Below are 50101 nucleotides of genomic sequence, written 5' to 3' on the forward strand. Positions count from 1 at the left end.
TTATTATATTGATACCCTTTATAAAATGCATTTAGATAGTCATGTTTATTTATAAACTTTCTTATAGCCAATGCTTCATCATATCTTGGATCGCCTATTTCCATTCCTGAGACATCGATAAATTTAAAACTACCATCAAGATTGATTAGAACATTATCGATTGTGTAATCACCATGAATAATAGTTTGTTTCATATATTTTGGCTTTTCTTTTTTAAGGATCGTTAAGAGTTTTTGATTGCCCTCCGTTTGATTTGAATTCAAATATTTCTCAGCTTTAATGAGTTGATGAGTTAGCCAATCATCATGTTTAAAATGAAATTTATTAGTGTCAAGAGAATGTAAATGATAAATATATTGCCCGAATTTTTCAATTAATTTTAACTTTTGTTTATGTGGGATATTACTATTAAGTGCTTCTGATAATGTAATTCCATTTTCAAAGCTCATAAGAAGGTTACTTGTGTTTTTAATTTTAAAAAAATCATAGAATTTTGGTACAGATATTTCATTTTGGTTTATTAGGCTTTTTAGAGTACTCGCTTCTTTTTTTAGCCATTCATCATAAATATTATGATTTGTAGTTTTTAGCAAATAATAGTTGTCACGGGTTTTTATTTTATAAACAATAGATGTGCATCCTTGATTATCTAATTTTTTAAAATTTAAAATTTAAAATTTCGCCAATTTGATTTTGTAAATAGTGTATTGTTTCTTGTTCCATACAATGACTCCTTTTTTTATGTTTGTTTTAACTTGATATTACTTGTAATTATATTATTTTTTTCATCATTATGTTACTTTATACATATATTTTATAAAATAACAAAGAGGTGAGAATCATGAATGGCCAATTGCATCATATTGAGATTTATGTGAAAGATATAGCAGTTTCTAAAGTTTTTTATGAATGGTTACTACCTAAATTAAATTACCATTTATACCAAGAATGGGATGAAGGGTTCAGTTTTAAATTAAATTCTACATACATAGTTTTTGTTCAAGTTAGTGTTGAGTTTAAAGATTTTGGATATCATCGTAAACAGATAGGGTTAAATCACTTAGCTTTTAGTGTGGACTCTAGAGAAGCGGTGGATCATTTTACTTTAGACTTAAAAAAGAAAGGTATTCCAGTTTTATATGATAATAAACATCCTTACGCTAGTGGAAATGATTCTTATGCTGTTTATTTTGAAGACCCTGACAGAATCAAACTGGAAATTGTAAGTGAAATATAATACTGTTTTTCAAATATATTGAGGTGATTGTATGGAATTAGCATTTGTTAATGGTTTTAATTTATGTCATGTAAAGCAGATCAAAGAAGTGTATGAGTCAGTTGGATGGTCGTCACATGACGAGCATAATATTATAGAAATCTATAACAATAGTACTCATGTTTCAATTGCTATCATGAATAACGAAATTGTTGGCATTGCAAGAGCTTTATCTGATGGCGTATATAATGCTGCTATTTATGATGTTATTGTAAAACCAAAGTATCAAAGTAATCATATCGGTTATCAAATAGTAGAAAACATCCTATTAGAGATTGGGAATGTCTCGTGCATTCATTTAATTTCTACCCTTGGAAACTGTGATTTTTACAAAAAATTAGGATTTAGAAAAACAACAACGGGTATGGCAATCTATCAAAGTGAGCAACTAAGAAATGATTACACTGAGTAAGTGTTATACAAATTGGCTATGATACATATAACTATAATTATTGAAGTAATGAAGAGTAAGAATATCCAACTAACAAGGCGCTAAATAGCAAGACTGATGAATCTAGCAAAATAGAGGCGCGCTAAGAAGCAAGATTGAGAAATCTAGCAAAATAGGAGAGGTCCATAGAATCCTCCCTCGAAAATGTATATTTTTTAATTTTGTATATATGTGTGCTATAACTAATAAATAGGGGTGTAAAATTTATATTTTGGACTATCATATAATATAAGATAACACACTTTTATAAGATCAAAGTTTTTCAATTAATTTGAAATGGAGTAAATATGTATAAAGATTATATTTCTTGGAAACTATTATGTAATATTCAAATGGAGATGTCGTTACGATTTAATAATATCCATATCGAAGATTGGAATTTAGAGTATGAAGCATTTAATTTTAATTTTAATCAAATTACATTTAAAAGCAGATTGGCTAAAAAAACGCCTAAAAAAGCAGGATACTTTGTAGCATTTTGGCATAAAGATGAACAGTATAAAAATGTGCCATTTAGTGTTGATGAATCAAAAGATAAATTGTTGATTAATATTATAGATGGATCAAAGCAAGGGCAGTTTATTTTCCCTAAAGAAATGCTTCAAACAAAAGGGGTTTTAAAGAGTGATCAACATAATGGGAAAATGGCGATGCGTGTGTATCCAAGTTGGGAAGTGGATTTAAATCAATCAGCTCTTAAAACCCAGAGCTGGCAAACGCCATATTTTGTTAATATGTCTGATGTTTATCATAAAGATGAGGTTTTAAGTCTTTATTTAGATTAAGATTTGTACACTACAACAATTATTAAACAGACGAATGAGGTGTATTATGAATTTTAATGACTTAGATGCATATTTAAATGTTCGCGATCAAGATGAAGATCGTTATGTGTACTTGGATGAATTGATTTCGAATTTTGTTGAACGTGTCCCTTTTGAAAATATTAATGTACAAAACGGCTGGGACATCGCACTTGATAATGGAAGTATGTTGCAAAAGATCATTAACGAAAGACGTGGCGGTTATTGTTATGAAAATAATAGACTGTTCCATGAATATTTAAAGTCTAAAGGCTTTGAAAGCTATTTAATATCTGCCAAAATTAATACTCCTTTTGGGTACTGGAGTAGAGAAGGTTCACATATGAGTATCATCACTGTTATGGATGGTGAGAAATTTGTGACTGATGTTGGGTTTGGTGATTTACCTTCTAAGAAAATACCTTTAACTAAATCCGATTCTATAAGCGATGTTAACGGTATTTATAAAGCAGAATATATCAATGAAACGGACTTTGATGTTTTGAAATATGATGAATTTAAAGACGAATGGACGATTCTATATAGGGCTAAAGATATAGAGAGAAACTTAGAAGATTTCAATGATAATATTGAATATAACAGATTTAATCCAGATTCGATTTTTGTTAAGAGATTAATTATTACTAAAGTAAAACCTTATGGAAGAGTTACGATGAGTAATAACCATGTAACGATTACGAGAGATGGCCAAAAGTCTAAAGTGAAAGTGAATGGTGACAATTATCAAGATCTATTAGTTGAATATTTCGACATGCGTAAAATCAATATTAAAACGTTTGATGTGTAACGGATAGCTTTAATGGGTAGAAGGTAACATAATCAAAGTGTTGGTTGTTATTACAATATGAGGAGTTGTTATATATGCAAAATGTTATTATGCGTATTCTGAGATATATTGGTTTTGCGGTTATATTTAGAATGATTCGTAAATTACTGAATAAAGGTACAAATAAGAATAATTCAAACGATAATCAACAATAAATTATTATTTTTATTATATGTATGTTTAATAATGAATACTAAGGGAATATTAATAAAACAAAGCTATTTACCTAGAGTGGTTTTGCAAATAATTTTTTCGTATAAAAAAGCACCTTCTAAAAATCAAAAGATTTTTTAGAAGGTGCTTTTATGTGTTTGAAATTTTACTTATATTAAGCACGCCAACGGTCTAACTTACTCATGAATTTCTTTGTGTACATTTTTTTGAGGAAGAATTTAGATACACGATTCATATCCGATGCTTTAAACCGCTTCAAATTGTAGTCATACATGTCATCAAAGCCTAGATCCATTGTCCATTCACCGTTTTGGTAGCAATGGATGCAATATTTTTCAGATAATGAACCATCTTTTTCAGTGCCATTTGGTGTCTTCTTATCTAATGGAATACCACAACTTTGGCATTGTTTAACTTTGCTCATTTAACCCATCCCCTTTTTATTTAATAATAGCATAAAAGGTTAAGGAAAAGTGATTAAGCTTTATGACCTGCTATGAGTCCTTGTCTCTCCAATAAAGTACCACTGTTTAATAAACTAGAACCCCGCATGACGATGTTTTTACCATATTTCATGCGTATGAAGTCAAGGTGGTTTTCAATTGTTTCTGTCTTAACTTGAAAAGGATCTTCAAATAAAGAAAGCTGCTTGATTTGGTTAGGTATGAACTTCCCAAATGAAATTGCAATGGTCCTACATAATCGATTTGTTTCCAAATGTTCGGATAAATATTTCCATAATAAATTAACAATGACATAGGTGTTCATAAATCCGGTCTTATTAGAAAATTGTTTGCGAACCCCTCCGATATCAGCATATCCAACACTGACACTTATACGAGTAGGGTATAAATTCAACTTTCTTGCACGATAATAAACTTCATCTACTTGTTCATTTAAAACTGTTTTAAGTTCATTCATACTATAGTCTCGCATTAATATTTGTGATTTTCCAAGTGATTTATCATATGTTTTATGAGGTTTTCGGATAATACTTTCATCTATACCATTAGCATGTAAATGGAGGTCAACACCTATCACACCAAAATCACGCTTTAAATATTCAACAGGATAATTTGCTAAATGGCCAACTGTGAAGATACCTTTCTTATTTAGTTTAGCTTCTGTACGGCTATTAATTCCCCACATTTTAGCAAGTGGTTGGATGGGCCATAATTTTTCTGGGACATCTTCGTAACGCCATTCTGATATGCCGAGTGGTGTTTGTTTAGCTTCGAAATCCATGGATAACTTAGCAAGTAATAAATTTGACCCTACACCAATTGTACTACGGATATGTGTATGCTCTAATATCATATCTTGAATCTTTATAGCAAGATTGAAAGGTGAATGAGCAAATAAATGATAAGACTCAGATACATCCATAAAAAATTCATCTATACTATATTGATGGAAATCTTCAGGAGCAACAAATTCTAGTGCGAGTTTGCTTATTTGTGTTGAAAGTTGAATATATTTCTTCATAGATGGATTCATAATATAAATATCTTTGTGTTGAGGTATTTCAAATAACCGTGATCCTGTTGAAATGCCAAGTTTTTTTAGTGGAGGTGTCGCTGCCAGTACTACAGAACCTTGACGTTTTGTATCTGCAACGACTGCAAGTTTTGTGTTTAATGGGTTAAGGCCCTTTTCGATACAAGATGCACAAGCAAAAAAACTCTTTAAATCCACACATAAAATATCTCTATTTAGACAATAATTATAGTCGTACATAAAAGCCACCTCGATTTATAGTACTTCTATTATACGAACGTATGTTCTGTTTTGTAAAGTGATAAGGCACAGAAACTTTATTTAAATTTCAAATAAGCTAATAGTAAACTACATGCGAACAAAAGATAATTAATAATAAATATATTCTTTATCTGTGTTGATTAATGTTTTTAAATAATATAATATGGGAAGAAATTCTTGAGGAGGCTATTATGAAATTTAAATTTGGCACGGCCGTAATTTTATCATCGAGTTTATTAATATCACAATCAGGCGTATATGCTAATGCAAATGATTCTAGTGAAAATAATAAAACACAAACAGAAAATACAAGTAAATCTATTGATTTTAAAGAAGCGCAAGAAATGAGTCCGAATGAATTAACAAATTTACTAACAGAAGAAGATTTAACTTTACATAATAAGGTCGAAGATGATGAATCTACAGAATCAGTACCTCGCATTAAAGAAACGTATCAAGATGTTAATGCATATATTAATAAGCACAATATTAAACCATCTCCTATCACACAAGATGCTAGGATGAAGGATTTACCAAAATATGATTATAAATCAGATAAGTTCATTGGTGTTATCATCCACGAAACAGCAAATAGCAATAGCTCAATAGATAGTGAAATTAAGTACATGTATGAAAATTACGAAAGTGCTTTTGTTCATGCATATGCTGGGAGTAATAAAATAGTACAAACAGCATCCAGTGATTATTTAGCTTGGGGTGCTGGTGCAAAAGCTAATCCTTACTTTTATCAAATTGAGTTAGCAAGATCAAATACGTTTGATCAATTCGCTAAATCTGTAAATAACCAAGCCTATTTAACAGCAAAAATGTTAAAACAAAATGGACTAAAACCATCATTGGCAGATAATAATAGTGAAGGAAAAGGAACGGTCATCAGTCATAACGCAGTTAGTAAAAACTATGGTGGAACAGATCATACAGATCCAATAAGTTACTTTAGCCAATGGGGATATGATATGAATCAATTTTATAATCTTGTACAAAAACATTATGATCAGATGAATGAAACAAGCGAAAATAACGCGATTTCTGGTACAATTTATAAAGTAGCTAAAGGTGACACACTATATAATATTTCAAATAGAAGCGGTGTAAGTATAGCAAACATTAAGAAGTTAAATAATTTAAAATCTAATAATGTAGCAATAGGCCAAACATTAAAACTTAAATAAATAAGAATCCAAAGATATTCCTATAAGTATATTGGACAAAATAATTTCAATCTATTTTATAATGCAGTCAAGTTTTAAAGTAGCACAGTATTTTAGCAAACATATATGTTTAATTGGTAAAACACAATGTTTTTGTAAAAATTTAGATTTTTTTAAAAAATTATAACAATTTGGAAATAATTTGAATTTAGCTAATGATTGGTAGTATAATTAAAGCTAATAACATAATAATTAGTCATTAAAATATTTTGGGATGGTACTTATGAATAGGAATAAAGACAAGGCCTGGTATATAGCGGATGTCGGAGATGATTTGATATATATAGCTGAGAAATTAAATACAAAAGCAAATTCTGAGGATTATCATTTTGAAAATGAACTTTTAATGTTAAAAGAAGTTCTTGAGACATTAGAGAGTTTAGAATGCTTAAAAGAGCACAGTGAATAATATACGAAATTTGTATGGGACTATTCGTTGCATACAGACGTAGGGATCACTTTATTAGATAGCACATCTAGTAAAGAAGATCCTTTTTATTTTGGAAAATTTTATTTTTCTCTTGCCAAAAATAAAAAAATGATATATATTTAAAACGTAGTCATTACGATTTGCATCCCAAGATATCACATTATATGACTACGTACATCAATAATCAATTCCAGGCCAACATATTTTGTTGGCTTCTTTCATTCAAAAATAAAAAAATATGCAAGGAGAAATATAGATGGCGAAAAAATCTAAAATAGCTAAAGAACAAAAGAGAATACAAATGGTTGAAAAATATAGAGAACAACGTGAATTATTAAAAGCAAATCATGATTATGAAGGCCTAAGAAAATTACCACGAGATGCATCACCAACTCGACTAACACGTAGATGCCAAGTAACAGGTAGACCAAGAGGTGTATACAGAAAATTTGGTATGTCTAGAATTGCATTACGTGAATATGCACATAAAGGTCAAATTCCAGGTTTGAAAAAATCAAGCTGGTAAGAAAAATTATAAATTTCTAATGAGCATTCAAGGGAGAATAACAATGGACAAAATACCTGTAACAGTACTGAGTGGCTATTTAGGATCTGGAAAGACAACGTTACTTAATAATATTCTTAAGAATAGAGATGGACTCAAAATAGCAGTCATTGTAAATGATATGAGTGAAATAAATATAGACAAAGATTTAGTTATTGAAGGTGGCGGTATTTCTAGAACTGATGAGAAACTCGTTGAGCTTTCAAATGGTTGTATTTGCTGCACTTTAAGAGAAGATTTACTCAAAGAAGTTGAGAAAATTGCAAAACGTGGGGACGTAGAACAAATTGTAATAGAATCAACAGGTATATCAGAACCGGTTCCAGTTGCTCAAACATTTTCATATATGGACGAAGAACTAGGTATTGATTTAACGAGTATATGTAGACTAGATACGATGGTTACAGTCGTAGATGCATATCGTTTCATTCATGATATTAAATCAGAAGATTTATTAGTAGATAGAGATCAAGGGACAAGCGAAGACGATGAGCGATCAATTTCAGATTTATTAATAGACCAAATTGAATTTTGTGATGTATTAATTCTTAATAAAACAGATTTGGTCAATCAAGAAGATTTAAATCAATTAGAGAATATTTTAAGAAAACTACAGCCTACTGCTCAATTTATAAAGACAAAATATGCAGAAGTAGATTTAAAAGATGTATTGAATACAAAGTTGTTCGATTTTGAGAAAGCTACAAATTCAGCAGGTTGGATCAAAGAATTAACAGAAGGTGGACATGAACATCATACACCTGAGACAGAAGAATATGGCATATCATCATTTGTATATAAGAGAAGATTACCATTTCATGCATCAAGGCTAAATGAATGGATGGAGAATATGCCAGAAAATATTGTTAGATCAAAAGGAATCGTTTGGCTTGCTCAATATAATCAAGTAGCGTGTTTATTATCCCAGGCAGGTTCATTTGTAAATATCCATCCGGTTACATATTGGGTTGATGCAATGAATGAAGCAGAACAACAGAAAATATTAGAAGAAAGACCAGAAGTTAAAGATAATTGGGATCCGGAATATGGAGACAGAGAATCACAATTTGTTATTATAGGACATGATTTAAATAAAGAAGAAATTACAAAAACATTAGATAAATGTTTAATATCAACACAAGAAATAGATCAAGATTGGTCGACATTAAATGATCCATATAAGTGGGTATTATCTTAAATACAATGTGAAATATAAGAAACGTAACAAGAGTCTGAGACATAAATAATGTTTCGGACTCTTATTGTATAAAAAATAAGTAACTGATTTAAACATAATATAATAGCCAGATTTTTACCTGTAGAAAGTACATGTGTATAATGAAAATAAAATCTTGTAACTCAAAAAGGATGATTATATGATATTAGAAACAAATAGACTCAAACTTGTACCGCCAGCGTTTACATATGTTGATACATTATTTGAAATTCATCATAATCCATCGAATCAGAAATTTAATCCTAAAGGGCCAGTAGAAAGTTTAGAAGAATTCAAGGCATCTTATTTAACAGAATGGATTGAGCATTATAAGAAATATGGGTTTGGGTATTATGTTGTTATTCTTAAAGAAGATTATGAACCAATAGGTGTTTGTGGGTTACGATATAAAGATATCAAAGGAGAAACTTATTTAAATATTTATTATAGAATTGACTCACAAAAAACAAAAAATGGTTATGTGTTTGAAGCGAGCACTAAAGTAATCGAACATGTACAAGAGCTGACCAATCATCAATATAAAATTGTAGCACTGACTCAAGAAGAAAATATACCTTCAATAAAAACTGCTGAGTCCCTTGGATTGAAGAGAGATAGCACTTTTGATAACTATCAAGAACAAGGGAATGTTTATTACTTTAGTGAATAATTGAAATGAGGTCATCGTATGGAAATAAAAGTGTTAAATACTAAAGATGTACAAGAATACCGACAATTAAGACTGTTAAGTTTACAAACGAACCCAGAAGCATTCGCGTCAACATATGAAACTGAAATTAAATATCCTATTAGTAAATTCGAACAGCGTTTGGAATCAAATGATACTAAATTTACTTTAGGTGGCTTTTGTGACAATCATTTAGTATGTATCGCTACTTTTTATCGTGAAACAGTAATGAAGTTAAGTCACAAAGGAAATTTAGTAGCTATGTATTGTCATAAATCAAAACGAGGTACAGGTATTTTGGAAAAATTAGTTTCAGAATTAATTAAAAGGGCAACGATGATAGAAGGTTTAAAAGTAATAGATTTAAGTGTTCTTTCAAATAACAAAAGAGCAATCTGTTTTTATGAAAAACTTGGATTTGAGAAGTATGCTACAGAACCAAACGCTATATATGATGGAGCATGTTATCAAGATGAAGATATGATGAGACTAATATTGAAAAATTAAAGACATGGCAATAAAACGAAGACATTAAATGTTGAACTTGTCATCCAAATTAAATAAATAAAACATATCGCAAAATTTCGTTCTTTAACAAAGAAATTTTGCGATTTTTCTATGTTAACGAAACAATGAAGTCTCAATTAATGATATGGAACAACTTATAAGAAGAAATTTAGCTACATGGCTAACGTTATAGAAAGTAAAAAAAATTTATAAACAGGAAAAATATTGTTTAAAATTGATTGAATAATCAAAATTATATGGTAAGATAAACACAATTGAACAATATCAAACAAATAAGGGGATTGATTTGATGAAAAAGGCTATTAAATTTAGTGTTTATATTCTAGTTGTTGTCATGATACTGGCGGGTTGTAGTGGTAATGGAGGAAGTAAGAAAGCACCGAAAGATACTTTAAGGTTGATAGCACCTGCTGATTTAGCGACATTAGATTCAAGTTTGGCAGTGGATGCAGGTGCATTTGAAGTCATGAATGCAACTCAAGAAGGGTTATATCGCTTAGATAAAGATGATAAAGCAGAACCGGCAATAGCAACAGGGGATCCTAAAAAATCAAATGACGGTAAAACGTGGACATTTAAATTAAGAAAAGACGCAAAATGGTCTAACGGTGAACCAGTTACAGCACATGATTTTGTGTATGCTTGGAGAAGAGTTGTTAATCCAAAAACAGCATCTGAATATGCATATATCATGTATGATTTAAAAAATGCAGAAGCGATTAATAAAAGTGAGAAAAAACCTGAAGAATTAGGGGTTAAAGCAATAGATGATCATACATTACAAATGACATTGAATGAAGAATTACCATATTATAAAGAGTTATTATCATTTGGAACATTTATGCCATTGAATGAAAAATTTGTTGAAAAACAAGGTTCTAAATATGGAACGACAGTAGATAAAACACTATATAGTGGTCCATTCGTTATGAAAGATTGGAAAGTTGAAGATGAATTTTCACTTAAGAAGAATAAAAAATACTGGGATAAAGATAATGTAGCACTAAAAGGAATTGACTATAAAGTGATTAAAGATGAGCAAACAGCACTTAATTTATATAATAATGACAAAGTCGATAGTACGGAGTTAAGTTCTCAAAATGTTGAATCAAACAAAGATAAAGAAGGATTTGATACGAATTTAGAATCTGCAACATATTATTTACAATTGAATTTACAAGATAATAAAGATTTACAGAATAAAGACTTGAGAGCAGCAATCGCACAATCAATAGATAAAAAATCATATGTTGACCATAATTTAAATGATGGCTCAACGCCAATTGATACATTTTCACCTAAAAAGGTATTCACAAATGATGATAAACAAGATTATAACAAGTTAGTTAAACCGCCTTACACTTATGATCCTAAAAAAGCAAAAGCATCATTACAAAAAGCTAAAAAATCATTAGGCAAAGATAAAATAGACATTGAATTTTTAACATTCGATCAAGACAATGCTAAAAAAGATGCAGAATACTTTAAAGAACAAGTTGAAAAGCACTTACCAGGTGTAACATTGTCGATTAAACAACAACCAAGTAAGCAAAAAATAGCACTAACTAAAAAAGGTGACTATGATATCGCACTTACAGGATGGGGTCCAGATTATCCAGATCCAATGACATTCTTAGACTTATATCATAGTGAAACAACTAAAGGCGAAACAGGATATGACAATCCTAAATACGATAAAATTATCAATGATGGAAAAACAGTATTACTTAAAGATCCAAACAAACGTTGGGATGAGTTAGCAAAAGCAGAAGATATGTTATTAGATGATGCGATTGTTGTCCCACTATACCAAAAAGGTAAAGCAAGATTAACTAAGAAAGAAGTAAAAGGACGTATTATTCATTATGTAGGTACAAAAGAATACAAACATGTGAAATTAGATAGATAATAACGAAATCAAACACGCATAATTTGATTTCACAAAAAACAACAGACATCCTAAAAATCGAAAGATTTTGATATGGATGTCTGTTTTTGTATGGATGTATTAAATTCGAGTGAATAAATAAGAATTGATTTGTGTGCTTCACAAATTATGATAAGATAAATCCAACATCATTTTATAAGAAAAATTAAGGAGGTATCTACATGGATTATTACACAAGAGACATTAAAAAGTCAGATTTAGATGACATTCACGAATATATGACGAAACCTGAAGTAAGTAAATATCAGACATGTGGTGTAACTTCTTATGAAGAAACTAAAAATTACATAGATGAAATGTTAAATAGAGATGAACATTGTATGTTTAATGTTATTGTTGATGCGGACATAGACAAAGTTATAGGGTCAATACAGCTTGAGCATGATATGAACAATAAAAGTGGTGAAATTGAATTTGTCATTCACCCAGATTACTGGGGAAATGGTATCGCAACTGATGTCGCAAATACAATGATTAAGTATGGTTTTAAAGTTCTTAAATTAAACAGAATATGGGCACAAACGCATATCAACAATACAGCATCAGAAATTGTACTTCAAAAATTAGATATGAAGCATGAAGGTATATTAAGACAAAATGTATTATTGGATGATGAATATCGTGACACGTTATTATATAGTATTTTGAAAGAAGAATTTTAAAAAAATAGTCATATAATAAAAGACAATTCTTTTGTATAATAAATTTGAAATCATAAAAGGAAGGTAACACAATGACTAAAGTATATTTTAACCATGATGGTGGCGTTGATGATTTAATTTCATTATTTTTATTATTACAAATGGAAGAAATTGAATTAATTGGAGTAAGTGCAATTGGAGCAGATTGCTACGTAGAACCAGCAACAAGTGCATCACGTAAAATTATTAATCGATTCTCTAATCAAAAGCTAGATGTTGCTTCTTCAAATGAAAGAGGTAAAAATCCATTCCCGAAAGATTGGAGAATGCATGCGTTTTTAGTTGATGCGATGCCTATTTTAAATGAAGATATGAAAATTCGCTCAAATATTGCTGAAAAAAACGCTTCAGAAGATATTATCGAGAAATTATTAAAGGCGGAAGAGAAAGTTACATTACTCTTTACCGGACCTTTAACAGATTTAGCTAAAAGTCTAAAAGATGAACCGAGAATTGAAGAACGAATTGAAAGATTAGTTTGGATGGGTGGCACACTTTTAGAAAAAGGTAATGTTGAAGAGCCTGAACATGATGGAACAGCAGAATGGAATGCTTTTTGGGATCCAGAAGCGGTTAAGACTGTTTTTGATACAAACATAAAAATAGATATGGTTGCTTTAGAGAGCACGAATCAAGTACCGTTAACACCTGATATTCGTAAGAGATGGGCAAATGAAAGAACATACGAAGGTGTAGATTTCTTAGGTGTTTGTTATGCTTTAGTGCCACCATTAACACACTTTGTGACTAATTCAACATATTTCTTATGGGATGTATTAACGACAGCTTACGTTGGTAAACCAGAGTTAGTGACAAAAGAAGAAATTAAAATAGGTGTATTAACAGATGGACCGAGTCAAGGTAGAACATTTAAAAGTGATGAAGGTAGAATTGTAAACATTATTAATGATGTCGACCGTGATGGATTTTTCGACTATATGACTGATCTAGCAAAGAAAGTTAAATAAAAGCAAAAGGTCTCTCAAAGTGTATAAATACGCTTTGAGAGACCTTTTTACATTCCATTCGTATAATTTTAAAAATAAAATAAAAAAATTTGAAATTTCTTTACCCTATGATATTAAAGGGTGCAACGCTATTTTACAAAAAGAAAGCGGTTGTAAAGTTTGGTTAAATAATTTTTAATAGGTTATATGTTTATATAGAGAAAATAGGGAGTGGGAATAAATATGAAGTTTAAGAAAGATGAAGTTAACGTCGTAGATTCCAGTAAAACGAGAAAAACTGTAGTTGCGACCGGGATAGGTAATGCAATTGAGTGGTTTGATTTCGGTTTATACGCTCAACTTGCAGTTATTATTAGTGCGAATTTTTTCGGAAACATGCCTAAAGAAATTCAATTAGCATCAACTTTTGCGGTATTTGCATTTGCATTTATAGTTAGACCGATTGGTGGTATATTCTTTAGTCATTTAGGAGATAAACACGGCCGTAAAGTTGTATTATCAACTACAATAATATTAATGGCGTTCTCAACGTTAGCACTAGGTTTATTACCAACACAACATCAAATAGGTATTTGGGCTCCAATATTATTGCTTATTGTTAGAATGATACAATCGTTCTCTACAGGTGGAGAATATGCAGGTGCCATGACATACATAGCTGAAATATCTCCAGATAAGACAAGAGGTAAATTAGGTAGTGGATTAGAAATCGGGACATTATCTGGAAGTATATTAGCTGCTTTATTAGTCGGTATTATGTATGCTGTGTTAGATAATGAGCAAATGTCTTCATGGGGTTGGAGAGTACCATTCATTATAGCAGCACCTTTAGGGATAATAGGTGTTTACTTAAGAAAGAATCTTGATGAAAGTCCGGCTTATGAAACAAGCTTAGAAGAACAAGAAGAGCTAGAATTTTCATATAAAGATATATTTAAGAAGTATTGGAAAGATATCATTGTATGCTTTGCTGGGGTAGCATTTTTAAACGTAGCAAATTATATGGTGCTATCTTATATGCCATCATTCCTAAACGGAACCATTCATTTGGGCGGAACGATGAGTAGTGTATTAAGTATTATAACGATGGCAGCGATGATACCAGCTGTATTTTTCTTCGGTTGGTACAGTGATAAAGTCGGAAATAAAAATACAATCATGTTTGGATTAATAGGATTCAGTTTATTCTCCGTATTGGCATTTTGGTTAATGAGCGTTCCTTCAATACCAATGATTATAATAGGACTATTTATAATAGCGCTATTCATGGCAACTTTCGAAGGCGTAATGCCGTCTGTCTTGCCTAGTATTTTCTATACTAAAGTAAGACTTAGAACGTTATCTCTTGTATATAATATAGGTGCAGCAATATTTGGTGGGTTAACACCATTTATCTTAACAACGTTAGTGGAAACAACCGGACAAAAAATTGCACCGTCATATTATTTAACATTTATAAACGTAATTGGATTATTAATATTCTTATTTATGTTTAAGACAACTTCAAATAAATCGTTAAAAGGCTCTTATCCAAACGTAGATAACAAAGCAGACTTAAAAGAAGTTTATGAAAATCCGAAAGATGCGCTTTGGTGGACTGCCGAAGATGAAGAAGAAGCGAATAAAATATAAAAATTCAGATCATATTATTTAAATAATAAATAATCTAAATTGAAAAACAGCTCGCATTAACAAAGTTAAACTTGTTAATGCGAGCTGTTTTTAATAGAACTGATTAATATATTAAATATTAAATGATGACGCTATATTACACCGCTTCAACATTTAATTTTACATCGATATTATTTCTTGTTGCTTTTGAATAAGGGCAGAAGTCATGAGCGTCTTGTAAATATTTTTCTGCATCTTCTTGAGATACATTTTTCACTTTTGCATCAATGTCTACTTCTAATTTTGGACTTTCTGCATTTTCGTCGTCTACTAGACGTACTGTTAATGTTACTTCAGGTTCTGCATCTCGTACTTTATTTTGTTTAAGGATAAGATCAAATGCACCATTGAAACATGAAGCATAACCTGCAGCAAATAATTGTTCAGGGTTTGTTGCGTTACCATCTGCTTGTTGAGGTGGTAATACATCTACATCTATTGCTTTATCGTCCGTATATACATGTCCTTTACGTCCACCAGTATTTGTAGCTTTAGTTTCATAATGTGTTGCCATTTCAAAGACCTCCTAATAGTTTATAATATATGTTTACCCTTAATTAATAATATAAATCATATGTTAGATTGTTAATGGTTATTGTATGCTATCAAATTTAAGTATAAAAACATTACTTAATATGAAATAATATACTTAACAGATAAAGAGAGGTACCAATATGAGGGCAATTTCAATCGGTGTTTTAGCATCATTATTTTTTGCGATAACTTTTGTTTTAAATCATATGATGGCGAAAGAAGGCGGGAGTTGGCTGTTCAGTTCTTCATTAAGGTTTATGTTTATGTTGCCATTTCTATGGATAATCGTCGCAATTAAAGGAAATATTTCAACAGTATTTAATCATATTAACAAAAATAAAAAAGAATGGTTCGTCTGGAGCACTGTAGCCTTTGTATTTTTTTATGCACCATTAACTTTTGCTGCAGAGTTTAGTCCTGGATGGTTAATATCTGGTACTTGGCAAATAACGATTATAAGTGGAATGCTACTAGCACCGTTATTTGTCGAAAAAATTATGATAAATAATGAAGAAAGATTTATTAGACACAAAATTCCGTGGAGGTCATTGTTAATTTCAAGCATTATGATCTTGGGAATTATCATAATTCAAGTACCACAATTTAGCGAGATAAGTATTCACACATTCTTGCTTGGATTTGTACCAGTATTAATTGCAGCTTTTAGCTATCCTTTAGGAAATAGAAAAATGATGGAAGTTGTGAAGAATGAAATTGGTACAATTGAAAGAGTGTTTGGCATGACGATAATCACAATACCAATATGGGGTGTGATTTTTGGAATAGGATATGTGACGGATGGATTACCTTCTTCAGTACAAGTGTTGCAATCATTCATAGTTGCTTTATTTTCTGGCATTATTGCGACTGTATTATTTTTCTATGCAACAAATATCGTTAAAGATAATCAAGAGAAACTTGCTGCAGTGGAGGCAACACAGTCTTTAGAAGTCGTATTTGCAATAATAGGAGAGATGTTATTACTTAGCTTACCATTGCCAGGTATACTCAGTTTAATAGGCGTTGCACTTATCGTAATAGGGATGGTTATTTATAGCTTTATAGATCATGTCCCTTTGAAAAAATGAATAAAAATCGTGTTTAAATTTCTATAATATGGGTATATAATAATTAATGAATGGAAAATCATTCAAAATGATTAGTAAAGGGTGATTGAGAATGGCACAAGAAGATAAATTCGAACAAGCAAAAGGTAACGTTAAAGAAACAATTGGAAATGTTACTGAAAATCAAGATTTAGAAAATGAAGGTAAAAAAGATAAAGCAACAGGTAAAGCTAAAGAAGTTGTAGACAATGCTAAAGAAAAAGCAAATGATCTAATCGATAAATTTAAAAAATAAAATCATTTGTTTCAAACTTAATTAAAACGAGGAAATCATGTTCACCATGATTTCCTCGTTTTTTACTGAATTATTTTAAATCTGATTTATCAATGTTCCACGTCATTCTATAATTTTTGTCAGATGATTCTAATTGTAGTCTCACATCAAATTTATCAGCATCAGGTACGTCATAATACACATATCCAGATTCTTTTTCACCTGGTTTTAAATTAGCTGAGAAACCATCGTTGCTATCATCCATACCATAGAATTTTGAAACGGTTTGACCATCTGCAGCGACACTAAAGTTAGTATCACCAACAATCAAGCTAGAGTTGTTAATATTTTCAAGTTTATAATAAACTTTTAAGACTTTCCCTTTATTAGGTTTACTATATTTACTTGTAGGCTTAACATATTCAGCTTTTTCAACTGTAACTTTAGTTCCAATTGCATCAATTGAATTGCCAATATTACTAGTTTTCGATTCTATGGAACTATCGTTTTTGTCTTCTTCAGTCGTAGATTCCTCAGTTGTAGATTCTTCGGTCGTGGACTCTTCAGTTGTATTTTCTTCAGTCTTTTTTTCTTCAGTAGACTTGTCTTCAGTCTGATTTGTGATATTATCAATTTGCTCTTTAATTGGACCAGCAGCACAAGCACCTAAAATTACAGCAAGTATGATGAATACTAATAAGCAGCCACCACAACCAAACAACCATGGCTTAACATTACTACCGTTGCCATCCCCCGATTGAGCTGATTGGTTTTGTTGATGTTCTTGATTTGATTCACTAAATGGATTGTCTTGTTGTGAATTTTGCTTATCTGAGGTGTCTTGATTAAATGGATTTTGGTCTGAATTATTCATTGTACTTCCCCCTCACAGACAGTTTTTAATAAATATTACATTGCGAAATTACAAATAATTAACAAGTGTAAATTTTATTAATTGTTATTAGTTTATAGTAAATTTCAATATAAATCTACATATAATAAGAAAAAATACTAAATATGAATAAAATATTGTATTCGTGCTTAAAGTTAGTCTATAAATATTGATTAATAGGTGCTGCTTCATTTAAACTAAAGAAAAAGGAGTGGTAATCATGTATCAAAATATTTTATTTGGAATCAATACAGACATGAAGAACGAAAAAGTATTAGAACAGATTGCTAAACTAACGGGTGAAGGTTCAGAAGTTACAATTGTTAATGTTGTCAGTGAAAAAGATATGCAGGCTTCTGTTCGAACGGGTGTACATTTTGATGAAATAAAAGAAAGACGACAAGAATCAATGAAACATGTATTTAACTATTTTAATGAACAAAACATTAAGTATAAATTAGACTTTGTTAAAGGAAATCCAAAATCTACACTTGTAAATAAAGCAAATAGCGGTGATTTTGATATTGTTGTTTTAAGTAACAGAAAAGCAGAAGACGAAGACAAGATAGTGCTAGGTAGTGTTAGCCATAAAGTTGCTAAGAGAGCTAAAATTCCAGTTTTAATTGTTAAATAATAAAGTAAGAAAAGGGAATTAACGACTGTTAATTTCCTTTTTCTTTTTATACATATGATAACGTTTCATAGAAAAAAACTTGAGACTCATGTAAAATATATATAAATGAAATTGGAGGAATGACTATGAATAATGAAAATGATAAAACCTTTCCAAAAATTGTTGCAACAATATCTTTAGAAAGCAAACAAGATATTTCTAAAACAATAGAAGAATTAGAATCTAATGAATCCTCAATTGATATTGTAGAATTTCGAGCAGACACTTTAAAAGATACTTCAATAGAAAATATTAATGATGTATTGAAACAGTTTAAATCAGAATATCAATTAAAACCGATATTATTTACGTACCGTTCGACTGGTCAAGGTGGATATGGAGAGTTTGATCATGAGAATTACTACCAATTAATGCAAGATATTATATGTAACCAAAAGGCAGATTATGTAGATATTCAATTAGATACTTATGAAGACAATTTAATGAATTGCATAACAAAAGCTAATCATAATAAGGTAAAGATCATTATTTCACATCATGATTTTAAAATGACACCTGATGAAGAAGAAATGTTTGTAACATATGAGAAGATGGCAGAACTAGGGGCAGATATTGGGAAATTAGCTGTTATGCCACAAAATGAAAAGAATTTATTATCAATGTTAAATGCACTAAATAGAGCACATCATCGTTTAGATATCGATGTTGTAGGTATATCTATGGGCGAGTTAGGTAAAATGACTAGAATTATTGGTGGCATATTTGGTTCTAAATTCACATATGGCTATGTTGGAAAAGAAGCTGCTCCAGGACAATTACATGTTAAAGAAATCAAGAAACAATTAGCTTTATACAAATGATCATGATGAACCTGAAATCTATATATAGTAGAGTTCAGGTTTATTTATATGTTATAATTGAAAATAATTATCATTTGTTAAATAGGAGTGTAAACATGGAACTACAAGAAGCGATTATAAATAGAAGAAGCGTTAAAAATTATACACATGATATGCAAATCGATGAAGAAAAAGTAATGTCGTTAGTAGAATTAGCAACTTATGCACCTAATCACGGAATGAGAGAACCGTGGAGATTAGTATATATTAGTAAAGAAAAGCTACCTGAATTCGCAAATGAAGTAGCACAAGCTGCTTTTGTAAATGATGAAAATCAACAAGAAAAATATATAAATAAAGTTACAAAAGTAGGTGGAATGTTTGTCATTCTATCAAAGCGAGATTCACGACAAAAGGAAGACTTAGAAAATCAAATGGCGATTGGTACGTTTATACAAAACTTAATGTTACTCATTCATGAAGCTGGAATGGGGTCTTGTTGGAAAACACCAGAATTTATATTTAAACCTAAATTCCGTCAAATAGTAGGTGCATTTGATGATGAATATGTAAATGGATTCTTATATGTAACCGAAAAAGATGCCAAAGTAAAAGTAATGAATAGAAAAAACAAATCATTAATTTCATATTGGTAAAATCATAATAATCTTTCTATATCTATTGAAATAAAAAAGAGTGGGAAAGAAATCTGTTTCAATTAGATTTCTTTCCCACTCTTTTTTGAATTGAGGCAAGAGATAAATGTATTATTTTAAATTTTCAGCTAAGAATGCTTTAACTTCTTCAGGTGTTTTAGCATTAGCTGAATGTAAGTGTGCTAATTTTTCATTGCCTTTAAATACTAATAAACTAGGAATGCCCATTACATCGTTTTCTGTAGCTGCTTCTGGCACTTGATCACGGTTAATTTGATACCAATTAAAATTGTTATATTCATCAATAATTGGGTCAATCCAATGATCCATACGTGTGCAGTCTGGACACCAATCTGCGAAGAATTTAACTACTACTGGTTCTTCACTTTGTACAATCTCTTCAAATTCTGCATATTGACTTATCGTTCTCATATTAAATGCTCCTTAATTATAATATTATTAATTACAAGTATAGCTTATTTTTGATTATTTAAAAAATATTTAACTCATGACTATGTGTTATGAATGAATATTGGTATAATATAAATAAATAGATATTTGGAGGTCGCGACATGATAAAATTTTATCAATATCCTAACTGTACAACATGTAAAAAAGCAGCAAAATTTCTAGAAATGAATGGAGCAAGCTTCGAACCAATTGATATTACACAGTTAACACCAACAGCAAACGAATTAAAGGATTTTATTGATGGAACTGATATTACAGTAAATCAATTGTTTAACACACGAGGTGCAAAATACCGTGAGTTAGGTTTGAAAGATAAAATAGATGATTTATCAGATAACGAAAAATTTGATTTATTAGCATCAGACGGCATGTTAATTAAGAGACCATTAGCTGTACTTGGCAATAAAATTACTTTAGGTTTTAAAGAAGAAGAATATCGCCAAACATGGCTATAAAATAGTTGCTTGAATAATGGCTTTATGTCATGATAATAATGGAATTACATACAGGAGGGGATTACTTTGACAGTACCTAGTGAATTAAAATATTCTAAAGAACATGAATGGGTAAAAATTGATGGCGATGTTGTAACAATCGGTATTACTGATTTTGCACAATCAGAATTAGGGGACATCGTGTTTGTTGAATTACCTGAAGAAGGCGATGAACTAACTAGTGGAGATTCATTCGGAAGCGTAGAATCTGTTAAAACAGTTTCTGAATTATATGCACCACTTTCTGGTAAAGTAGTAGAAGTAAATGAAGAATTAGAAGATAGCCCTGAATTCGTAAATGAATCTTCATATGATAAAGCATGGATGGTCAAAGTTGAATTATCCGATAAAGCACAATTAGATGAACTATTAGATGCTGATGCTTATAGTGAAATGATAGGTGAATAGTATTAAATTTAACTCCACGGTACAGTTGTATCATGGAGTTTTTTTAAAATGAAATATGACTTAAAACTCCAAAAATTATTCATTTGTAGAAGGTGAAGACCATGACAATGATTAAAAAAGTAATAGTCGTAGAAGGTATTTCAGATAAAAAAAGAGTGAAAGAAGTATTAAATGATCAAGTTCATATCGTATGTACACATGGAACAATGGGTGTAGAAAAGATGGATGAGATGTTAGAAGAGATGTATGGTAAACAGGTGTATGTATTAGTTGACCAAGACAAAGAAGGTAAGAAAATTAGACAATGGTTTAAAAAATACGTTAGCGAAAGTGAACATATTTATGTTGATTCTACTTTCTCTGAAGTAGCACGTTGTCCAAGACAATATTTAGCCAATGTGTTAAACTACTATGGATTTAAAGTGAATGATGATTTTGTATTGAAAGGAAAGTATCGTTACCATGAAACACACAGAAAAATTGAACGATATATACAAGCATTTTGATAAAGACGTTCATTTACTTTTTGGTTATACACCAACTTGTGGAACGTGTAAAGTATCAGAAAGAATGTTGGATATTGCGAATCAAGTCACACAATTACCAATTAACAAAAGCGATTTAAATTTCTATCCAGAGTTTTGTAAAACTTATGAAATTCTTTCTGTACCAGTACTCTTTATAATGAAAAAAGATAAAATTATGCAAAGAATATACGCATTTCAATCAGTTCCTTATTTAGTTGAGAATATTCAAAAAGTTATTGACGACAAAAACTTATCATGATAGTATGAATTTAATTAAATACGTAGTAGCTCTTATCAAGAGTGGTGGAGGGATGTGCCCTATGAAGCCCGGCAACCGTCATATAAATATGAAATGGTGCCAATTCACAAAAAGTGTAAACTTTTGAAGATGAGAGAAAGTCAATTTAAAACGCCTTTCTCTAATCATTTTAGAGCAAGGCGTTTTAATTTTTAATTTAGGAGGCAACTGATTTGATCGAACTAAATAAAGTTGTAAAAACTTTCAAAACCAAAAAAGGTAACATAACAGCTGTTGACCAAGTAGACTTAAATATAGATAAAGGAAGCATTTATGGTGTAATTGGATTTTCAGGAGCAGGAAAAAGTACATTGATTAGAATGTTTAACGGTTTGGAAACGCCAACTGAAGGCGAAGTTATCGTCGATGGTGCAAACATAGGCAAACTTTCCAAGAAAGAATTAAGACAAAAAAGACAAAAAGTAAGCATGATTTTTCAACATTTTAATTTGCTTTGGTCAAGAACAGTTAAAGATAATATCGCATTTCCGCTAGAAATAGCAGGTGTATCTAAAAGCGACATCAACCAAAAAACGAAAGCACTTATTAAAAGGGTTGGTCTAGAAGGAAGAGAAAATGCTTATCCATCTCAATTATCAGGTGGGCAAAAGCAAAGAGTTGGCATTGCACGCGCACTAGCAAATGATCCACATGTATTATTGTGTGACGAAGCGACAAGTGCATTAGATCCCCAGACAACTGATGAGATTTTAGATTTATTAGTAGATATCAATAAAGAAATGAATTTAACAATTATACTTATAACACATGAAATGAATGTGATTAGAAAGATTTGTGATTATGTAGCTGTAATGGAAGAAGGTAAATTTGTTGAAGAAGGTAAAGTAATCGATGTATTCAACAATCCACAAACATACGTAACTCAAAGATTTGTTAAAGATGATATGAAGGCAGATGACTTAGAACGTACTTTGAAAGACTTTAGAAACGAACAATCCACAGGTGAAATTTGGAAACTGAATTTTGTAGGTGGAACAACGTCAGAGCCAGTATTATCTAAAATTATAAGAGACTATAATATTGATATAAATGTCATCGAGGGTGACGTTAAACTTACCCAAAATGGTACTTTCGGACATATGATCGTTCATTTACCTGAAGGGAATTATTCTAAAGATCACGTTATTAACGAGTTAAATGGTCTTGGCGTGAAAGTAGAGGTGAATGTTGATGAATAAATCATTCGGTGACATTATTACAGAAATGGTTACGATGCCCAATGTTAAATGGGACGCGGTTATAGAAGCATTAAATGAAACGTTATATATGACAGTGATTTCAACATTATTTACATTTGTATTTGGTTTAATATTAGGTACATTGTTGTTTTTAACATCTAAAGGAACTACGAAAACTTCACGAATATTTTATTCTATCGTGTCATTTATCGTAAACTTATTTAGAGCAATACCATTTATTATCTTAATTCTATTGTTATTACCATTTACGGATATATTATTAGGAACGATAAGTGGACCTAAAGGTGCGCTACCTGCTTTAATTATTGGTGCAGCACCATTTTATGCAAGATTAGTTGAAATTGGCATGAAAGAAATAGATAAAGGTGTTATAGAAGCTGCAGTTTCAATGGGAGCATCAACATGGACAGTCGTTACAAAGGTATTACTTAAAGAATCGTTACCAGCGTTAGTATCTGGTTTAACAGTTACTGCGATTGCATTAGTAGGTTCCACAGCGATAGCTGGTGTAATTGGTGCAGGTGGTCTAGGTAACTTAGCATACTTAACAGGATTTACACGTAATCAAAATGATGTCATATTAGTTTCCACAATATTGATACTTGTTATCGTATTTGTTATCCAATTTATTGGAGATATATTAGTTAAGAAAATTGATAAACGATAAAAGGGAGTGCATTTTATATGAGAAAAATTTTCGGGTTATTATTAGTAGCAGTATTAACAATCGTATTAGCAGCTTGTGGTGGAGGAGATAACAAAGATAAAAAAGAAACAATTAAAATTGGTGCTTCACCAGCGCCACATGCTGAAATATTGGAAGAGGCAAAGCCACTTCTTGAAAAAGAAGGTTATAATTTAGAAATTAAAACAATCAATGACTACACGACGCCAAATAAATTATTAGACAAAGGTGAATTGGACGCAAACTTCTTCCAACATACACCATATTTAAAAACTGAATCTAAAGAAAAAGGCTATAAAATTGAATCAGCAGGTAATGTACACATTGAACCGATGGCAGTCTACTCTAAAAAGTACAAACATTTAAAAGACTTACCAAAAGGTGCGACAGTCTATGTTTCAAATAATCCAGCAGAGGAAGGAAGATTTCTTTCATTCTTTACAAAAGCAGGATTAATTGAAATTAAAGACGGTGTAAATCCTGTCGATGCAACATTTGACGATATAACTGAAAATAAGAAAAATATTAAATTTAATAATAAACAATCAGCAGAATTTTTACCTAAATCTTATCAAGCAGATGAAGGCGATGCGACAATTATTAATTCTAACTATGCAATTGAACAAAAATTAAATCCAATCAAAGACTCAATTGCAGTTGAAGGAAAAGACTCACCTTATGCGAACCTTATTGCAGTTCAAAAAGGACATAAAGATGATAAGAAAGTAAAAGCTTTAATGAAAGTACTACAATCAAAAGAAATTAAAGACTTTATTAATAAGAAATACGATGGAGCTGTCATTTCAGCGAAATAATAGTATTTTAAGAAACAAAGTCGAGCAATTATTGTCCTAGATAACTAAAAAAACGGCAACATTTCTTACTTCATAAAGGAATGTTGCCGTTTTCTTTGCTTCAAGATAGGTGAATAATTTGAGCCACTGTCATATGGATAGAACGTCAAATCTAGCAAAATAACCTCATACTATTTCCATGTCTCAACAATCTATAATACACATTACCACTATCATAATGGTCAAGATTCTTGTAATTATGTTATTAGTTAACTAATATGATGTTAAACAAATAATAAGTGAAAAAGGATGATAACATATGAAAATAATCGTAGTTGGTGCTAATGGAACAATCGGTACGGCAGTTTCTAAAGAATTAGAGTCAAATGGTCATGAAGTCGTTAAAGTAGGTAGAAATTCTGGAGATTACCAAATGGATATGACTAATATAGAAGATATTAAATTAATGTTCGAACAAATTAAAGAAGTAGATGCTGTAATTTCAACAGCCGGGGCAGCGAATTTTGATGATTTATCAGAACTTACACCAGAATCAAATGAAGTAGCAGTTATGAGTAAATTGTTAGGACAAATTAATTTAGTATTAATTGGGCAACATTATATTAATGAAGGTGGTAGCTTTACATTAACGACAGGCGTCATAATGGATGATCCAATTAAAGGTGGCGTATCATCAGCTATGGCAGGCGGAGGAATCAATGCATTTGTTCAATCAGCTGCATATGAATTGAAACGTAATTTGAGAATCAATAATGTTAGTCCAAATGTTATTGAAGAAGCATTAGAAGATTACGGTGATTTCTTTAAGGGTTACACTGCAGTGCCAGCGAGTAAAGCAGCAAAAGCATATTTAAAAAGTGTAGAAGGCATACAAACTGGTCAAACGTACAGAGTATATGAATAACGAGATTTATAAATATAAGAAGACTCGGGACAAATTTGTTCCGGTTTTTTAATATTAGAATAAGATAACACAGACTATTTATATGATAATGGAAAAGAAGTGCGCTAAGTAGCCAGATTGATAAATCTAGCAATATTCTAAGAGGCTTGTCGTCAGCTTAAATAAGAAAAACAGTAGAAATTCAGTTCAACAATGAATTTCTACTGTTTTATTAATGTCCCAGTATCCCTTCTTAAATAGATAATAAATATAAAGTAATCATACAAATACAAATAACGTATAATATGATGCCCACAAAACGATATTTTCTTATATTATATGTCGCGATGCCTGCAATGGCTCCTGCTGTAATAACGGTGTTTAATAAACTGCTTAAATGAATGACACCAGCTAAATTTAATAGCAATATGAAAGCGCAAATCACACTTCCGATAAAAGCAAATTGTTCATAACGTTCCATAACAGACTCTCCTTAACGAATTTCTTATATTCATATTATATAGAACATGTTATGCGTTTCACACTTATAAATCTAGGGAATTAGAAAATTAAATTAGGAGGTATTATTATGAAGATAGAAACTAAAATGAAGATTAATGCACACGTACATGATATATATCAATCATTCTTAGATAGTGAGAAAATGGCCGGATTTTGGTTTTCATCATTTACAAATTCATTTGAAGAAGGAAATACAGTTACACTTAACTATAAAGAATATAATGCAAAAGTTGAAATCAAGATTGTTGAGTTGATTGAGGATAAGTTAATCAAATTTGAGTGGGGAAATAACGAAGTAGAAATTCACTTTATTACTGAAGGTGACATTACCATTGTTAAAACTATAGAACAAGAATTCGACCCAAATGATGTTGAAACGATGCTCAACCAAAAAGAAGGTTGGGTTTATATGCTTAGCTGCTTAAAAGCATATATAGAATATAATGATACAATTCGCGGAGCATTATTATAATAGAAGAAAATAGTCACAACATGATTGAGAGGCTGGGACATAATTAATGAGTCCTAGCCTTTTTTGATAAAATGAGATTTCTGTCCCACTCCCGTATAATTTAATTAGTTCTGAAATGCTATAAGAATGGCTATCACAAGGTTTATATTAAATTGAGAATGTCATACTGTAATTATCATTTATCAATGTATTTACAGTATATGACAATGTGAGGTTTTTATAATCATTTTAATGAGCGAATGGGTTTCAACCACTATATAAGTAAGTTATAATATAAAGGGTAACCGATCTGAACAAACTTTGACGTTAGATTAAAATTATTATAAACTAGATAAGATAATGTAGGGTTATCTTTTTTATAATGTGAATAAATTCTTGGAGGGAATCATAACATGGCATCAAAATTAGAAATTAAAGATTTACACGTAGAAATCGAAGGTAAGGAAATTCTTAAAGGTGTAGACTTAACTATACAACAAGGCGAAATTCATGCAATTATGGGACCAAATGGTACTGGTAAATCAACTTTATCATCAGCTATTATGGGACATCCTAAGTATGAAGTTACTAAAGGCGAAATTCTATTAGATGGTGAAAATGTATTAGAAATGGAAGTTGACGAGCGTGCACAAGCAGGTTTATTCCTTGCAATGCAATATCCATCTGAAATTTCAGGTGTTACAAATGCTGACTTCTTACGTTCTGCTATCAATTCAAGACGTGAAGAAGGTAACGAAATTAACTTAATGCAATTTATCAAGAAATTAGATAAAGAAATGGATCTATTAGAAATGGATCAAGACATGGCACAAAGATACCTTAATGAAGGTTTCTCAGGTGGAGAGAAAAAACGTAACGAAATTCTTCAATTGATGATGTTAGAACCTAAGTTTGCTATTTTAGATGAAATTGACTCAGGTTTAGATATTGATGCATTAAAAGTTGTATCTAAAGGTATTAACAAAATGCGCGGCGAAGAATTCGGTTGTTTAATTATCACTCACTATCAAAGACTATTAAACTATATTACACCAGATTTCGTACACGTTATGATGCAAGGCCGTGTCGTTAAATCAGGTGGCGAAGAACTAGCGAAACGTCTTGAAGATGAAGGTTATGAATGGATTAAAGATGAACTTAACATCGAAGACGAAACAGTAAACGCTGAATAATATATGAATTATAGTCAAGTAGGAGGAGTATAAATGGCAACGGAAACAACATTAAATATTAATATTGAAGACTTAACAAATTATTCAGCATCTCAAAATGAACCATCTTGGATGACTGAACTAAGAAAAAATAGTTTTCAAAAATTAGATAAATTAGACATGCCTAAACCAGATAAAACTAAAATCGACAAATGGGATTTTGAATCTATTAATAAGCACGTTGTGGACAGCGATGTGTTCGATTCTATGGAATTATTACCAGCGTCAGTACAAGAAATTATTGATACTGAAAATGCTAAAAACTTAATTGTTCAACACAATAATACACCTGCTTTTATTAAAGTAGATGAAAAATTAGCTGAACAAGGTGTTGTAATTAAAGATTTAAAAACAGCATTAATTGAAAATAGTGATTTAGTTCAAAAATACTTTATGACAGATGTAGTTAAAGTAGATGAGCATAAATTAACAGCTCTTCATGCAGCATTAGTAAACGGTGGTGTATTCGTATACGTACCTAAAAACGTTGTAGTTGAAGATCCAGTACAATATGTAGTGTTACATGATGATGAAAACGCAAGTTTCTTTAATCACGCTATTATCGTTACTGAAGAAAGTGCTGAATTAACATATGTAGAGAACTATTTATCAAAAGCATCTTCAAATAATGGTCAACTTAATATTATTTCTGAAGTAATTGCAGGTGCAAACTCTAAAGTTACTTACGGTTGCGTTGACTTTATGGATAAAGGATTCACAGGTCATATCATTCGTCGTGGTACTGCAGCAGCAGATGCAACGATTGATTGGGCTTTAGGATTAATGAACGATTGTAGTACGATCAATGACAATACTACTTATTTAATGGGTGATCGTTCTAACAGTAGCTTAAAAACAGTAGTAGTTGGTCGTGGAGAACAAAAACAAAACTTTACAACTCAAATTATCCAATATGGTAAAGAATCAATTGGACATATTTTAAAACACGGTGTAATGAAAGATAGTGCTTCTTCAATTTTCAATGGTATCGGATATATTAAACATGGTGGTACTAAAGCAGATGCACAACAAGAATCACGTGTATTAATGCTTTCTGAAAAAGCTCGTGGTGATGCAAACCCAATATTATTAATTGATGAAGACGATGTAACAGCTGGACATGCTGCATCAGTTGGTAGAGTAGATCCAACTCAACTTTATTATTTAATGAGTAGAGGTATTTCTCGTAAAGAAGCTGAAAGACTTGTTATTCACGGTTTCTTAGATCCAGTAGTATCTGCATTGCCAATTGAAGACGTTAAACGTCAATTGCGTGAAGTTATTGAACTTAAAGTAACAACACAAATATAAAAAAGGCACAGAAAGGTCTGATAATGTGACCGAATCAACATTTAAAGTAGAAAACATAATTAAAGATTTTCCAATATTAAATCAACAGGTAAATGGTAAAAAACTTGTCTATCTAGATTCTTCAGCGACAAGTCAAACACCAACACAAGTTACTGACAGTATCGTAGATTATTATAATCGCTATAACTCGAATGTACATCGAGGTGTACATACACTCGGTACATTAGCGACTGATGGGTACGAAAAAGCACGTGAAACTGTTAGAAGATTCATTAATGCTCAATACTTCGAAGAAATCGTGTTTACTAGAGGTACGACTGCAGCAATTAACTTAGTTGCATATAGTTATGGTGATCATAATGTTTCTGAAGGTGATGAAATTGTTGTGACGCAAATGGAACATCATGCAAATATTGTTCCATGGCAACAATTAGCTAAAAGAACAGGTGCGAAGCTTAAATTTATTCCAATGAATGAAAGTGGAGAACTTGAACGAGAAGCAATTGAACAAACTATTACTGACAACACTAAGATTGTAGCTGTAACACATGTTTCTAATGTGCTAGGTACAATTAATGATGTTAAATATATTGCAGAAGTAGCACATCAACATGACGCTGTTATTGCAGTGGATGGTGCTCAATCAGCACCACATATGAATGTAGATGTTCAAGATTTAGACGTTGACTTCTTCAGTTTTAGTGGGCATAAGATGTTGGGTCCAACCGGAATTGGTGTATTATATGGTAAACGTGAATTACTTGATAAGATGGAACCAATTGAATTTGGTGGAGACATGATTGACTTTGTTGGATTAGAAGATGCAACATGGACTGATTTACCAACCAAATTTGAAGCGGGTACTCCATTGATAGCAGAGGCGATTGCTTTAGCAGAAGCGATTAGGTACATTGATGAAATAGGTCTTGATAATATTCATCAACATGAGTTTGAAGTTGTGAATTATGCATATAATGAAATGAGTAAAATTGACGGCCTAGAAATTTATGGACCAACACCAGATAAAAGGGCTGGTCTAATCACTTTTAATGTCGAAGGCGTACATCCTCATGACTTGGCAACTGCTTTAGATTCAGAAGGTGTTGCAGTTAGAGCGGGTCATCATTGTGCACAACCGTTAATGAAATGGCTAAATCAGTCATCAACTGCAAGAGCAAGTTTCTATATTTATAATACTACTGAAGATGTTGATATATTAATTCAGGCACTTAAAAGAACGAAGGAGTTTTTCTCTTATGAATTTTAATAATTTAGAACAACTATACCGTTCTGTGATTATGGACCACTATAAGAATCCTCGTAACAAAGGTGCACTTGAAGACGGTTCATTAACAATCGATATGAATAATCCTACTTGTGGAGACCGCATCCGCTTGACGCTTGATGTACAAGATAACGTTATTAAAGATGCGAAGTTTGATGGAGAAGGTTGTTCTATTTCAATGTCTAGTGCGTCAATGATGACAGAATCGGTCAAAGGTCATACTGTAGATGAAGCACTTCAAATGAGTAAAGAATTTTCAAACATGATGCTTGGAGAATCTTATGAAATCACTGAAGATATGGGTGATATTGAGGCTTTATCAGGTGTGTCGAAATTTCCAGCACGAATTAAATGTGCAACTTTAGTGTGGAAAGCACTTGAAAAGGGAACGAAAGAAGAAAGTAACAAGTAACTTGTGAATATAGACTCAAGCTATAAAAAATGAGGAGTGAAGAAAATGGCTAAAAAATCACCAGAAGTTGGAGATTATAAATATGGTTTCCATGATGAAGACGTTTCTATCTTCCGTTCAGGTAGAGGTTTAACTGAAGAAATCGTTAGAAAAATATCTGAAATGAAAGATGAACCACAATGGATGCTAGATTTCCGTTTGAAATCATTGAAACAATTCTACAAAATGCCAATGCCTATGTGGGGTGGGGATTTATCAGAATTGAATTTTGATGAAATCACATATTATGTTAAACCATCAGAACGTTCAGAACGTTCTTGGGATGAAGTACCTGAAGAAATTAAAAATACTTTCGATAAATTAGGTATTCCAGAAGCTGAACAAAAATACCTTGCAGGTGTTTCAGCACAGTATGAATCTGAAGTTGTTTACCATAACATGGAACAAGATTTAGAAGACCAAGGTATCATCTTTAAAGATACTGATTCAGCATTACGCGAGAATGAAGAATTATTTAAAGAACATTTTGCATCAGTTATACCTGCTGCAGATAATAAATTCTCTGCTTTAAACTCAGCAGTTTGGTCAGGTGGTTCATTCATCTATGTACCAAAAGGCGTTAAATTAGAAACACCATTACAAGCATACTTTAGAATTAACTCAGAAAACATGGGTCAATTTGAAAGAACATTAATCATAGCTGATGAAGGATCTTCAGTACATTATGTAGAAGGTTGTACAGCACCAGTATATACAACTAACTCACTTCACTCTGCAGTTGTAGAAATTATTGTTCGTAAAGATGCATATTGCCGTTACACAACAATTCAAAACTGGGCAAACAATGTATATAACTTAGTTACTAAACGTACATTCGTTCATGAAAATGGAACGATGGAATGGATTGATGGTAACTTAGGTTCTAAATTGACTATGAAATATCCTTCATGTGTATTATTAGGTGAAGGTGCTAGAGGTATGACATTATCAATCGCTTTAGCTGGTAAAGGTCAATGTCAAGATGCTGGTGCTAAAATGATTCATAAAGCACCAAATACATCTTCAACAATTGTATCTAAATCTATCTCTAAAAATGGTGGTAAAGTCGTATATCGTGGTATCGTACACTTTGGACGTAATGCAACTGGCGCACGTTCAAACATCGAATGTGATACGTTAATCATGGATAACGAATCTACATCAGATACAATTCCTTATAATGAAATTTTAAATGATAACATTTCATTAGAGCATGAAGCGAAAGTATCTAAAGTGTCTGAAGAACAATTATTCTACTTAATGAGCCGTGGTATTTCAGAAGAAGAAGCGACTGAAATGATCGTAATGGGCTTCATTGAACCATTCACTAAAGAATTACCAATGGAATATGCTGTTGAAATGAATAGACTGATCAAGTTTGAAATGGAAGGCAGTATAGGCTAGACGTAATCATCACTAAAATTAAAGTGTTATGATATAAGAAAAAGCACGATTGATTCCGACTTTAATCGGTATCAATCGTGCTTTTTAGTTATTCATTGTATGATTATGATTCGTCTATTTCTGATAATTTCGCTGATGACGTACGGTTTCTTAAATCTACTTCAATTTCTTCCAAGCTACGTCCTCTTGTTTCAGGTAAGTATTTAATTACAAATATCATTGCTAATACACCTATAAATGCAAAGATTAAGAAAACTTGATGAATTCCCATCACTGCTGTAAGCATTGGGAAAAATTGAGCAACTAATAAACTACCGATTGATAATGAGAGTGTCGCAATACCTGTAGCTGCGCCTCTTGCTCTCATTGGGAATAATTCTGGTAACATAATCCATAATATTGGACCCCAAGTAAATGCGAAGAATACGATGAAGAATGTTAAACATAACACGATTACCCATGCCCCGATTGTTGAGTCTAAACCAACTGTCCAAACAAATCCTGCCATGATGAGTAATGAACTAACCATACCAATATTTCCTGTAATTAATAATTTTTTTCTATCGATTTTATCCATGATTTGAATTGCAAATATTGTAACAATTACATTGACAGTACCTATACCTGCTGTACCTAAAATTGCTGTAGCATTACCAAGTCCTGCTTGACTAAATATAGTTGGTGCATAATAAATAATGGCATTTATACCAATGATTTGTTGAAGTAATGCGAATATACAGCCTATTACAAGAATTGGTCTTAACCATAGTGATTTTAAAACTGTCCATGTACTTTCTGAAATGCGAATAATTTCTTTCATCTCATCTATTTCTTTATCAATTTCTTGTTGATTACGTGTTATAGCCATAACATTACGTGCTGATGTTTCACTTCTATGTTCTAATAGCCATCTAGGACTTTCAGGCATGAAGTATACACCAGCCATTAATATAGCAGAAGGAACAACTGCTAATCCTACCATCCATCGCCACGCTTCCATATCAGCAAAAGCGTAATTGACTAAGTAAGAAGCGAGAATACCAATTGTAATCATTAATTGGTTTAATGAACTGAGCGATCCACGTGAGTCTGTTGGTGCCATTTCTGATAAATATACTGGAACGATAGCTGAAGAACCCCCAACAGCAAGCCCGATAATAAATCTTCCTATAACGAGCATGATCATAGCTTGTGCAGTTGCAAGTAATAAAGCACCTATAATAAATACGACAGCTACTGCGAATACAAGACGTCGTCTACCAAACTTGTCTGAAAGTGGTCCACTAAATCCTGAACCGAAAATTGCACCGATTAACATAGAACTAACAACTAACCCTTTAGTAAAATCAGTAAGTGGAATATCATTTTTTATGAAAAGTAATGCTCCTGATATAACACCCGTATCATAACCATAAAGTAATCCTCCCAATGCTCCTAAGAAGAATATTAATTTTACACGAAAATTACTTGATTCCATATTTTTACCTCCATATCATTTGTTTGAAAATATTCGTTCATAATAAATAAAATACAGATTTAATTATCCTAAATAACTAAAAATATTGTAAAAAGTTTGTAAATCTGATTTAATAGTAAATGTAAACCTTTACATTAATAAAATCAAGTCATTTTCATTAATAACAAAATATGTTAGTTATCCAAAGTTACTTAAAGTGGAAGGAGGACAGCAATGAAACAATCTTCAAGAATAAATGTAAATTTGATGAAAGATTATAATAAACAACTCGTATTAAGAACAATACAGAAGTATGGACCTATTTCTAGAGCGGAAATTGCTAATAGAATTGAATTGTCAAAACCATCCGTATCGGAGATTGTTTCTATTTTAATAGAAGAAGAATGGATAAACGAAAAAGTGCCTAAAGTTAAAGTACGAGGCAGACAACCCATTCCGTTAGAAATCAATAAACATAAAAAACTTATCATCGGATTAGAAATAGGCGCTTATTCAAATAAAATTGTTGTGACCAATTTAAAAGCGAATATTTTAGAAGAAATAGAAATAGAGATAAGTCATGAAAAAAATCCAATTCACATCATTGAAGATTTAGGAAGTAGAATTAATCAAATTGTCAGTCAATATAAACAATCGAATATCGATGTATTAGGTATAGGTGTTGGAATGCACGGATTAGTTGATACGGATACAGGTAAAAATATCTTCGCTCCTAATTTAGGATGGAGAAATGTTGAAATTAAAAGCATCTTAGAAAAATTAACAGGATTACAAGTACTTGTAGATAACGATTGCAATAGTTCCGCGCTTGCAGAAATGTGGTTTGGACAAGGTAAAGATGAAAATAACTTTATAACAGTACTCGTTGATTATGGAGTTGGAGCAAGTGTTATAAATGAAGGGAAAATTTTTAAAGGCTCACATTATGTTACAGGTCAGATTGGACATGTGACGATAGACTCAGACGGTGCACTATGTTCTTGTGGGAATTATGGGTGTTTAGAAACAAAGACGAGTGAAACGGCAATATTAAGAAGTGTGAAACGAAATTTGAAGTTGGGAGGCATGAGTACTCTACAAACACTTTATTCAGATATTGATAATATAACAATTGATGATTTTTATGAAGCGGTTAATGCTGGTGATGAGCTCAGCCTTAGTATAGCAAGGGATGTTGCAAGAAATTTAGGGGCTGGTTTTTCTATACTTATAAATTTATTTGGACCAAAATTCATCATATTAGGTGGTAGTTTAACGAAAATCAGTGACGTGATTTTACCAATTATTAGTGATGTGATCCAATTAAAAGTATTAGGTGAGGATGCGAAAGAAACACCTATAAAATCTTCAGTGCTAGGTAGAAATTTATATACAATCGGTGCTGCATCTTTAATAGTTGAGGATATATTTACATTACCGAAATTAAACTAACAAACACAAAGGGGATATATAATGAGTAACTTAAATGAACAAGTCATTATTGTAACAGGAGCAGGAAAAGGAATAGGAAAAGGAATTGCAAAGATATTAAGTCGTCATGGGGCGAAAATTGTTGTAGCAACAATTGATCCAGACTTTGGAAAAGAAACGGTTAAAGAAATTATAGATGAAGGTAACGAGGCGTTGTTTGTTGAAACAGATGTTTCAAAAGAAGAAAGTATTATTAATATGATTAAAGAAACCGTGAATCAATATGGGAAAATCAACACATTAGTTAATAACGCAGGAATTACAGTATTTAAGTCGATTGAAGAAGCATCAGTTGAAGATTGGGATTCAATTATAAATATAGATTTGAGAGGGACGTTCCTATGTTCTAAACATGTTATTCCAGAAATGAAAAAACAAGGTGGCGGATCGATTATTAATATTTCCTCAAATCATTCAATTGCGACATTACCAGATACGGACATGTATGCAGCAGCAAAAGGTGGCGTGAATGCGATGACAAGAGGTATGGCACTTAGTCTTGGTAAATATAATATTCGTGTAAATGCGATATGTCCTGGTTTTACAAATACTTCACATCTTAAAAATTGGTTCGATTCAATGGATAATGAAGAAGTAGTAAGACAAGGTGTGCTTGACTTACATGCAACTTCTAGAATAAATGAACCAGAAGATATTGGAAAGTTAGCGAAATATTTAGCCTCAGATGATTCGGAAATGATGACGGGTGAACATTTAGTAATTGATGGCGGATTATCGGCACGTTTATATAATGCAGAAGGATATTAATTAAAGGAGTGTGTGATATATGGATGTATTATCAATTGGTGAAACAATGATTGTGTTTTCACCGAATGAGGTTGGTCCAATGCGTTATGCGCGTGATTTTACAAGCCATATTGCTGGAGCAGAAACAAACACTTTAATTGGTCTACAAAAACTAGGTATATCTACAGGGTGGATTAGTCAGTTAGGTAATGATGAACTAGGTCAACGAATTCTTTCTTTTGTAAGAGGGGAAGGTATCAATGTTGATTTTGTAAAATTGACTGATGATGCAAATACTGGAATTTTTATTAAAGAAAAGTTTAGAAGTAACCAAACTAGAGTTCATTATTATAGAAGTGGATCAGCAGCAAGCCAAATGAATGAAAATTTAATAAACAAAGATTACGTTTCTCAATTTAAGTTTTTATATTTAACAGGCATAACACCTGCAATTAGCTCAAGTAGTAAAGATACAATGTTGCATCTACTTAAAGTTAGCAAACAGTTAGGACTGAAAATTATTTTTGATCCGAATCTTAGGTTAAAACTATGGGATGAGGACGAAGCAAAAGCGACATTACTGAGCATTATTAAAGAATGTGATATTATTCTGCCTGGCATAAGTGAAGGTGAATTTCTTTTTGGATTAAGTGATGAACGTAAAATTGCTCAAAAAATGATCGACCTAGGTGCAGAAACGGTTGTCGTTAAACTTGGAGAACAAGGTGCATATTATCATAGCGGTGACCAAACAGGTTATGAGAAAGCTAGTCAAGAAGTAGAAGTTGTAGATCCAGTAGGAGCTGGAGATGGATTTGCGGCTGGTTTTATCGCTGGGTATATTGAACAGATGTCTATTCAAGATGCAGTTCACCAAGGTTGTGATGCAGGGGCATTAGTTACAACAGTTAAAGGAGACGTAGAAGGCCTTCCAACTAAAGAGGAATTAGAAAACCTTAACAGTAAAAATAAAACAGATGATGTCATCAGATAAGGAGTTTTGAATAATGAACACTTTAAATACAATAAAAGAATCTAAGATTATCGCGATTATAAGAAATGCTAACCCAGATGATATATTACCCATTACTAAAACACTCTACAACGCAGGCATTCGAGCAATTGAAGTGACGATGAATTCTCCAAAAGCACTAGAATCTATAGAGCTACTTTCAACAGAAATGAAAGATAAAGTGATAGTAGGTGCAGGTACAGTTCTTGATTCTGAAACAGCACGTCTAGCCATTTTGAGTGGTGCTTCATTTATATTATCACCAACAGTAAATAAAGAAACCATTAAAATGACGAAACGTTACGGCGCGGTCAGTATTCCTGGTGCTTTATCACCTACAGAAATATTAGAAGCATATGAATATGGTGGTGACATCATTAAAGTATTCCCAACTACGACAATGGGGCCTGCCTACATTAAAGATTTACAAGGTCCATTGCCGCATATACCTTTACTTCCGACTGGTGGCGTTGACTTAAGCAATGTTGATGATTTTATGAAAGCTGGTGCAGTAGGTGTTGGACTAGGAAGTGCATTAGTCAATACAAAGCTAGAAACAAATGAACAATATTATCAAAACCTTGAAAACACAGCACAACAATTTCACGATATTGTACATTTGAAAAAAGGACGTGCATAAAATGAAAATAATAGACTATGAATTGTTTCAAGTACCACCGAGATGGTTGTTTTTAAAAATTACGACCGATGAAGGCATTGTAGGCTGGGGAGAACCAGTTATAGAGGGAAAAGCAAGTACCGTAAAAGCAGCAGTGGAAGAATTAATGCAACAACTTATCAATAAGAATCCTCTTAATATAGAAGATCATTGGAATTTAATGTATCGAAGCGGTTTTTACAGAGGTGGCCCGATATTGATGAGTGCGATATCCGGTATTGACCAAGCGCTGTGGGATATTAAAGGTAAGTATTATAATGCACCGGTGTATGAACTGATGGGTGGTGCATGTAGACATTCTATGAAAGTTTATTCTTGGATAGGCGGTGATAGACCCCAAGATACATCTGAAGCTGCCAAAAACGCACTCGACAATGGATTCGAGGCCATAAAGATGAACGCGACTGAAGAATTACAATATATTGATAGTTATGACAAAATTGATAGTGTTGTTGAAAGAGTTGCTGGTATAAGATCGGCAGTTGGAAATAATTTTGGAATTGGCATTGATTTTCATGGTAGAGTTCATAGACCGATGGCTAAAGTATTAGCTAAAGAGTTAGAGCAATTTAAGCCGATGTTTATTGAAGAACCTGTTTTAAGTGAGAATCTGGAGGCGGTTAGGGAAATTAGTCAGACAACAACGATTCCAATCGCTTTAGGTGAAAGATTATTCTCAAGATGGGATTTCAAACCAGTGCTTGAAAGTGGATATGTCGATATTATACAACCAGATTTATCTCATGCAGGTGGCATAACAGAATGCAAAAAAATTATATCAATGGCAGAAGCATATGATGTAGGTGCAGCACCACATTGTCCTTTAGGTCCGATTGCACTAGCCTCGTGTTTACAAGTTGATGCGACATGTCATAATGCATTTATTCAAGAACAAAGTTTAGGTATTCACTATAATAAAGAAAGTGATATATTAGACTACATTACGAATAAAGAAGTATTTGAATTTGATAATGGATACGTGAAAATACCGAATGGCCCTGGCCTTGGTGTTGAAATTGATGAAGAAAAAGTTAGGGAAATGTCGGTAGTTGGCCATGATTGGCACAATCCAATATGGAGACATAAAGATGGAAGTATTGCTGAATGGTAAAACCGAGTTAAATGAAATGAAAATGCGCTAAGCAAGAGGAGTCACCTCCTTAAGCTTAGCGCATTTTTGATATCTATTTAGTTTATATCATGATATTCATAAACTTGTAATGGATTAAATTTAATTAAGTAATGCTCATACCATGTACTTAAACCATACTTTTGTTGATAATGACTTAATGTTTCATCGATATAGCCTTCTGATACATCTAAATAATTACTTAATTCGAACTTGTTCTGAACACCAAACTTATACGCTTGTACGATACTTTTAAGTGGAATGATTTTTTCGAAACCGAGTCGTCTTGCCTTATGCTCTAGTTTCCATTTCCATAATTCATTTGTATCGAGTATATCACCATAAGAAATATCATGATGGGCTAATTCTTCACCGAGTACTTCTAATTTTTCTTTCTCGGATAAACTATCTTTCAATAAAATTAATCCATCTACATATAAACCTTTCAAATTTTTTGGAAGGTGATTCGTTTCTTTTATGACGATGTGTTCATTATTGATAAGTGTTTTTTCGTATCTATTCAAATTATCCCCACCATAAACTTTATCTTATTTACTTTGATGTTTTATAAAATCAACATATTCAAGTACCTTCTGCAATTCATCTTCCGTTAATTCGCCATCTAAATGTGCAGCAATCGTTTCTGCAGTTGAATTATAAGTAGAATTAGATTTCCCGTCTAAAATGTAACTGACACTTACATTGAATAATTTAGCCATTTCCTCAATTTTCTTCATCTTTGGTGCTTTACGACCCGTTTCCCAATAAGATATGGATTGTTTTGAAACTTGCAATTCATCAGCAAGTTTTTGTTGCGTCCATCCATTCTTTGTTCTTAATAAACTAATTTGTTCAGAGAGTTTATTTTCAGACACCATAAGTTCCCGCTCCTTATATGATTGATACGTTTATTATAACCTTTAGTTATACTTTTGCAAATAAAAAACGAAAAATATAACCAAAAGTTATTGACGTCAACCGAAAGTTGTACTATAGTGTAACCAAGGAGGTGATCAACATGGTTAAAATGAATTTCAAAACGAATAAAGTAAATTTAAATTATTCAGAGGATGAGAAGAAAATTGAAATTGATCCAGACAAGATTAAACAATTTGTTGCAATGATAGGAGGATTTCTTGGTGCAGTGTATTTAGCACTTAATGCTTCAGGTTTCCAAATTGAATGGCTTAGTCCTCAAAAACTTAACGCTTGGATGAATGTGTTAAATACAGGTATTCCAATTATCTTTGTACTTTATGGGATTTGGAAAAATACCTTCATTTTATCAAGTAGTTCAAGAGCGTTAGAACAGTATTTGAAAGAAGTCGGTAAAAAATAACAATAAGAGAGGGAGATTTTATGTTACATGCAATCAGTTATTTATCCAAAAAAGGATGGAAGGTATCTTCAGATCCTAGAACATTTGATAATTATCCTAAGAATTATGGATTTCGTAATTATATAGAAGGAGGGGTTAAATACGATTCTTTTTGTAGCGGGTATCATAGAGCATTTGATGTCTATAATAACAATACAGATAACATACCTGCAGTTACGAGTGGAACAGTTATTCTAAGTGAGCCATTTGGTAACTTTGGTGGAACGATGGAAATTAGAGATAGTAATGGAAATGATTGGATATACGGGCATATGAAGCGAGATTCACTTATGTATTCGAAAGGCGATAAAGTGAATCAAGGAGATATTATAGGATTACAAGGAAATACAAACTTTGCTGATAATCCTATGAGTGAACATTTGCACATCCAATTAAGACAAAAAGGAGTAGATATTAATAATGAAGTAACACGTGTATGCAGTGGTATGCCAATAGAAAATTATGATATTACAAAATTAAATCAAAAATTAGACAAATCAAATAATAAAGGAGCAGTTAAAATGAGTAGAAAAATTATGATCGTTGCAGGACATGGGTATAATGATCCAGGAGCAGTAGGTAACGGAACAAATGAAAGAGATTTTATTAGAGCGAATATTGTAGATAGAGTAGCTAATTATCTTAAACAAGCAGGGAATAATGTTGCAGTATATGGTAAAGATCAAGATATGTACCAGGATACTGCATACGGACAGCAACAAGGTAACAAAAAAGATTACGGACTTTATTGGGTTAAATCTCAAGGGTATGAAATAGTTGTAGAGTTCCACTTAGATTCAGCAAGTGCGTCAGCTACAGGAGGACATGTTATTATACCAAGTGGACTAGCGCCAGATAGCATTGATAAAGCATTACAAGCAGCAGTCAAAAAACACGTAGGTACAATTAGAGGTATAACAGAGCGCAGTGACTTATTAAACTGTAACGTTGCAAAAGCTGAATTTATTAACTATAGATTAGTTGAATTAGGGTTTATTACTTCTACAAAAGATATGAATACAATTAAAAGTAACTTAGCAGCATATACAAAATCTTTAGCAGAAGCAATTCATGGTGCGCCAATAGGAGGAAAACCATCAACATATGTTGTAGTAGCAGGTGATACTCTATGGGGAATAAGCCAGAAAACAGGTGTAACTGTTGCGAGATTAAAGGAATTGAACGGATTGAAATCAGATGTTATCCAAGTTGGGCAAGTTTTGAAATTGAAATAGAAAGGACAAATATTATGAAAAACCATAAAAAAAATGCCTTAACAATAAACATTATGCAATGACGGCCATCATTAAATGTTTAAGTAAGACATGAACAACTAAATTATAACATGGTTCTAAGATAAAATCGACAGAACACCATGCAAAAATGAAGACACCCTCAAAAAATCAAAAACATTTTTGAGGGTGTCTTATTTATTTATAAATATGTGGAAATCGCTTACATTTTTTATTGTCTAAAAATTTAATGGGTTATATATTTTATTTAAGTAGACTTAAATATTCTTTGTATAGGAATGTTTGCAATGAAAAAGGTTTTATTTGGCTTAGGAATCTTATTTGTTTTATTTAGTACTATAATTGTCATGTTGTTCCATTTTGATGAAAAAATAGATAGAGTGAATCCATTTATTAAAGAACAAACAAGTTATGCGAGGGTACCATCTCATAAAAATATTGAAGAATTAACGATGAAAGAAGTAGTTGAGCTTCAAGATTATAAAGATATCCAATCATATGATAAAAATGGTCATAAAAGTCAGTATCTATTGAATTTTAAAGGTTATGATCCAACACGTGAGTATGTACAAATTCATCATAAAGGATTATGGGTGTTTAGCATAAAATATTTAGATAAACAAGAATATGATAAGGCGATAAAATCTTAATTTATTTTAAACCTATTAACTGAATTTAAAGGAAAATCTACTATTATAATAGTGACTCACGATGAAGATGTTATGAATTATTGTGATAGGCAATTCAATTATAGAAATGTAAATTTTATATAGAAGAACATTGATACTAAAATATTAGATTTTAGTATCAATGCTCTTTTTTTATTATAAAGTTTTGTCTACAAATATGATTTCATTTCAATACGTATGGTATGATTAATATGGTGATAATTATGATAAATATAGGTTTAACTGGTTGGGGTGATCATGATTCTTTATATGAAGATCTCACTAATAAGAAAGATAAATTAAAAGCTTATGCTGCTCATTTTCCTATTGTGGAACTTGATGCAACTTATTATGCAATTCAACCACAAAGAAATATTGAAAAATGGATTAGAGAAACACCTAAAAATTTTAAATTTGTTGTTAAAATTCATCAAGCATTGACGGGTCACTCTGATGTTAAGGAGTTTGCAGAAGATAAGGTTGAGTTATTTAATTTGTTTAAAGATTCAATGATGCCTTTAAAAGCATCTGGAAAGCTGGCAATGATATTAGTGCAATTTCCACCTTGGTTTGACTTACAAACTCAAAATATTAATTATTTGAGATATGTGCGAGAGCAATTGAAAGATTTTACAGTATGTATTGAATTCCGAAACCGTTCTTGGTTTCAAGATGATGTAAAGGAATATACATTAGAGTTTTTAACAGAATTGAATTTTATTCATAGTGTTTGTGATGAACCACAAAGTGGAGAAGGTTCTATACCACTGATTAATCGTATTACACATGAAATAGCATTTGTTCGCTATCATGGACGAAATGTAAACGGTTGGACAAAGAAAGATATGACTGATCAAGAATGGCGAGATGTTCGCTATTTATATGATTATAACGATAAAGAATTAAAATCATTAAGTGAAAAAGTAAAAATATTAAATCATAAAGCAAAAGAGGTCTATGTTGTATTTAATAATAATTCTGGTGGACATGCCGCACAAAATGCGAAAACATACCAAAACTTATTAGATATACAATATGAAGGGTTAGCCCCAAGACAGCTCAAACTATTTTAGAGGTGAATGTTGTGTCATATATTGTATTGATTATAATTGGTGCCTTTTCAGCAATTATTGGTGCGTTAGTAGGAATTGGTGGTGGCATTATTATTGTGCCATCTTTAGTTTATTTTGGTATAGACCATCACTTATTATCTGGAATGACGCCACAAAAGGCAATTGGGACTTCTTCTGTTATTTTAATTACAACTGGTTTAACTGCAACGCTCGGTTATTTAAAAACAAAACAAGTCGATGTTAAAAACGGATTGATATTTTTGATAGGTATTATTCCTGGCGCATTAATCGGATCTTATTTAAGTAGGTTCTTTACTCTAGATTCATTTAATTTATTGTTTGGTATCTTTCTTATTTTGATTTCAATTATATTAATGATTAGAAATGTGATTAAACCTATTAAGTATTTTCAACAAGATAAATATATGAAATCATTCGTAGATCGTTACGGTAAAGAGCATAAATACGGGATACCACCTGTCGCAGCGGTGCTATCTTCATTTGTTGTCGGTGTTACAACAGGTTTGTTTGGAATTGGTGGTGGTGCATTGATGACACCACTCATGATTATTGTGTTTAAATTTCCACCACATGTTGCAGTTGGTACGAGCATGATGATGATATTCTTCTCTAGCTTATCAAGTTCTGCTGGTCATATTATTCAAGGAAATGTGTTATGGGTGCATGCAATTATTTTAATTATAGCAAGTTATTTTGGAGCAAAAATTGGCGTAAAAATAAATAGCAAGATGAATTCAGATACTGTTGTTTTAGTTTTAAGGCTAACGATGTTAATCTTAGGTATATATTTGATTATAAAAAGTATTCTATAAGGAGTTGGATATGTGAAACTTACAATTTTTCATACGAATGATATTCATAGCCATTTAAATACATATGCAAAAATATCTAAGTATATAAGAGATGAAAGACAAAAGCTTTCACATGATTCATTGTATATTGATGTAGGAGACTTTATTGATTTGTTTCATCCATTAACTGAAGCAACTCAAGGTAAAGAGAATATTAATATTTTAAATGAAAGTCATGTCGATGTTGCGACAATAGGTAATAACGAAGGCATTACGATTTCACATGATGATTTAAACCATTTGTATGATAATGCTGAATTTGAAGTTACTTGTTGTAACTTGTTTGATTTAAATGGAGCATTACCGCGTCATATCAAGCCTCATGTCATTAAAGAAATCAAAGGCGTTAAAGTATGTATGATAGGTTTAACGGCAGCATTTCAACAATTTTATGAAGCATTAGATTGGAAAGTAACCTCACCGTTATTAGCTTTGAAAAATGAAATTTCACAATTAGAAGGTGAGTATGATGTTCTAATTGTACTAAGTCATGTTGGTATATTCTTTGATGAACAACTATGTAAAGAATGTCCTGAAATTGATGTTATTCTAGGTGCACATACGCATCATTATTTTGAAAATGGTGAAACGAGGAACAATGTTCTCATGGCTGCTGGTGGTAAATATGGTCAATATGTAGGGAAAGTAGAATTAGAAATTGAGCATAATAAAGTTATCAATAAAAAAGCAGTGCTAGTAGATTCAGAAAGTTTAGAAGAAGTTAATGTAGACTATGAACAGATAGGTAAGACTTTGTTAAATAGAATAATTTTGAATAGAAGCTTTTCACTTCCTAGGCGTCTATACAGTGCAAGTTATACAACAGATCTATTATGTGAAAGTGTTTTAGAACATACGGATTCCGACTGTGCTATTATAAATGCAGGATTAATTGTTAAAGGTAAAGTAGATAACCAATTAACTGAATACGATATTCATCAAATGTTACCACATCCAATTAATACAGTATCAGTTGAATTAAGTGGTAGTGAACTGAAACAAATTATTTATATTGCGATGTCACAATCATATATGAATGAAACGGTAATTGGATTTGGTTTTAGAGGCGATGTATTTGGTGGTTATGTTTTTAAAAATATAAGTTATATAGAGTCAACAGGGCAATATTTCGTTAAAGGTATCGAAGTTCAAGATCACGAGATGTATAAATTAGGCACGATAGATATGTATACGTTTGGTAGATATTTCCCTACTTTGAAAGAAAAAGAAATAAAATACTACATGCCTGAATTTTTAAGGAATATATTTGAACAAAAATTATTACAAAATGAGAAGAACGAGTAATGAGCATTTTAATTCATTAAGATATTCGTTATAATGTACTAAGGTGAAAATTAATAAAAGAAGGGTGTTCACTTAGATGGCTACTAAAAATGAAGAAATACTACGTAAACCAGATTGGTTAAAGATAAAATTAAATACGAACAAGAATTATACTGGATTAAAGAAAATGATGAGAGAGAAAAATCTACATACAGTTTGTGAAGAAGCTAAATGTCCAAATATTCATGAATGTTGGGGCGAAAGACGTACAGCTACTTTCATGATATTAGGTGCGGTTTGTACGCGTGCATGTAGATTCTGTGCTGTTAAAACAGGCTTGCCAAATGAGTTAGATTTAGATGAGCCAAAACGTGTAGCTGAATCAGTTAAATTAATGAATTTAAAACATGTTGTTATTACAGCAGTAGCAAGAGATGATTTGAAAGATGCTGGATCTAATGTTTATGCTGAAACAGTACGTAAAGTAAGAGAAATGAATCCATATACAACAATTGAAATTTTGCCTTCAGATATGGGTGGTAGTTACGAAGCACTTGAAACATTGATGGACTCTAAGCCAGATATTTTAAACCATAATATTGAAACGGTTAGACGTTTAACACCAAGAGTTAGAGCACGTGCTAAATATGACCGTACTTTAGAGTTTCTTAGACGCTCGAAAGAGATGTATCCAGATATTCCTACAAAATCAAGTTTAATGGTAGGTTTAGGAGAAACTGTTGAAGAAATTTACGAAACAATGGATGACTTACGAGCAAATGATGTAGACATTATGACAATTGGTCAATATTTACAACCATCTCGTAAACATTTAAATGTACAGAAATATTATACACCTTTAGAATTTGGAAAATTAAGAAAAGTAGCAATGGAAAAAGGATTTAAACACTGTCAGGCAGGTCCAATGGTACGTAGTTCTTATCACGCAGATGAACAAGTGAATGAAGCAGCTAAACAAAAGCATATTTTAGGTGAACAAGCACTTAATAATGAATAAGGTGATTGCATGTTAATAAAAATAGAACAAGACTATTTTAAAGTAATTAAAGATGATCAACAATCATTCAATGAAGAACTGTTTACATCACGTTATTCTGAAATTCTAGATAAATATGATTTTATTGTTGGTGATTTCGGCTTTGAACAGCTTCGTTTAAAAGGTTTTTATCATGATACTAATAAAAAAAGTGATGCAAATAAACGATTTTCAGCGATACAAGATTATTTATTAGAGTATTGCAACTTTGGCTGTAAATATTTTGTATTGAAGAGGCTATCTAAATCAGAAGTTGCAAAGTTAACTGCTGAAGATGCACACTATATAGATGAAGAACATAAATTAGATCAAGTTAAGATTGAACCGACAATTCAACAAAATACTAAATTAGAACAAGAAGAAATTCAAACAGAAGAAACAAAACAGTCAGACAAAGAAGAAGATAATGTTGAGAAACAATCAACATCTAAAAACACTTTAAAAGACTATTTAAAGTAAAAAAGGACGAGACTAAGATAATATTGTCTTAAAACTCTAAAAAGCAGAAAGAAAGCTTCTTAACCTTTGTAGTGGAATGGCATTTGCTATTCCACTTTTTTTGTACTTAAAATAGACAAGCGACTTAGAAAAACGTATATTTTATAAATAAAGAGAGCTAATCCAAAAAATATGGTTTAGCTCTCTTTATTTGAGAATGTGTACTCATGTCCGAAGCCATTCTATTATATATCAATGACGTCATGTAAATATTCCGTAACTTCATTTCCTTCGTCCTCAGATAAACCAAGGATGTGACTGATATATCCGTCTTCTTCTAAATCATCTTTCCCAATTATCCCAAATGTATTATTTTGAGTGTTTAAGACAATGGTCTTGCCATAATGGCGGTCTGAATAAATTAATGTAAGGTCATAGCGACTATGTTCGCCAACAAAACCTACAAATTTGATTTTGGCTTCATCTTCATCATCGTATAAAAACATATCTATCATATATATAACTCCTTTATCATTACAATCTGTATTTTTATAATTATACAGAGCTATGCCGAATAACACAAAATTATGATATGATAATTACGAATAGGAGGTTACTACAATGTATTTCGTAGATAGTAAAAAACTAGAACTTAAATTAAATTATTTAGAAAAATTAACAAATGATTTTCAACAAGAAAAGCACTCACCATATGCATTAGAGAGAATTGCACATATGATGATTGAATCTGTTGTAGATGTAGGTAATTTAATCATTGATGCATTTATTCTAAGAGATCCAGGTAATTATAAAGATGTTATAGATATAATGGAATTAGAAAAGGTATTTCAACCTTCAACAGCTGAAGCAATTAGAAATTCAATTGATTTCAGGAAAGAATTAACTAGAAATTATGAACAAATAAATCACGATGAACTAAGAAAGGCATTTGAAATTGCGACGCCTTATTATAAACAATCGATATTAGATACTCAGTATTTTTTGGAAAATGAAAATGTAGCCATAACAGCGTTTGGAGATGGAAATAAAGATGAAAGATTATAAAGGTTATTTGATTGATTTAGATGGAACGATGTATAAAGGATCAGAAGTGATAGAAGGGGCAATTGAATTTATAGATTATTTAAATAAGCATAATAAATCATATTTGTTTGTTACGAATAATTCATCAAAAACACCTCAAGAAGTTGCTGATAAATTAAATGATATGGGATTCAATACTTCAAGTGAACATGTGATTTCAACAGCACTAGCTACAAGTGGCTATATCAGTGAAATTGACCCTGGTGCATCTGTGTATATGATTGGTGGAAGTGGGTTGAAATCAGCATTAACAGAAGCAGGACTAGAAGTGAAAAATGACGAACATGTAGACTATGTTGTTATAGGATTAGATGTCGAGATTACATATGAAAAGCTTTCTGTGGCATGTTTAGCTGTTAGAAATGGTGCTAAATTTATTTCGACAAATAAAGATGTTTCAATACCTAACGAAAGAGGTTTTCTTCCAGGTAACGGGTCGTTAACAAGTGTTGTGACTGTGTCTACTGGAAAGACGCCAATTTTTATAGGAAAACCTGAAGCAATCATTATGAATCAAGCAATAGAAAAGATAGGATTGTCGAAAGAAGAATGTGTCATGATAGGTGACTTATATGATACAGATATTTTGGCAGGGATCAATAGTAATATAGACACAATTCATGTTCAAACAGGTGTTACTTCTTTAGATGAAATTAAGGCGAAAGACGTATTACCTACATATAGTGTTCAAAATTTATTCGAAGTAATAAAGTGAGTCTTTAGGAGATGAGATAATGAGAGATAAAGTACTCGTGGCAAGACAAGTACCTGATGCTTTTATTGAACAATTGAAACAATTTTCTGAAGTGGAAGTTTGGCAAAGTGAATTAAATCCAATGCCGAGAGCACTTTTTTTAGAGAAATCTAAGGATGCAACCGTTGTTATCACAACGTTAAGTGAAAAGATTGATCAAACATTTTTCGAACATGCTAAGCATATTAAAGGAATAGTTAATTTAGCGGTTGGCTTTGATAATATCGACATGAAACTTGCTACGGAAAATGGTGTTATTGTTACGAATACACCTGACGTATTAACTGAAACGACAGCCGAATTAGGATTAACATTAATGTTAACAACGGCAAGAAGGATTGTTGAAGCTGCTCGTTATGTACAAGAAGGCAACTGGAAAAGTTGGGGACCATATTTATTAGCTGGTAAGGATGTTTACGGTTCAGTTGTAGGAATATATGGTATGGGTTCGATTGGTGAGGCATTGGCAAGAAGATTACAAGGATTCAATTGTAAAATACTTTATCATAATCGAACTAGAAAAGAAGATTCAGAGCGTACGTTGAACGTTGAATATAGAACCTTAGATGAATTACTTAATGAAAGTGATTTTGTAATATGTACGGCACCTTTAACAGAACAAACAAAGGGCATATTTAACCGTACAGCATTTAAGCAAATGAAAAACACGGGTGTATTTATAAACATAGGTCGTGGTGGACATGTAATTGAAGACGATTTAATCGAAGCGGTGAAATCAGGTGAAATACTTGGTGCTGGATTAGATGTTGTGGAAAATGAACCGATTAATGAAACACATCCATTCTTAGATATGGAACAAATTATTGTATTACCTCATATAGGTAGCAGTACAGTGCAAACTAGAAACAAGATGGTTCAACTTTGTGTAGATAATACTAAGAAGATATTGGAAGATGAAGAACCAATTACACCTGTTAATATTAAAAAAACCTAAAATTTATTTTAGGTTTTTTTGTTTTGTTAAAATACGATTAAATCAAGATTCAAAATGGAATAAAAATACCACACTGTTATTTATTTACAGTTTTTAATTGATATTCTGATTGAGAATGAATATAATAAACAAATAGAATAAT

Annotated in this window: 59 protein-coding genes, 1 pseudogene and 1 riboswitch; of the genes and pseudogenes, 49 read left to right on the top strand and 11 right to left on the bottom strand. The window is 31.6% G+C overall.

Annotated elements, in window-relative coordinates; genetic code table 11:
• Window positions 1–593, bottom strand: a 593-nt coding sequence (locus tag CD111_RS04365; protein ID WP_103268489.1) for an aminoglycoside phosphotransferase family protein, incomplete at its 3' end; no start/stop codon positions are given.
• Window positions 594–841: 248 nt separating this feature from the next.
• Here CD111_RS04365 and CD111_RS04370 point away from each other — a divergent pair.
• The 4 genes from CD111_RS04370 to CD111_RS04385 all read left to right on the top strand — a co-directional run bounded on the left by CD111_RS04370 (window position 842) and on the right by CD111_RS04385 (window position 3338).
• Complete coding sequence (locus CD111_RS04370; protein ID WP_095089112.1) at window positions 842–1237, top strand: VOC family protein; 396 nt, start codon at window positions 842–844, stop codon at window positions 1235–1237.
• Window positions 1238–1268: 31 nt separating this feature from the next.
• Entirely contained in the window at window positions 1269–1688 is a 420-nt protein-coding gene (locus tag CD111_RS04375) for a GNAT family N-acetyltransferase (protein ID WP_095089109.1), read from the top strand.
• Between the two features lie 326 nt (window positions 1689–2014).
• Entirely contained in the window at window positions 2015–2512 is a 498-nt protein-coding gene (locus tag CD111_RS04380; RefSeq protein ID WP_095089105.1) for a MepB family protein, read from the top strand.
• A 46-nt stretch (window positions 2513–2558) separates the two neighbouring features.
• Window positions 2559–3338, top strand: coding sequence for an arylamine N-acetyltransferase family protein (locus CD111_RS04385; protein WP_158245675.1), 780 nt, complete (start codon window positions 2559–2561; stop codon window positions 3336–3338).
• A 367-nt stretch (window positions 3339–3705) separates the two neighbouring features.
• Here the strand turns inward: CD111_RS04385 and CD111_RS04390 are convergent, their stop codons facing one another.
• A complete protein-coding gene (locus tag CD111_RS04390) occupies window positions 3706–3975 on the bottom strand; it encodes a zinc ribbon domain-containing protein (protein ID WP_095089101.1) in 270 nt (89 codons plus the stop codon).
• Window positions 3976–4028: 53 nt separating this feature from the next.
• Entirely contained in the window at window positions 4029–5288 is a 1260-nt protein-coding gene (locus CD111_RS04395; protein WP_095089099.1) for a Y-family DNA polymerase, read from the bottom strand.
• A gap of 212 nt (window positions 5289–5500) precedes the next feature.
• On the opposite strand from CD111_RS04395, the gene CD111_RS04400 reads away from it, so the two are divergent.
• From CD111_RS04400 to CD111_RS04445, 10 genes are all read left to right on the top strand, one after another.
• Complete coding sequence (locus CD111_RS04400; RefSeq protein ID WP_095089097.1) at window positions 5501–6502, top strand: LysM peptidoglycan-binding domain-containing protein; 1002 nt, start codon at window positions 5501–5503, stop codon at window positions 6500–6502.
• A gap of 262 nt (window positions 6503–6764) precedes the next feature.
• Window positions 6765–6950 carry a hypothetical protein gene (locus tag CD111_RS04405; RefSeq protein WP_095089095.1) on the top strand — a complete coding sequence of 62 codons (186 nt, stop codon included), beginning with the start codon at window positions 6765–6767 and terminating at the stop codon, window positions 6948–6950.
• 277 nt (window positions 6951–7227) lie between these two features.
• Window positions 7228–7497: a 30S ribosomal protein S14 gene (gene rpsN / locus CD111_RS04410; RefSeq protein ID WP_095089093.1), complete on the top strand. Its 270-nt coding sequence runs from the start codon at window positions 7228–7230 to the stop codon at window positions 7495–7497.
• A gap of 43 nt (window positions 7498–7540) precedes the next feature.
• A complete protein-coding gene (locus CD111_RS04415; protein ID WP_095089091.1) occupies window positions 7541–8734 on the top strand; it encodes a GTP-binding protein in 1194 nt (397 codons plus the stop codon).
• Window positions 8735–8912: 178 nt separating this feature from the next.
• Complete coding sequence (locus CD111_RS04420) at window positions 8913–9422, top strand: GNAT family N-acetyltransferase (protein ID WP_095089089.1); 510 nt, start codon at window positions 8913–8915, stop codon at window positions 9420–9422.
• An 18-nt stretch (window positions 9423–9440) separates the two neighbouring features.
• Complete coding sequence (locus tag CD111_RS04425; protein ID WP_095089087.1) at window positions 9441–9947, top strand: GNAT family N-acetyltransferase; 507 nt, start codon at window positions 9441–9443, stop codon at window positions 9945–9947.
• A gap of 310 nt (window positions 9948–10257) precedes the next feature.
• A complete protein-coding gene (locus CD111_RS04430; RefSeq protein ID WP_095089085.1) occupies window positions 10258–11877 on the top strand; it encodes a peptide ABC transporter substrate-binding protein in 1620 nt (539 codons plus the stop codon).
• A 200-nt stretch (window positions 11878–12077) separates the two neighbouring features.
• Window positions 12078–12578, top strand: a complete 501-nt coding sequence (locus CD111_RS04435) for a GNAT family N-acetyltransferase (RefSeq protein WP_095089083.1) — start codon at window positions 12078–12080, stop codon at window positions 12576–12578.
• Window positions 12579–12649: 71 nt separating this feature from the next.
• On the top strand, window positions 12650–13585 hold the full coding sequence (locus CD111_RS04440) for a nucleoside hydrolase (protein ID WP_095089081.1): 936 nt from the start codon (window positions 12650–12652) through the stop codon (window positions 13583–13585).
• A gap of 222 nt (window positions 13586–13807) precedes the next feature.
• Window positions 13808–15217, top strand: a complete 1410-nt coding sequence (locus CD111_RS04445) for an MFS transporter (protein ID WP_095089079.1) — start codon at window positions 13808–13810, stop codon at window positions 15215–15217.
• A gap of 136 nt (window positions 15218–15353) precedes the next feature.
• Here CD111_RS04445 and CD111_RS04450 read toward each other — a convergent pair whose 3' ends face one another.
• Window positions 15354–15770: an organic hydroperoxide resistance protein gene (locus CD111_RS04450; RefSeq protein WP_095089077.1), complete on the bottom strand. Its 417-nt coding sequence runs from the start codon at window positions 15768–15770 to the stop codon at window positions 15354–15356.
• Between the two features lie 160 nt (window positions 15771–15930).
• On the opposite strand from CD111_RS04450, the gene CD111_RS04455 reads away from it, so the two are divergent.
• Together CD111_RS04455 and CD111_RS04460 are read left to right on the top strand one after the other, a co-directional pair.
• A complete protein-coding gene (locus CD111_RS04455) occupies window positions 15931–16878 on the top strand; it encodes a DMT family transporter (RefSeq protein WP_095089075.1) in 948 nt (315 codons plus the stop codon).
• A gap of 91 nt (window positions 16879–16969) precedes the next feature.
• Complete coding sequence (locus tag CD111_RS04460; protein ID WP_095089073.1) at window positions 16970–17152, top strand: CsbD family protein; 183 nt, start codon at window positions 16970–16972, stop codon at window positions 17150–17152.
• A gap of 70 nt (window positions 17153–17222) precedes the next feature.
• Here the strand turns inward: CD111_RS04460 and CD111_RS04465 are convergent, their stop codons facing one another.
• Window positions 17223–18005: a DUF4352 domain-containing protein gene (locus tag CD111_RS04465; RefSeq protein ID WP_095089071.1), complete on the bottom strand. Its 783-nt coding sequence runs from the start codon at window positions 18003–18005 to the stop codon at window positions 17223–17225.
• Window positions 18006–18243: 238 nt separating this feature from the next.
• Between CD111_RS04465 and CD111_RS04470 the strand changes: the two genes are divergently transcribed.
• The 3 genes from CD111_RS04470 to CD111_RS04480 all read left to right on the top strand — a co-directional run bounded on the left by CD111_RS04470 (window position 18244) and on the right by CD111_RS04480 (window position 20152).
• Window positions 18244–18657 (top strand): universal stress protein, encoded by a 414-nt coding sequence (locus tag CD111_RS04470; RefSeq protein WP_095089069.1) that lies wholly within the window; start codon window positions 18244–18246, stop codon window positions 18655–18657.
• Window positions 18658–18782: 125 nt separating this feature from the next.
• Window positions 18783–19517, top strand: coding sequence for a type I 3-dehydroquinate dehydratase (aroD, locus tag CD111_RS04475; RefSeq protein ID WP_095089067.1), 735 nt, complete (start codon window positions 18783–18785; stop codon window positions 19515–19517).
• 95 nt (window positions 19518–19612) lie between these two features.
• Window positions 19613–20152 carry a nitroreductase family protein gene (locus CD111_RS04480; RefSeq protein WP_095089065.1) on the top strand — a complete coding sequence of 180 codons (540 nt, stop codon included), beginning with the start codon at window positions 19613–19615 and terminating at the stop codon, window positions 20150–20152.
• A gap of 111 nt (window positions 20153–20263) precedes the next feature.
• Here the strand turns inward: CD111_RS04480 and CD111_RS04485 are convergent, their stop codons facing one another.
• Window positions 20264–20584, bottom strand: coding sequence for a thioredoxin family protein (locus CD111_RS04485; RefSeq protein ID WP_095089063.1), 321 nt, complete (start codon window positions 20582–20584; stop codon window positions 20264–20266).
• Between the two features lie 140 nt (window positions 20585–20724).
• On the opposite strand from CD111_RS04485, the gene CD111_RS04490 reads away from it, so the two are divergent.
• The 8 genes from CD111_RS04490 (at window position 20725) to CD111_RS04525 (ending at window position 25974) form a co-directional block, all read left to right on the top strand.
• Window positions 20725–21078, top strand: coding sequence for an arsenate reductase family protein (locus tag CD111_RS04490; protein ID WP_095089061.1), 354 nt, complete (start codon window positions 20725–20727; stop codon window positions 21076–21078).
• A 66-nt stretch (window positions 21079–21144) separates the two neighbouring features.
• Complete coding sequence (gcvH, locus tag CD111_RS04495; RefSeq protein WP_016911596.1) at window positions 21145–21525, top strand: glycine cleavage system protein GcvH; 381 nt, start codon at window positions 21145–21147, stop codon at window positions 21523–21525.
• Window positions 21526–21626: 101 nt separating this feature from the next.
• Complete coding sequence (locus tag CD111_RS04500) at window positions 21627–22031, top strand: toprim domain-containing protein (protein ID WP_095089059.1); 405 nt, start codon at window positions 21627–21629, stop codon at window positions 22029–22031.
• Window positions 21988–22311: a thioredoxin family protein gene (locus tag CD111_RS04505; protein WP_095089057.1), complete on the top strand. Its 324-nt coding sequence runs from the start codon at window positions 21988–21990 to the stop codon at window positions 22309–22311. Before CD111_RS04500 ends, CD111_RS04505 begins: the two co-directional genes overlap by 44 nt.
• 29 nt (window positions 22312–22340) lie before the next feature.
• A riboswitch (SAM riboswitch) is annotated at window positions 22341–22447 on the top strand.
• Between the two features lie 76 nt (window positions 22448–22523).
• Window positions 22524–23549 carry a methionine ABC transporter ATP-binding protein gene (locus tag CD111_RS04510; RefSeq protein WP_095089055.1) on the top strand — a complete coding sequence of 342 codons (1026 nt, stop codon included), beginning with the start codon at window positions 22524–22526 and terminating at the stop codon, window positions 23547–23549.
• A complete protein-coding gene (locus CD111_RS04515) occupies window positions 23542–24237 on the top strand; it encodes a methionine ABC transporter permease (protein ID WP_095089053.1) in 696 nt (231 codons plus the stop codon). The genes CD111_RS04510 and CD111_RS04515 overlap by 8 nt, the downstream gene beginning before the upstream one ends.
• Before the next feature lie 17 nt (window positions 24238–24254).
• Complete coding sequence (locus CD111_RS04520; protein WP_095089051.1) at window positions 24255–25070, top strand: MetQ/NlpA family ABC transporter substrate-binding protein; 816 nt, start codon at window positions 24255–24257, stop codon at window positions 25068–25070.
• A 298-nt stretch (window positions 25071–25368) separates the two neighbouring features.
• Window positions 25369–25974: a short chain dehydrogenase gene (locus CD111_RS04525; RefSeq protein ID WP_095089049.1), complete on the top strand. Its 606-nt coding sequence runs from the start codon at window positions 25369–25371 to the stop codon at window positions 25972–25974.
• A 232-nt stretch (window positions 25975–26206) separates the two neighbouring features.
• Here the strand turns inward: CD111_RS04525 and CD111_RS04530 are convergent, their stop codons facing one another.
• Entirely contained in the window at window positions 26207–26434 is a 228-nt protein-coding gene (locus CD111_RS04530) for a hypothetical protein (protein ID WP_095089047.1), read from the bottom strand.
• Between the two features lie 108 nt (window positions 26435–26542).
• Between CD111_RS04530 and CD111_RS04535 the strand changes: the two genes are divergently transcribed.
• From CD111_RS04535 to sufB, 6 genes are all read left to right on the top strand, one after another.
• A complete protein-coding gene (locus CD111_RS04535) occupies window positions 26543–26947 on the top strand; it encodes an SRPBCC domain-containing protein (protein ID WP_095089045.1) in 405 nt (134 codons plus the stop codon).
• A 392-nt stretch (window positions 26948–27339) separates the two neighbouring features.
• Entirely contained in the window at window positions 27340–28119 is a 780-nt protein-coding gene (sufC, locus tag CD111_RS04540) for a Fe-S cluster assembly ATPase SufC (RefSeq protein WP_095089043.1), read from the top strand.
• A 33-nt stretch (window positions 28120–28152) separates the two neighbouring features.
• Entirely contained in the window at window positions 28153–29469 is a 1317-nt protein-coding gene (gene sufD, locus CD111_RS04545) for a Fe-S cluster assembly protein SufD (protein ID WP_095089041.1), read from the top strand.
• A gap of 25 nt (window positions 29470–29494) precedes the next feature.
• Window positions 29495–30736 carry a cysteine desulfurase gene (locus tag CD111_RS04550; protein WP_095089039.1) on the top strand — a complete coding sequence of 414 codons (1242 nt, stop codon included), beginning with the start codon at window positions 29495–29497 and terminating at the stop codon, window positions 30734–30736.
• Window positions 30726–31166 (top strand): Fe-S cluster assembly sulfur transfer protein SufU, encoded by a 441-nt coding sequence (sufU, locus tag CD111_RS04555; protein ID WP_095089037.1) that lies wholly within the window; start codon window positions 30726–30728, stop codon window positions 31164–31166. The genes CD111_RS04550 and sufU overlap by 11 nt, the downstream gene beginning before the upstream one ends.
• A 45-nt stretch (window positions 31167–31211) precedes the next feature.
• Complete coding sequence (gene sufB / locus CD111_RS04560) at window positions 31212–32609, top strand: Fe-S cluster assembly protein SufB (RefSeq protein ID WP_095089035.1); 1398 nt, start codon at window positions 31212–31214, stop codon at window positions 32607–32609.
• Between the two features lie 103 nt (window positions 32610–32712).
• Here sufB and glcP read toward each other — a convergent pair whose 3' ends face one another.
• Entirely contained in the window at window positions 32713–34086 is a 1374-nt protein-coding gene (gene glcP / locus CD111_RS04565) for a glucose transporter GlcP (protein WP_095089033.1), read from the bottom strand.
• 213 nt (window positions 34087–34299) lie between these two features.
• On the opposite strand from glcP, the gene CD111_RS04570 reads away from it, so the two are divergent.
• From CD111_RS04570 to dgoD, 5 genes are read left to right on the top strand one after another with little or no spacing between them, the layout of a single operon-like run.
• Window positions 34300–35517 (top strand): ROK family transcriptional regulator, encoded by a 1218-nt coding sequence (locus CD111_RS04570; protein ID WP_095089031.1) that lies wholly within the window; start codon window positions 34300–34302, stop codon window positions 35515–35517.
• Window positions 35518–35538: 21 nt separating this feature from the next.
• Complete coding sequence (locus tag CD111_RS04575) at window positions 35539–36324, top strand: SDR family NAD(P)-dependent oxidoreductase (protein ID WP_095089029.1); 786 nt, start codon at window positions 35539–35541, stop codon at window positions 36322–36324.
• A gap of 19 nt (window positions 36325–36343) precedes the next feature.
• Window positions 36344–37297, top strand: a complete 954-nt coding sequence (locus tag CD111_RS04580) for a sugar kinase (protein WP_095089027.1) — start codon at window positions 36344–36346, stop codon at window positions 37295–37297.
• Window positions 37298–37310: 13 nt separating this feature from the next.
• The gene (locus CD111_RS04585; RefSeq protein WP_095089025.1) at window positions 37311–37955 is read left to right on the top strand and encodes a bifunctional 4-hydroxy-2-oxoglutarate aldolase/2-dehydro-3-deoxy-phosphogluconate aldolase; all 645 of its coding nucleotides are present in this window, start codon (window positions 37311–37313) and stop codon (window positions 37953–37955) included.
• 1 nt (window position 37956) lies between these two features.
• The gene (dgoD, locus tag CD111_RS04590) at window positions 37957–39105 is read left to right on the top strand and encodes a galactonate dehydratase (protein WP_095089023.1); all 1149 of its coding nucleotides are present in this window, start codon (window positions 37957–37959) and stop codon (window positions 39103–39105) included.
• Between the two features lie 77 nt (window positions 39106–39182).
• Here the strand turns inward: dgoD and CD111_RS04595 are convergent, their stop codons facing one another.
• Together CD111_RS04595 and CD111_RS04600 are read right to left on the bottom strand one after the other, a co-directional pair.
• The gene (locus tag CD111_RS04595) at window positions 39183–39647 is read right to left on the bottom strand and encodes an ImmA/IrrE family metallo-endopeptidase (RefSeq protein ID WP_095089021.1); all 465 of its coding nucleotides are present in this window, start codon (window positions 39645–39647) and stop codon (window positions 39183–39185) included.
• 24 nt (window positions 39648–39671) lie between these two features.
• Window positions 39672–40001 (bottom strand): helix-turn-helix transcriptional regulator, encoded by a 330-nt coding sequence (locus tag CD111_RS04600; RefSeq protein ID WP_095089020.1) that lies wholly within the window; start codon window positions 39999–40001, stop codon window positions 39672–39674.
• Between the two features lie 140 nt (window positions 40002–40141).
• On the opposite strand from CD111_RS04600, the gene CD111_RS04605 reads away from it, so the two are divergent.
• The 8 genes and pseudogenes from CD111_RS04605 to CD111_RS04645 all read left to right on the top strand — a co-directional run.
• Window positions 40142–40462, top strand: coding sequence for a PTS mannose transporter subunit IID (locus CD111_RS04605; protein WP_188350488.1), 321 nt, complete (start codon window positions 40142–40144; stop codon window positions 40460–40462).
• Between the two features lie 20 nt (window positions 40463–40482).
• Window positions 40483–41736 carry an N-acetylmuramoyl-L-alanine amidase gene (locus CD111_RS04610; protein ID WP_095089019.1) on the top strand — a complete coding sequence of 418 codons (1254 nt, stop codon included), beginning with the start codon at window positions 40483–40485 and terminating at the stop codon, window positions 41734–41736.
• 305 nt (window positions 41737–42041) lie between these two features.
• A complete protein-coding gene (locus CD111_RS04615; RefSeq protein WP_095089017.1) occupies window positions 42042–42404 on the top strand; it encodes a YxeA family protein in 363 nt (120 codons plus the stop codon).
• A 242-nt stretch (window positions 42405–42646) separates the two neighbouring features.
• Entirely contained in the window at window positions 42647–43495 is an 849-nt protein-coding gene (locus CD111_RS04625; protein WP_095089015.1) for a DUF72 domain-containing protein, read from the top strand.
• A gap of 11 nt (window positions 43496–43506) precedes the next feature.
• The gene (locus CD111_RS04630) at window positions 43507–44328 is read left to right on the top strand and encodes a sulfite exporter TauE/SafE family protein (RefSeq protein WP_095089013.1); all 822 of its coding nucleotides are present in this window, start codon (window positions 43507–43509) and stop codon (window positions 44326–44328) included.
• A 12-nt stretch (window positions 44329–44340) separates the two neighbouring features.
• Window positions 44341–45672, top strand: coding sequence for a bifunctional metallophosphatase/5'-nucleotidase (locus CD111_RS04635; RefSeq protein ID WP_095089010.1), 1332 nt, complete (start codon window positions 44341–44343; stop codon window positions 45670–45672).
• Between the two features lie 76 nt (window positions 45673–45748).
• Window positions 45749–46669, top strand: coding sequence for a lipoyl synthase (lipA, locus tag CD111_RS04640; RefSeq protein WP_095089008.1), 921 nt, complete (start codon window positions 45749–45751; stop codon window positions 46667–46669).
• Window positions 46670–46678: 9 nt separating this feature from the next.
• Window positions 46679–47044: pseudogene (locus CD111_RS04645) on the top strand (YutD family protein); the annotation flags it as partial.
• 347 nt (window positions 47045–47391) lie between these two features.
• Here CD111_RS04645 and CD111_RS04650 read toward each other — a convergent pair.
• Window positions 47392–47661 (bottom strand): DUF3055 domain-containing protein, encoded by a 270-nt coding sequence (locus CD111_RS04650; protein WP_095089004.1) that lies wholly within the window; start codon window positions 47659–47661, stop codon window positions 47392–47394.
• A 106-nt stretch (window positions 47662–47767) separates the two neighbouring features.
• On the opposite strand from CD111_RS04650, the gene CD111_RS04655 reads away from it, so the two are divergent.
• Genes CD111_RS04655 through CD111_RS04665 form a run of 3 tightly spaced genes read left to right on the top strand, consistent with a single transcriptional unit; the run spans window position 47768 to window position 49959 of the window.
• Window positions 47768–48211 carry a DUF86 domain-containing protein gene (locus CD111_RS04655; RefSeq protein ID WP_095089002.1) on the top strand — a complete coding sequence of 148 codons (444 nt, stop codon included), beginning with the start codon at window positions 47768–47770 and terminating at the stop codon, window positions 48209–48211.
• Window positions 48198–48965 (top strand): TIGR01457 family HAD-type hydrolase, encoded by a 768-nt coding sequence (locus tag CD111_RS04660; RefSeq protein WP_095089000.1) that lies wholly within the window; start codon window positions 48198–48200, stop codon window positions 48963–48965. The genes CD111_RS04655 and CD111_RS04660 overlap by 14 nt, the downstream gene beginning before the upstream one ends.
• A 19-nt stretch (window positions 48966–48984) precedes the next feature.
• The gene (locus CD111_RS04665) at window positions 48985–49959 is read left to right on the top strand and encodes a 2-hydroxyacid dehydrogenase (protein ID WP_095088998.1); all 975 of its coding nucleotides are present in this window, start codon (window positions 48985–48987) and stop codon (window positions 49957–49959) included.
• Window positions 49960–50101: the final 142 nt, after the last annotated feature.

Source organism: Mammaliicoccus stepanovicii (assembly GCF_002902525.1).
GTDB lineage: Bacteria > Bacillota > Bacilli > Staphylococcales > Staphylococcaceae > Mammaliicoccus > Mammaliicoccus stepanovicii.

Coding starts and splice junctions, on each gene's coding strand:
- CD111_RS04600 (WP_095089020.1), bottom strand. CDS start 40,001: ATGGTGTCTGAAAATAAACTCTCTGAACAAATTAGTTTATTAAGAACA.
- CD111_RS04470 (WP_095089069.1), top strand. CDS start 18,244: ATGTATCAAAATATTTTATTTGGAATCAATACAGACATGAAGAACGAA.
- CD111_RS04625 (WP_095089015.1), top strand. CDS start 42,647: ATGATAAATATAGGTTTAACTGGTTGGGGTGATCATGATTCTTTATAT.
- CD111_RS04370 (WP_095089112.1), top strand. CDS start 842: ATGAATGGCCAATTGCATCATATTGAGATTTATGTGAAAGATATAGCA.
- CD111_RS04655 (WP_095089002.1), top strand. CDS start 47,768: ATGTATTTCGTAGATAGTAAAAAACTAGAACTTAAATTAAATTATTTA.
- CD111_RS04500 (WP_095089059.1), top strand. CDS start 21,627: ATGACAATGATTAAAAAAGTAATAGTCGTAGAAGGTATTTCAGATAAA.
- CD111_RS04575 (WP_095089029.1), top strand. CDS start 35,539: ATGAGTAACTTAAATGAACAAGTCATTATTGTAACAGGAGCAGGAAAA.
- CD111_RS04415 (WP_095089091.1), top strand. CDS start 7,541: ATGGACAAAATACCTGTAACAGTACTGAGTGGCTATTTAGGATCTGGA.
- CD111_RS04525 (WP_095089049.1), top strand. CDS start 25,369: ATGAAAATAATCGTAGTTGGTGCTAATGGAACAATCGGTACGGCAGTT.
- CD111_RS04515 (WP_095089053.1), top strand. CDS start 23,542: ATGAATAAATCATTCGGTGACATTATTACAGAAATGGTTACGATGCCC.
- CD111_RS04450 (WP_095089077.1), bottom strand. CDS start 15,770: ATGGCAACACATTATGAAACTAAAGCTACAAATACTGGTGGACGTAAA.
- CD111_RS04430 (WP_095089085.1), top strand. CDS start 10,258: ATGAAAAAGGCTATTAAATTTAGTGTTTATATTCTAGTTGTTGTCATG.
- CD111_RS04610 (WP_095089019.1), top strand. CDS start 40,483: ATGTTACATGCAATCAGTTATTTATCCAAAAAAGGATGGAAGGTATCT.
- sufD (WP_095089041.1), top strand. CDS start 28,153: ATGGCAACGGAAACAACATTAAATATTAATATTGAAGACTTAACAAAT.
- CD111_RS04480 (WP_095089065.1), top strand. CDS start 19,613: ATGGAACTACAAGAAGCGATTATAAATAGAAGAAGCGTTAAAAATTAT.
- CD111_RS04530 (WP_095089047.1), bottom strand. CDS start 26,434: ATGGAACGTTATGAACAATTTGCTTTTATCGGAAGTGTGATTTGCGCT.
- CD111_RS04535 (WP_095089045.1), top strand. CDS start 26,543: ATGAAGATAGAAACTAAAATGAAGATTAATGCACACGTACATGATATA.
- CD111_RS04490 (WP_095089061.1), top strand. CDS start 20,725: ATGATAAAATTTTATCAATATCCTAACTGTACAACATGTAAAAAAGCA.
- sufU (WP_095089037.1), top strand. CDS start 30,726: ATGAATTTTAATAATTTAGAACAACTATACCGTTCTGTGATTATGGAC.
- CD111_RS04665 (WP_095088998.1), top strand. CDS start 48,985: ATGAGAGATAAAGTACTCGTGGCAAGACAAGTACCTGATGCTTTTATT.
- CD111_RS04650 (WP_095089004.1), bottom strand. CDS start 47,661: ATGATAGATATGTTTTTATACGATGATGAAGATGAAGCCAAAATCAAA.
- rpsN (WP_095089093.1), top strand. CDS start 7,228: ATGGCGAAAAAATCTAAAATAGCTAAAGAACAAAAGAGAATACAAATG.
- CD111_RS04405 (WP_095089095.1), top strand. CDS start 6,765: ATGAATAGGAATAAAGACAAGGCCTGGTATATAGCGGATGTCGGAGAT.
- CD111_RS04385 (WP_158245675.1), top strand. CDS start 2,559: ATGAATTTTAATGACTTAGATGCATATTTAAATGTTCGCGATCAAGAT.
- CD111_RS04465 (WP_095089071.1), bottom strand. CDS start 18,005: ATGAATAATTCAGACCAAAATCCATTTAATCAAGACACCTCAGATAAG.
- CD111_RS04390 (WP_095089101.1), bottom strand. CDS start 3,975: ATGAGCAAAGTTAAACAATGCCAAAGTTGTGGTATTCCATTAGATAAG.
- CD111_RS04380 (WP_095089105.1), top strand. CDS start 2,015: ATGTATAAAGATTATATTTCTTGGAAACTATTATGTAATATTCAAATG.
- sufC (WP_095089043.1), top strand. CDS start 27,340: ATGGCATCAAAATTAGAAATTAAAGATTTACACGTAGAAATCGAAGGT.
- CD111_RS04440 (WP_095089081.1), top strand. CDS start 12,650: ATGACTAAAGTATATTTTAACCATGATGGTGGCGTTGATGATTTAATT.
- CD111_RS04455 (WP_095089075.1), top strand. CDS start 15,931: ATGAGGGCAATTTCAATCGGTGTTTTAGCATCATTATTTTTTGCGATA.
- sufB (WP_095089035.1), top strand. CDS start 31,212: ATGGCTAAAAAATCACCAGAAGTTGGAGATTATAAATATGGTTTCCAT.
- CD111_RS04505 (WP_095089057.1), top strand. CDS start 21,988: ATGAAACACACAGAAAAATTGAACGATATATACAAGCATTTTGATAAA.
- CD111_RS04520 (WP_095089051.1), top strand. CDS start 24,255: ATGAGAAAAATTTTCGGGTTATTATTAGTAGCAGTATTAACAATCGTA.
- CD111_RS04460 (WP_095089073.1), top strand. CDS start 16,970: ATGGCACAAGAAGATAAATTCGAACAAGCAAAAGGTAACGTTAAAGAA.
- CD111_RS04400 (WP_095089097.1), top strand. CDS start 5,501: ATGAAATTTAAATTTGGCACGGCCGTAATTTTATCATCGAGTTTATTA.
- CD111_RS04570 (WP_095089031.1), top strand. CDS start 34,300: ATGAAACAATCTTCAAGAATAAATGTAAATTTGATGAAAGATTATAAT.
- dgoD (WP_095089023.1), top strand. CDS start 37,957: ATGAAAATAATAGACTATGAATTGTTTCAAGTACCACCGAGATGGTTG.
- CD111_RS04585 (WP_095089025.1), top strand. CDS start 37,311: ATGAACACTTTAAATACAATAAAAGAATCTAAGATTATCGCGATTATA.
- CD111_RS04445 (WP_095089079.1), top strand. CDS start 13,808: ATGAAGTTTAAGAAAGATGAAGTTAACGTCGTAGATTCCAGTAAAACG.
- CD111_RS04580 (WP_095089027.1), top strand. CDS start 36,344: ATGGATGTATTATCAATTGGTGAAACAATGATTGTGTTTTCACCGAAT.
- CD111_RS04660 (WP_095089000.1), top strand. CDS start 48,198: ATGAAAGATTATAAAGGTTATTTGATTGATTTAGATGGAACGATGTAT.
- CD111_RS04435 (WP_095089083.1), top strand. CDS start 12,078: ATGGATTATTACACAAGAGACATTAAAAAGTCAGATTTAGATGACATT.
- CD111_RS04605 (WP_188350488.1), top strand. CDS start 40,142: ATGGTTAAAATGAATTTCAAAACGAATAAAGTAAATTTAAATTATTCA.
- CD111_RS04615 (WP_095089017.1), top strand. CDS start 42,042: ATGAAAAAGGTTTTATTTGGCTTAGGAATCTTATTTGTTTTATTTAGT.
- CD111_RS04395 (WP_095089099.1), bottom strand. CDS start 5,288: ATGTACGACTATAATTATTGTCTAAATAGAGATATTTTATGTGTGGAT.
- lipA (WP_095089008.1), top strand. CDS start 45,749: ATGGCTACTAAAAATGAAGAAATACTACGTAAACCAGATTGGTTAAAG.
- CD111_RS04375 (WP_095089109.1), top strand. CDS start 1,269: ATGGAATTAGCATTTGTTAATGGTTTTAATTTATGTCATGTAAAGCAG.
- glcP (WP_095089033.1), bottom strand. CDS start 34,086: ATGGAATCAAGTAATTTTCGTGTAAAATTAATATTCTTCTTAGGAGCA.
- CD111_RS04485 (WP_095089063.1), bottom strand. CDS start 20,584: ATGAGAACGATAAGTCAATATGCAGAATTTGAAGAGATTGTACAAAGT.
- aroD (WP_095089067.1), top strand. CDS start 18,783: ATGAATAATGAAAATGATAAAACCTTTCCAAAAATTGTTGCAACAATA.
- CD111_RS04420 (WP_095089089.1), top strand. CDS start 8,913: ATGATATTAGAAACAAATAGACTCAAACTTGTACCGCCAGCGTTTACA.
- CD111_RS04425 (WP_095089087.1), top strand. CDS start 9,441: ATGGAAATAAAAGTGTTAAATACTAAAGATGTACAAGAATACCGACAA.